Source organism: Suilimivivens aceti, assembly GCF_025567405.1.
Classification (GTDB): domain Bacteria; phylum Bacillota; class Clostridia; order Lachnospirales; family Lachnospiraceae; genus Suilimivivens; species Suilimivivens aceti.
In genome coordinates this window covers 138,573-196,243 of record NZ_JAOQKJ010000006.1, presented here as the reverse complement: position 1 = coordinate 196,243, position 57,671 = coordinate 138,573, and the positions used below count along the sequence as shown (strand labels likewise).

Sequence of the window (57,671 nt, the reverse complement as noted above, 5' to 3'; positions counted from 1 at the left end):
TCGTCTGTGTCAGAAATCCGAAATGCTCTGAAAACAGCATTACAGCGATCGTCACCTTAGAGCCGCCTCTGTGTCTGACATAACTGTCAATTGCTTCCTGCAGTTTTTCCATCACTGCTTCCCTGAGCCCCGCTTTTTCAAGAAGCGGTATCATTTCCTCTGTATTAATACAGGACATGATCTTCTCTGCAAGTTCCCTGGAGCCCCCTGCCAGAAAGGTGTATAATGCCATGATCTCTCTTCTGCCATCTGCCACCTTGGAATGGGTATTCATGATCCCTGCCGCCAGCTTAACCAGCTTGCCGATATTTCCCACAAGCAGGATCCTCTCCATACCATAGCTGACCGCCAGATCAATGGTTTCTCCTATATAATTGCTGCACTTCACACTGCTGTCCATGTCAAGCTGCAGATATTCACTGACATACCCCCTGCCGTAATTTCCGGGTGTAAGCAGAAGATTCTTTTCTCCGGCTGCAGCCCTCTGTCTGATCTCCGTCTCAATGGTATCCACGATCGCTTTTTCGCTCATAGGCTCCAGTATCCCTGTCGTTCCAAGAACAGACAAGCCTCCGACGATCCCCAGCTTTCTGTTAAAGGTCCGCTCTGCCAGTTCCTCACCACCTGGAATCCGCACAGTGATCAGCACCCTTTCTGACACATCAGCCAGCTTCAGTACTTCCCTCACTGCTCCAAAGATCATCTTCCTTGGCACCGGATTGATCGCTGCCTGTCCTGTTTTCTCAGGAAGTCCTTCTCTTGTGACTCTTCCGATCCCCTCTTCCCCTGTCAGATACAGACCTTTTCTTTCCTCGTCACAGAACCAGTCTTTCTGCGGTTCTGTTTCATCCGGAAGGATCCTTACTCCCGCATAGATCTTTGCATGGTTAGTCACATCCGGATCGTCCCCGCTGTCCTTGACCACATAATATTCTGCGAAATTATCTGTCCTTTCTGACATAAAAACCGGCACCTGCATCTGACTGCCTCCCGGCAGTCTTAAGTTCACAGCTTCCTCCTGCCCGTTCTCTTTATTTCCACATACACAAAAAAGCAGCCTGGCCGAAGCCAGTGCTGCTGCTGTGCAGCAGGTACCTGTTGTAATTCCACACCGGAGTTTTTTTTGATTCTTCGTCACATAAAGCTCCATCAGCTCTGTCCTTCCGTTTGTATTACATTCAGTGTACCACTGCTTATTTTCTGCGTCTATTATGATTTTGAAAACCTGCGCTCTTTTGTTTCCGTTTTCTCCTTCAGTGCTTCTCAGAATTTTTTCAGTTTCTTCCTGAGACTGTACAGCTTTCTTCCACAATGCAGGATCAGGATCACATACAGGAGCATCAATATACTGAATATCACCTCCAGCGTGATCTCATCCGGACTGTTCATGACGTTTGTCCACTGCGGGATCAGTATGCACAGGAAAACGACAAGCAGCGGAAGCATCCTGGTCTGAATCACGTGCTGCACCATGGAAAGCCTGGATTCATTGTCTGAAAAAAGCTCTCCCTCTTCCTCACAGGTCACAACACTGGCAGGCTTCCTGAAATAGATCCAGCCAAAGCATTTACCACAGCATTCCCATCCATAGTCGGCAAACATCTGCGCATAGTCCTGATCACCTTTTGCATTTCTATAATCCAGACGGTAGATCATCTCCTCCGGCTTCCCCACCTCAAAAATATAAATAAATGGCTGGATCATCTTCTGCAGGTGAAGTCCCTTTCTGCTCTGCTCCCTTAACCAGTTTTCTTCCTCTTCATAATCTGCTATAGTAAAAATCCTTGTAAATGTCTTTGTATTACTCATGATATTCTTCCCCCTGACTGTTCTGGTATAATCGTCTGATCCTTTTCTTTTCTGTTTCCAGTACCTCTTCTCCAAGCGGTGTCATACAGTACAGCTTCCGCTTCTCTTCCTCATGATCAAACCGGATCAGCCCGTCCCCCTCCATCTTGGAAAGTGTGCCATACATGGTTCCTGGACTGATAACAACCTGATTTCCGGTCATCACCTTCACCTGCTGCCCGATCCCGTAACCATGCTGCGGTCTCTGCAGGCAGTACAGAATATAAAATCCGGTTTCTGTCATGGGACAGTAAATCTTTCTGATTCGATCCTCCATCTTTCTCCTCTTTTCTTTTAGCACAGGTAATACTGATTCTTCCCTGTGCATTTCAATTCGATATATCACGTTTGGATACATCGCAATTAGATATATCGTGATTCGATATATATTATATATCACACCTCGATATATGTTGTCAACACTATTTTTCATGACACAAAAAAGTGGCATCCAAAAGTAAAAAAAGAACAGCCCTCTCTTTCAGAAAGCTGTTCCCTGATTTATTCTTCATTTTTTCTGACATACTGTGCGATCACCGCTGCCGCCTTTTCTACAACAGCACCCCTCTCTGTAAACATATATTCTGCAATTTCCATATTCAGTTCATTATCCTCAACCACGAGGATCCTGACACCCGCTATGGATCCCGCCTGAAGTGCGATCGTCTTTCCCGCAAGATCGGAAAGCTCTCTGATATCGCTGTCTTTCTTTACAACAAAGACACGTCTGGTATAAAGATAGGGTCATGCCCACTGATACTCTTCTTCCCTTCCATCCATGGTAAAACAGCACCAGATACAGTCTATTGTCCCCTCTCTCAGAAGTTTGTTTCTTTCCGGAAGATCCACTTCTGTAAATACAGGCTAATATCCGATCCTCCTGCAGGCTTCTGCCGCAAGTTCTGCATCGATCCCTGCATAGGATCCACTCACATCCCTGTAAAAATAGGGTGCATAAAGGGAACCACCGATCACGATCTTTGGCAGTTCCTCTTTTTCCCCGTTATTTCCTCTCATGCAGACGCAGACAGATAAAAGAAAAAACAATATTCCGTACAAAAACAGTCTTTTTTCTTCATATATATTCCCCAAATTATACTATTGGTTTATTATATAAAAGCTGTTTCTGATTGTCTATACGCAATCAGTACTACCCATTTTCCGGGGCAGCAGTATCTGTTTTCCCGCATCAGGAATGATAAATCTGATTTCCCTGAATTCTCTCTGCATCATTTCCTTAAGCCCCTCCGTTTCCACAGTATCAGAAACCGGGGGATAGGCATCATCAAAATGTGTCAGCAGCACTGCCTTTGGTTTAAGCCTCTGTAATACCTTTCTGGCATGCGCCTCCAGCGTACTGCTTCCCTGATAGGGAAGGCAGAGCAGATCTGCTCCTTCCTGATAATCCTCATTTTCAGAAAGTCCAAGGCTTCCCATGACCTGGATCCTTATATCCTGCCAGGATAATTCATACAGAACCGTCTCCCTGTGCTCCGGGTACTGAAGATGCAGCCTCAGGATCCTCTTCAAATTCCTGCGATACCGGAATACTCTGGCAGACAAAAGCTTTTTTCTTACCAGCTTTCTGTCAAAATGAATATGCACACCGGTATCTACCCGGACGGTAAATCCACAGACCATAAACCGGTCTCCCGGACTGATCCTGTGAACCAGTGAGGCTTCTATTCCATGCCTGTATAATGTCTGCTCCGGTGTCGCTGTACAGTAAACAGGCATTCTCCGAATACCTTCCAATACCGGCACCAGTGATAAATGATCCAGATGACCATGCGTGATCAATATGGCATCTCCAGAAAGGAAATCTTCTTTGTCATTCTGATTTTCTGCCCCGTCCATCTCCACGAAAGGATCGATCAGCACAGTTCCCTCTTTATTTTCAAGCTTCAAGGCTGCTGTCCCAAGCCACGTGATCCTAATGCCTTCTGTGTCTTTTCCGATGTCCTCCATGCTGTCCTCTTCCTGACGGTCTCTTCACTGGATTTTCTGCCGCCCGCCGTTTCTCTTCCTCATAGCATTCATTACATATGCCAAATCGGTCATCCAGCTGAAGTACCTTTCCGCACACCCTGCATCGCTTAATATAGGATTTCTTGCTGCCGGCCAGAATCCCCGTGATCCTCTCATCTGTCCGGTCCCGTTCTTCCTTCAGTCTTTCCTCATCCACGATCTTTCCCATACGGATGGAAAAATTGTGATAAAGATCCAGCATGCGGTAATAGATTTCATAGCTTTCCAGAAGATTGCTTCCAAGCCTTGCGCTGAACAGTGGAAAGGTAAGTGAAACATCCGCTGTATAGTCCATACAGTACTGACACCACTTGTTGACAATGGCGCTTGACTTAATATCAAGCGGGCAGGATATCATGTCAAAGATCACTTCTTTATTATCGCCCTCCGGCAGATACATGAAATCTCTGCTGTTTTTCTTCAGGATACGATAAAGCTCCAGCATTTCAGATACATCGATCTTCTTGTACGGAAAGCCTGCCGGAATGCTCTCCCATGTCCTCAGCAGCTCATCCAGTGGATGATCCAGGGAAAGCAGCACCTTTGGAAAGCCAAGCCTGGCATATGCAATATCCTTCAGCGGCTCCTTCAGGGCGCTGTCAATCAGAAGCAGTCCCTCTTCATCCCCTGCTGTCACGTATCCTTTTTCATATTTACCAAATCTGCCCGCTCTTCCTGCGATCTGCAGGATCTCCTGCTGCTTCAGTACTCTTCTTTCATTTCCGTCAAATTTGACGGTCTCACCAAAAACAATTCTCCGGATCGGCAGATTTAATCCCATTCCGATCGCATCTGTGGAAACCACAACACGAGTCTCCCCGGAAAGGAATTTACGTACTTCCTTCTTTCGGATCTCCGGCGGAAGATGCCCATAGATAACACTTGCACTGATCCCGGAAAGCTCCAGTCTGGCTGCCATGTCAAGTACTGCACGCTTGCTGAACATGATAATGGCATCCCCTTCCTTGATATCCTCTGCCAGCTTTTCCTTCAGGGATACCGGCTGTGATTCCAGCACCAGCTCTGTTTTTCTTTCATGATAAACCACTTCATAGGTATCATTACATTTTTCTATGATCCTTTTCAGGATCATTTCCGCATCCTGGCTGGCACAGACATGGATCAGCGGACACCGGATCCCAAGGATCGCCTTGACCCAGTTACTTCCCCTGAAATCATCCTCGATCATCTGAGCCTCATCAATCACTGCCACATCATATTCATCATCCATTGCCAGCATTTCTATTGTCTGTGATGTTACCGTGCTGTTTTCCACATAAAGGGTTTCTTCTCCCGTAACCATCGTGCAGTTTACCTGATTTTCTGCCATCAGATCATAGACCTCCAATGCCAGAAGACGCAATGGTGACAGATACGTCCCATGCTCTGCCCTCATCAGCATCTGCAGGGCATCATGGGTCTTACCGGAATTGGTCGGCCCGATATGCAGGATAAAATGTCTCTGCATCTGCCGTGCCTGCGGATACTCCATGGTTGGCTCCGTTGTTACCATCTCAGCGATCTGACGCTTCATCAGTCCCTGCCTGTAGCTCTGGTACTTGTCTGGAAGAGCCGTTCCCTTTGTCAGAAATGATGGCTTCGACAGCATGTATTCGCAAAAATCATCCTCAAGCTGTCTGTTCTGGATATAATTATAGTCCTGCTTGGCCAATGTGCGGACGGCATCCTTGATCTTCTTCAGCATTGACTGATCATCCGTCTGCAGTGCTATGGCATATAATACTGCTATATGGGCATACAAAGAGGGCATCTTCAGAACCTTGCCGTCCCTGATATTCTGACAGGCTGTTGTAACCTTCTTCTGAAGCTTATCCTGCTTTCCCGTCTTTTTCAGTGAAACGGCATATCTTCCGTATGCCCTGCAATATCTGTCTGTAAATTTCGCTTTATCCATTCTTTGTTGTATCCGTTTACCGGCATTTGCTCCTTGTTTATCTGTGGATCCTTTCCTGTCAAAAATCCACTTTTTATTGTAACATTATGCCGCTAACAATGCAAGAAAAGCCTGGTTATCCGCCTATAAACACCTATAAAAGCCCTGTCTTCTCCAGTGCCTGTCTGTCATGATCACTCATTTTAAATAAGAATAGAGGAAAGGATTTCTTTTCCAAGGTCACTCCTTTGCAGCTCCTTTGGAATCCCAAACAGCCCACAGATATACTCCTCCTGAAGGATCTCCTCCGGTGTCCCGTACCGGTCTGCATATTCCCCCCTTACGCAAAGAATCCTGTCGGATACCTGTGATACCAGCTCAAGCTCATGCAGCGACATGATCACAGTCAGACCTTTCTCCTTCTGCAGCTTTAAAAGGATCGACAAAAATTCAAGCTTATATTTAATATCCAGATAGGAAGTCGGTTCATCCAATATAAGAAGCTCCGGCTCCTGACAGATCGCCCTGGCCAGAAGCACTCTCTGCCTCTGTCCGTCACTGATCCTTCCGTAATCTTTTTCTGAAAGCTCCTGCACATGGACAAGTTCCATGGCGCTTTCTATCTTTTCTTTATCCTCCGCCGAAAGAAGTCCGAAACGCCCTGTATAGGGATATCTTCCAAATGCCACCACATCCCGGCATGTCATCAGTTCTGTATGAAGCCTGTCTGTCAGGACGACTGCCATCGTTCTGGCCAGTTCCTCCCTGCTGCAGGCTGCAAGATCCTTTTCTCCAAAATACATCCTGCCGCCAAGAGCAGCCAGCTGTCTTGCGATACTTTTCAGTATTGTGGATTTACCGGCACCATTTGGACCGATCAACGTCAGGATCCTTCCCTTTTCCAGAGATAACGTGATATCCCGTATCAGCGGCTTTCCCTCATAGCCGACTGTCAGCTTATCCAGTTTGAATTCATAATTCTGCTCCATACCTGCTCCTCACACCCTTCTGCCACACCGGCTGTTCTTCCATCACCTGTCCGGCATTACACATCCTTACGCCGCTTTGCCATCACGATCAGTACCACCGGTGCCCCAAATACTGCTGTCACTGTGCTGATACTCAGCTCCGTAGGTGAAAAGACCATGCGGGCGATCAGATCTGAAAGCAGACAGAATACTGCCCCGCCAAGGAAACAGGCCGGTATCATCAGGATAGGCTTTGATGATCCAAGCAGCCTCTTCACCAGATGTGGTGTTGCCACACCTACAAAGGAAACCGGTCCAGCAAAGGCAACCACGCAGGCCGATAAAATGCTCGACAGGATCACAAGACTTATCTTCAGAAAAGGGACATTGACACCAAGGCTCTTTGCCGTCACCTCTGATATCTCATAGGCACTGATCGGCTTTGCCAGAAAAAAAACAAGCAAAAAACTACTGAACACTACAACCGCCATTACCTGTACATTTCCCATATTGATCCCCGAAAAGCTCCCTCTGGACCAGTTATGCAGGTTCACGATCTGGGAATCCTCTGCAAATGTCACGATAAAATCTGTAATTGCCGAACAGATATAACCGATCATCACACCACTGACGATCAGTGCTGACATCTTATTCACACGCTTTGACATGGCAAGCACAAAGACCATGGACAGAATAGCCCCCACAAAAGCTGCAGTGATCATCATCAGTGAGCTTAATTGCATTGCTCTCCTTAAAGAAAGGATCATCAGCACCGCTACTGCCAGCTTGGCTCCGGAGGAAATACCAAGCACAAAGGGTCCTGCGATCGGATTTCTGAAAAAGCTCTGCAAAAGGTATCCTGACAGTGCAAGTGCCCCGCCAAGAAGCATCGCTGCCAGTGCCCTTGGCAGTCTGATCTTGCCAATGATTCCTGCTGTTACCTCCGGAACGTTCCCCCCAAGAAAATAGCTTTTCACCTCCAGAACAGAAACCGGCACACTTCCAATACAGATATTACATATGAAAAGGATCATTAGCAGCACAGCCAATACCACAAAAGCAGTCCCATATCGTCTTTCTTGCCTTTTTTCTCCCATTTTTTTATGATTCCCTCCTGATATTCCTGCCCTCTCCTTCACAGCTTTCACGAAAGTGGGTACATAAACCGCAGATCCTTTTTTCCCGTCAGCATTTTATGCACGTCCTCAATGAAAACACCAGCTGACAGCGACCTTTGATACAGATCCCCTGTGGTACAGAATACCCGTCCTTCTTTCACTGCCTTAAAATCCTTCAGTACCTCATCCTTATCACACAGCTCCTGCAGGGAATGTACCTCTCCTTCAATCGTGCTGTTGTAGATCAGATAATCTGCATCCTTTGCCTGCTGGTAAAAGGCTTCCATCTGCATATTGACGCTGGCTCTTCCATCACTATCCTTCCCTGTACTTTCCGGGATATAGCTGCCACCGGCAAGTGCTATCATTTCCGGCACATAATCTGTGGGTCTCCTCACATTCACGCCACCGGATGCATTGATATAGAAGAACGCCACCGTAGAAGGCTCTGCCTGTGCCGATATTTCTTCCGTCACACGCTTCAGTATCTCTTCCTGTTCTTCAAAAATAGCTTCCGCCTCTTCTTCCCTGGCAAGCAGTGCCCCATAAAGCTTCACCCACTCCACTCTTCCAAGCGGATGCGTCTCGTAGCTGGAATAATCGATCATTACCGGTATGCCAAGAGCCTCCAGCTGCTCTTTGATCTCCGGCGAATGAAAGATCATCGTGTTCTCCACCGCAAGCCCGCAGCCTCCTGAAAGAAGCTGTTCATAATCCGGTGCGCTGTATTTCCCCGCATACTTTATCCTTCCTTCTTCCATGGCCTCCTTTGCTTCTTCAATTCCCCAGCTTTCTTCAGTCAGGGATGAATACCGTATACAGGACAGGTCATCATAAAGACCTGCAAAGAAATCCATCACAGCGGAGGCTGCAATATAAATATCTGTCACCGGCTGCTGTAATACCTGTACATCCTCTGGAAGATCATCTGGAGCTTTCCCCTCTTCCGGGATCAGAAGTATCCGTTTCTCATTGCGGGTCGTAAGAAGCCGATAGCCCCCCGCATATTCATCCACCCGGAATTCCTTTGCATAGGTAAGGGGAATACTGCCTGTATAGGTGAGTTCACTGCTGATCTGAGGACTACCCAAAAGGACATCTGATCCCTCCGTTTTATTTTCTTCCAGGCTGCTTTCACTTTGAACTGCTTCACCCTCTGCAGCACTATGGAACATCAGCGTATATTCCACTTCATGGGGCTTACTCATGGCCGTCGTGTCAGCAGCTACCGGGATTTCCTCATCAAGTACAGCGACCGGGATCTCAAATACCGAGTTTCCCTCTGTATTGACCGGCAGATATTTTTCTCCATCCACCAGCATATAATCATAGTTTGGACTGCTCCACTCAATCCTGGCTGTCATCTGCCCTCCGGAAACGGTAAGCTCACAGGGTGAATCCACCGTGGCTCTGCCGCTTCCACCAGAAAGTGTCACTTCTATCTCATATTTGCCATCTGCCAGCGCCTGAGCTCTGTCCTGATCCCCGCTGCTGCCCTGACTTTCTGCTTCACTGTTCTGTTCTGTTTCTTTCTGCCCTGTCCTGTCACAGGCACTTGTAAACAGCAATACGGTGCAGAGTGCCAATATTCCCAATTGCTTCCATTTTGTTTTCATTAATCTATTCATTTTCTGCCTTCATTTCCTTTCAACTGCAAGCAGTTTATCATATTTTATAAAAAAAGACCACAGGAGATAGCTTTCTCCTGCAGCCTGATTATAAACATGACCTCTTCAGTCCTCTTCAATATGCTCTCTTCCCTTGCCGATGATCGTTTCTACATGCTCATCTGCCAGAGAGTAAAAGATCGATTTGCCTTCCCGTCTGCTCTTTACCAGTCTGCTCTGCTTCAGGATCTTGAGCTGATGGGAAATAGCCGACTGTGTCATATCAAGCGCCTGTGCCAGATCACAGACACATACCTCTGCTTCAAAAAGAACAAACAGAATACGGATACGGGTATAATCCCCAAAAATCTTGAACAGATCTGCCAGATCATTCAGTTCTTTTTCATCCGGCATGGTTTCTTTTACAATTTTCAGCAGATCCTCATGAACCTCTACAGTATCACAGCATTCTATTTCTGCCATAGCGCCTCGCCTCCTTCATCCTCTTTTACTACGAACCAGCCTACAGCTTCTTTACAAACAGGGCACGGATCGCATTCAGTACAGCAATTACCATAACTCCTACATCTGCGAAAATAGCTGCCCACATATTGGCGATACCAAGTGCACCCAGGATCAGGCAGATCACCTTGATACCGATTGCAAAATAAATGTTCTCATAAACAATACGAATACATTTTCTGGAAATTTTAATTGCCTTGGCGATCTTCAGCGGGTCATCATCCATCAGAACGATATCTGCTGCCTCAATCGCTGCATCTGAACCAAGAGCCCCCATGGCAATTCCGATATCCGCTCTGGAAAGCACCGGTGCGTCATTGATGCCATCTCCTACGAAGGCCAGCTTTTCCTTCTCGCTCTTCTTCGCAAGCAGCTCTTCCACCTTTGCTACCTTATCAGCCGGAAGCAGCTCGCTGCACACTTCATGAATGCCAAGCTCAGCCGCTACAGAATCCGCTGCCCGCTTCGTATCTCCTGTCAACATGACCGTCCTTGTTACACCTGCCCTTTTCAGTGCATCAATAGCTTCCTTTGCATGAGGCTTTAACAGATCGGAAATCACAATACATCCTGCAAAAGTACCATCAACTGCCACATAAACAAGGGTTCCTGCCTGATCGCATACTGTATAGGGAATTCCAAGCTGATCCATGAGCCTGCCGTTACCGGCTGCCACCAGCCTGCCATCTACTTTAGCTGTCACGCCCTTGCCACTGACCTCTGTTACTTCTGTTACACGGTTCTTATCAATCTCTTTGCCATAAGCCTTCTGCAGGCTCTTGCTGATCGGATGGCTGGAATAGCTTTCTGCACAGGCAGCACACTCGATCAGCTCTTCCTTTGAGAGTGCTGCCGGAAAAATACCACTGACTTCAAAGACACCCTGTGTCATCGTTCCTGTCTTGTCAAATACTACGTATTTTGTCTGTGAAAGTGTCTCCAGATAATTGGAGCCCTTCACAAGGACACCTTCCTTACTTGCTCCGCCGATTCCGGCAAAGAAGCTCAAAGGAATACTGATCACAAGAGCACAGGGACAGCTGATAACAAGGAAGGTCAGCGCTCTGTAGATCCATGTGCCAAAGTCAGCCGGCAGTCCCATAAATACCATTCTGACAATGGGCGGGATCAGTGCCAGTGCTACTGCGCCGTAGCAGACAGCCGGTGTATATACCCTTGCAAATTTGGAAATGAAATTCTCGGATCTTGATTTTCTGGAGCTGGAATTTTCTACTAGCTCCAGGATCTTGGAAACGGTGGACTCTCCAAATTCCCTGGTTGTCTTAATCTTCAAAAGACCGGTCATGTTGATACAGCCACTGATGACCTCATCACCTTCCTTTGCATTTCTAGGGAGGCTCTCTCCTGTCAGTGCGCTGGTATTCAGACTGGAGGTTCCTTCTGTAACAATACCATCTATCGGGATCTTTTCTCCCGGCTTTACCAGGATTATCGTTCCGATCGCCACTTCATCGGGATCTACCTGTACGACTTCTCCATCCTTCTCTATATTGGCATAGTCCGGACGGATATCCATCAGCTCACTGATATTTCTGCGGCTCTTACCTACCGCATAGCTCTGGAACAGCTCACCGATCTGATAGAACAGCATAACGGCAACGCCTTCCTTATAATCACCAAGTGCGATTGCTCCCACTGTAGCAACTGCCATCAGGAAATTCTCATCAAATACCTGACGATTCATGATCCCCTTGACAGCCTTTTTCAGGATGTCATATCCGATCACCAGATAGGGGATCATATACAGTGCAAGCTGCAGCCATCCCTCTGCAGGTACAAATGACAGTATAATCAGTAACGCAACTGCCACAATAATCCGAATCAATACCTTTTTCTGTTTCTTATTCATATGCTTCCTCTTTTCTCTATAAAAAGATCTCGCAGTCGTCCTCTACCTTCTTACAGTTCTTTAATACATCCTTCATAACTGCAGCAGGTTCGGCGCCATCCTCAAATTCAACGATCATCTTTAATGTCATAAAGTTAACAGTAGCATCCTTAATACCTGCAGTGTTCTTAGCTGCCTCTTCCATCTTATTAGCACAGTTTGCACAATCAACATCAATTTTATAAGTCTTTTTCATGTTCTCATCCTCTTTCTTTAAAGTTGTTTCATATGAACAATTATTCATATGTTTGATTGTATTATACCACTGCTGATGGTGATGTCAATAGGAATTTTCATTTTCAATAACTTCTGCAGTAGTGTCAGTCGATCGCTGTTACCTTATAATCCTTATCTTCCACTGCCTTTTTCAGCACATCATCCGCAACCTCTTTTGTCAGTGTCACTTCTGCACTGCCCTTCTCATGGCTTACCAGTGCACTCTCCACACCCTCTACTGCTTCCAGTGCCTTCTTTACAGCTGCCTCGCAGTGTCCACACATCATGCCTTCGATCTTCATTGTTTTCTTCATTTCATTACCCTCTTCTTTCTTTATATTTTTATTTTTTATGCTTTCTTCTGCTGCCTGTCTTCTGCCCTTCTGCTTCCCGTCATGGCTGCTGTCATAAACCTTAAAAAGGTTCAGCCGCAGGGCATTGGTTACCACGCAGAAGCTGGAAAGACTCATGGCTGCCGCTCCGAACATGGGATTTAACTGCCAGTGGAACAGCGGGATCCATACGCCTGCTGCCAGTGGGATTCCAATAATATTGTAAATAAATGCCCAGAACAGGTTCTCATGGATATTTCTGAGAGTTGCCCGGCTCAAACGCACAGCCGCCGGAATATCCTTCAGGCTGCTCTTCATCAGCACCACATCTGCGGCATCAATGGCAACATCAGTTCCGGCACCAATGGCAATCCCAACATCCGCCCTCGTCAGTGCCGGCGCATCATTGATACCATCACCTGCCATGGCTACCCTGCCTTCTTCCTTCAGGGAACGGACTACCTGTTCCTTGCCATCCGGCAGTACTCCTGCGATCACCTCCGTAATACCGGCCCTTGCAGCTACTGCCCTGGCAGTTCTTTCATTATCACCGGTCAGCATGATCACACGGATTCCCATATCTGTCAGCTCCTTCACTGCTTCCATGCTGTCCTCTTTGACCACATCTGCAACAGCGATCATACCAAGGAACTGGTTATCAAGGCCAAACAGCAGAGGTGTCTTTCCCTCTCCTGCAAGCTGCTTTACCTTTTCCTCTGTATCTGCTGAAAGAGGAATTTTGCTGCTGATATAGGCAAAGCTTCCTCCAGTCAGAAGTCCATCTCTGCCCCTTCCAAGAAGACCGTTCCCGGGAAGCGCCTGAAACCCTGTTACTTCTTCTGCTCTCAGCTGCTTTTCCTCAGCGTATGCTATGACTGCTCCTGCCAACGGATGCTCACTGTTCTTCTCGAGGGAATAAGCAAGTGTAAGCAGGCGTTCCTCTGGCACACCTTCTGCCGGCAGTATATCGGTCACTCTGGGTTCACCCTTAGTAATGGTTCCTGTCTTATCCAGTACCACGATTTCTGTCTTGCCGGTTTCTTCCAGAGAAGCTGCTGTCTTAAATAAAATGCCGTTTCTGGCACCCATACCGTTACCTACCATGATCGCTACAGGCGTTGCCAGTCCAAGGGCACAGGGACAGCTGATCACCAGTACAGAAATGGCTCTTGCAAGTGCATATCCAAAGCTCTGCCCTGCCAGGATCCATACCAGGAAAGTGACAGCAGCAATGACGATCACTGCCGGCACAAAAATACCAGAGACCTTATCCGCTATCCTGGCGATCGGTGCCTTGGTAGCAGCTGCATCGCTGACCATCTGGATGATCCTGGAAAGAGCTGTATCCTCCCCTACTCTGACTGCCTCACAGGTAAGAACACCGGACTGATTAATAGTAGCTGCAGATACCTCGTCGCCTTCTGCCTTGTCCACCGGGATGCTTTCTCCGGTAAGAGCTGCCTCATTGACAGCGCTGCTTCCCCTCACTACAATACCATCCACAGGTATATTCTCTCCAGGCTTTACCAGGAAAAGATCTCCTTTTTTCACCTGATCAACGGGAACCTCCTTCTCTTCTCCCCCGATAAGCAGAACTGCTTTCTGGGGAGCCAGCTTCATCAGACCCTTCAGTGCATCTGTAGTCTTTCCCTTGGAATGCGCTTCCAGCATCTTTCCTACTGTGATCAGTGTCAGGATCATGGCTGCAGATTCAAAATAAAACTCATCCATATACTTCATGACACCGGTCATATCACCCTTCACCTGCGCATCTGTCATGGCAAACAGTGCATAGGTGCTGTACAGGAAGGCAGCGCTGCTTCCCATGGCAACCAGCGTGTCCATATTCGGTGCTCTGTGAAAAAGACTCTTAAAGCCGCTGATAAAAAATTTCTGGTTGATCACCATGATCATAATGGTCAGCAAAAGCTGTACCAGTCCCATAGCCACATGATTTCCTTCAAAGAATGCCGGCAGAGGCCAGCCAAACATCATATGTCCCATGGAAAAATACATCAGTACGATCAGAAAGCCAATAGATGAAAACAGCCTCTTTTTCAGCTTCGGTGTCTCCTTATCTTCCAGTGCCTTTTCCTGCTCCATGATGCTTTCAGCATTGTGTCCTGCCTCTCTGTCAGCTTCCTTCAGGGCTGCCCCGTATCCTGCTTCCTCAACTGCCCGGATGACCGACGCACTGTCTGCATCTCCCTCAACGCCCATGGAGTTTGTCAGGAGACTGACGGAGCAGGCACTGACACCGTCTACTTTGGAAACTGCCTTCTCCACTCTGGCACTGCAGGCGGCACAGCTCATCCCTGTTACTGTATATTGTTTCATTTTCTCATAACTCCTCTCTTCAAATTTAGTGCTTGTACTTCTAAGACTTCTACTTCATCAGCTTCTGAAGGATCTTCATCAGTTCATCTACTGTTTCTTCTTTTCCTTCCTTAATATCTCTCACAACGCAGGTTTTCATGTGATTTTCCAGCAAAACCTTATTAAAGCTGTTCAATGCAGCACTTACTGCCGCTACCTGTGTCAGAATATCTGTACAATAGGCATCTCTTTCTATCATGCCCTTAATCCCCCTGATCTGTCCCTCGATCCGGTTCAGGCGATGGATCAGATCCTTATATTCCTCCGGATCTCTTTTCTTTGTTTTATGACAGCAGCATGCTTCTTCCATTTTCTATTCCTCACTTCCCTGATTTGAGCTTATTATATACCCCTATGGGGTATATTGCAAGTTCATATTTTCTCAATAGCAAAAAAGATACTCCTCCGTCTCCGAAAGAGTATCTCCTGTTTGTCTGTCCTGATCCAGCCTGCTGCCAGATTTCTTATTATTTTCCTTCCTTCGTCAGATCCACCAGTCCGTTCAGTATCTCTGATATCTCATTCATGGTTACCTGATTATCTTCCTCTGCCTTCATGGTTTCTCCGGCATGCGCAGAAACTTCTTCTGAGATTGCTGACATAGTCTGTACCGCATCCACAATGTTCTGGTTGGAATCCTTCAGCTGCTTCACCGTATCTGCAAGCTGCGTAATGCTCTGCTGCACAGAAACCGTGCTGTTCCTGATGGCATCAAACTGCTTTGCAGCATTGTCAGTTCCTTCCTTCTGTCCATTGATCCCTTTGATCATTTCTTTGATCACACCGACAACATTCTGGATCGCTGATGACACATTCCCAATCAGTTCAGCAATATTGGCTGTTGCTTCCTTTGTTCTTGTAGCCATGCCGGAAATTTCTGTCGCTACTACAGAAAAGCCACGGCCTGCCTCTCCAGCTCTTGCAGCTTCAATGCTGGCATTTAATGCAAGCAGACTGGTCTGAGATGTGATTCCTCCGATCAGTTCTACAATGGAATGCATTTCTTCCATATAATGCTCGAGTTCTTCCAGCTTCGCAGTTACCTCCGTTCCGTTCTGTACGGAAATATCTACCTCTGTTTTCAGCTCTTCAATATCATGATTACCCTGACCCAGCGCCTTCAGTGTCTGATCCATATTCCCCCGGATCGCCAGAACTGTATTTTCCACTTCTGTTACCTGTTCCTGGATCGCCATGGTCTGTGTCTGCTGTGCCTGAATATGCTCTGCCGTATCCTGTGAACCGGCATTTACTTCTTCCATGGTTCGCCCGGTCGCTCTGGAAGCTTCTGTTAATTTATTCATTCTATCTGATATATTACCAACACCTGCTGATAGCTGGTCTGAAAGAGCCCGACCCTCCTCAAGCAGCCTCTCTGCCTTTTCCTCGGATGCCCTGACCTCTTCCAGCTTCTTTTCCGAATTGGCCTTCATTGTTCTCACAGTGATAATAGAATACACAGCGACAAGCAGCATGACCATAAGCTGCATTACACCGGTATCAGTATCCACATATCCAAACCGATGAAGCTTTGCACCAGCACCGATAACGATCAGCGTTTCCAGAACCGTTCCGACATTGATCAGTAAAAGATTTCTCACATCATTGAAAATAGTCACCACAAAGACCATTGGAATAACAAAAACAAAGATCATATGATTTGTCGCGGTAAAAAGACATGCTGTATAATATACGGCAAATCCTATAGAAACCAGATGCTTGATCAGTGTTGTATCCTTATTTTTGCTGTAGCTGATAAATTCTGCTATTACCGGAATAAATCCGACCACCGTCATTACGATCAGATAAAGTACACTGCTTCTTCCCTCAATAGTCTGCAAAAGCATCAGCACTGTGATAAGCAGTACTGTCGTAAAATGAGTGATCATAGCTGTTTTGTTGTTTCTTTGCATCTCTGACATCTCTTTTGTTCCCCTCTCTTTTGTGGTGGGTGAACTTTTTTCTAATGACAGTGTCCACCACAGTTTTTGCAATCTCCACCGCACTGAAGAGATTTTCCTGCCTTTTTGTCACGGATCATACTTCTGACTGCAAGACCGACAACCAGAAGAAGAACTGCTCCTACAATAATTGTTCCCATAAGCTGGTCTCCTTTCCACATTTGCATAGTTAGTATACGCTAACCTCATGGAGTTGTCAATGATTCCCACATTACTCTCTTCTGCTGATGATTTGTTATTTTTGCACATTTCAGTTTTATGTGTTACAATATAAGTCAGTTATACTCTAAACTATAAACCGTTTCCTTCAGAAAGAAAGGCTTCAACTATATGAAAGTAAATGAATCTGCAGAAAATTATCTTGAAACTATCCTCGTACTCAGTCATCAGAAGCCTGTGGTACGTGCTGTTGATATCGCCGAAGAACTGGACTTCAAAAAATCAAGTGTCAGTGTTGCCATGAAAAATCTCCGCGAAAAGAATCACATCACAGTTACCAAAGAAGGCTATATCTACCTGACTCCATCCGGCAAGGAGATTGCTGATATGATCTATGAACGTCATCAGCTTCTCAGTAACTGGCTCATGCGCCTTGGTGTAGATGAGAAAACAGCCACAGAGGATGCCTGCCGTATGGAACATGTGATCAGTAAGGAAAGCTTTGAAGCCATTAAAAATCACATAAAATAACAGATTATTTTTCCTTACTTTCCTCTGTTACATAAGACTCCATGAATATAGAGAACGAACACGGTCTGCCAAAGAAATATCCCTGGATATAATCAGGCTCTATCCTGCTGATCTTATCCAACTCCTGTTTCGTTTCTATTCCCTCCACACAGAGCTTCAGATCTATACTGTGCGTCATCTCTACCATATGCTGCAGAAGGTTATATTCATATCCGTTATTTAATGCCTTGAGAGTAAAGGATCTGTCAATCTTGATGGTATCCGGACTTAAGTTATACAGGTAATGGAAATTGGAATATCCGGTTCCGAAATCATCCAGAGCAAGCGGTATCTCACTCCTCTTCAGTCCATCGCAGAAGCGTCTGAAGTTGGCATCACATTCCAGGAATCCGCTTTCTGTCAATTCTATGATGAGACTGCCTCTTTTGATCTTATATATACTGATTGCACTCAGAATTTCTGTCAGCATATCACTTTTCAGCACCTGAATATAAGATACATTGACTGATATGCGGAAATCCGGAATATATTTCTGGATCTGTCCGCATGCCTTCAGTGCCTGATGCAGAACGAAGCGCCCCACCGGAATGATCAGTCCACTCTCTTCTAACAGAGGAATAAATTCTGCCGGGGAAACCATTCTTTCTTTTGTTCTGAACCGAAGCAGTGTTTCTGCACTGACAAGCTTCTGACTCTTAATATCTACGATCGGCTGGAAATAAGCTTCGAATCCCTCAAAATTCTGATTTACAGACTTACGCATGGTATGAATCAGTTCTTTTTTGTCAAGAAACTTCTGATAATCCTCTTCCTTATAGATCACATATGTATTTTTGCCGGCTTCCTTCGCTCCGGCCAGCGCAAACTCGGAAAGCTTCAGGATATTCTCACTGCTCCTATCCTGTATTGCTGAAATGGGAAGAATTCCCGCAGAGATCGTATAAAATACATCATATCCGATTTTTTCGATCAGTTCATCTATCCCTTCCCGGATCGCACGGTACAGATCAACAGCACTTTCTGCTGTTCCGTTCTGTCCAAAGATCAGAAATTCATCTGCAACAAGACGGTAGATCCTGCGTTCAGATCCTGCTATACTCCGGATACATTCTGCTGTTTTATGCAGGATCATATCTCCGTATTCCATTCCTTTATTCTCATTGATATCCTTGAAGTTATCAATACCTATACGCAGGAAAACACCTTTATCATTCTTAATAAGCTCTGAAAGCTCTGCCCTGAGGCTTGTCTCTCCAAGCAGTCCGCTGACATTATCTGCCTGCTGTTTCTTGCCGATCTCATTGATACAGCCGGTGATCAGTTCCGGTCTGCCTTCTTCATCCACAAGTACATTTCCACGGCAGTTGATCCAGACCGGCTTTCCCTCCTTGTCCTTCCACCGGTAACGCAGATTATGGAAGCTTTTCTTTCCGGAAACGATTTCAGTAAGATCCTGGGAAAGCAGATCAAGATCCTCTTCATATACCACCTTCGTAAAAGCAGCTGTATAATCAGGAAAATCGGCCGCAGGAAGTGGAAATCTGTCCACTGCATTTTCTGATATTACATAATGCCCATTCTTTAGATTAAGAACAAAAAGATAATTATCAACACATGGATTCAGAATATCTATCACATGCTCTATTTCCTCAAACGACATTTTGTTTGACAAATCTTCCATGCTATACCCCTCTTTCGTCAAAAGATAACCCTTATAATTGTAACATACTCCCGGCTGTTCAACAACCGGGAGTATGCAATATTCTCATACAAAATGACATTATTTGGGTAGTAGCAATAGCCATTTAGGCAATATTATAAACAGATCTGACAGAAAGGGTATCCGTATTTCCCTCAAGCACTTCGACCGTTTTTTCTCCAGCTTCCATATCAAAGAAATTATCAGAAAGCTTTAAGCTTCCATCAGCATTTCCAATCATGACATTCTTGGCATATTTTTCAGCCCTGACTGTAACCTTATTTCCTTCTGCCCTTACTGAAAGCCTGGGATCCTCAAAGAAATAGTGTTTTGGCGCTGTAAACAGACAGCTGTTTTCAGATACCACCTCTCCATTAACAATAAAGGCATAGCTGATGTGGATCTTTCTCTCTTCAAAGTCCTCCAGATCGATCTGATCAAGCCATACACCGTCAAGAGCAGGCACCGTCAGCTCCTGTCCCCCCTCAAGAAGCACAGAACTGTCAGGCAGGCATACCTTCCATTTCACAATTCCCTTTACCTCCTGCATGGTCTCATTCGCTACATGAAGCCTTGCCTTTACCAAAATAGGATGCGGCTCTGATACACAGAACGGTCTTTCACTGAGTTCCCCTGTTTCCTCGCAGGAGATCATAACCGGTGCATACATTCTCTTTTCTGCATAGTGCAGCGCCTTCCATCGTCCATAGTAATCGATGCTTGCCCAGGATGCTACCGGCCAAATATCATTGAGCTGCCATACCACAGCTCCCATACATCTGCCACGGTTTCTGCGGAAATGCTCCACCCCATAGCGGATCGCATCTGCCTGCAGGAGCTGGGAAGCATATAACAGCTGGTCAAAATTCTTCGGATAAAGATAGGTTGCTGACAGGTAATTCATGATCTTACCGTTGGCTGATGTATTTCTCTGGTGCATTTCCATCACCCTGGAGAAAATGTTCCGATCCTGTGGCTCCGTAAAGGTCTCTACTGTCTGCATACATGGAAAGGACTGGAATCCAAACTCAGACAGATAACGGAAGTGGTAATTCCTGTAATCGGTAAAGGGCTTGTTGCCATGCCACACTGCCCAGTAATGGGTATCTCCACGATTTTCATCCCATGGATCATCATAGTTTCCACCTGATGAGGGACTGGATGGCCAGTAAAAGGTCACCGGATCCTCCTCCTGCAGGATATGGGGAATGATATATTCAAAAATCTTGATATAATCGTATTTCTGCTTGATGGAGGGCTTCCATGCCTTATCTAACGTCTGTGTCTCCATTTCGTTATTACCACACCACAGGGCAAGGCAGGCATGATGCCGGAGCCTTCTGACGTTATCCCGGATTTCTGCTGTGATATTACGTTCAAAATCATCATCCAGCTCATAGCTGGCACAGGCAAACATGAAGTCCTGCCATACCAGAAGTCCCAGCTCATCACAGATATCAAAGAAATAATCGTCAGGATAATAACCGCCGCCCCAGACCCTGATACTGTTATGATTAACAGCTGCTGCATCGGAAAGAAGCTTCCTGGTTCTTTCTTTGTTTATCCTGGAGAACAGATTATCCTCAGGGATATAGTCTGCACCCATGGCAAAGATCTTCACGCCATTCACTTCATGGGCAAAGCACTCACCCCATTCATCCTTATCTGTATTCACCGTCAGGGTACGGAGTCCGATCCTTCTTTCATAGGTATCCAGCACTGCACCATCCCCAGAAAACAGAGTCAGCTTTACCTGATAAAGGGGCTGCTCTCCGTAGCCTCTCGGCCACCAGAGCTTCGGATCTGTTATAACGATATGATAATCCTCCGGATCAGCCCCTTCTGCCGGCACATAGGTTCTGCCCTCAGGATCTGTTACAATGACCTCTATCCTTGTGTTATCCTCCTCTGTAAACAGTTCAAGTGCCACATCAAAGTCAAGAGTTACTCTGCCCTCTTCGTGCTCCTGCGTGATATACACAGAATCAAAACGGCTTTTCGCGATATACAGCAGGGAAACCTCTCTGAAAATACCAGCATCAGGGAGCCTGGGACCCCAGTCCCATCCAAACATACAGTGTGCCTTTCTAAGATGTGGAAAGCCTTCCATGGCATCCCCGGAACCACCGGTATATACCTTTTCATTTTCTTCCTTGATGTATCTGGTAGGCGAATGAAGCTCTACCCGCAGGGTATTCTCCCCCTCTCTTAAGCTTTCTGCTACATCAAACTCATAGGTTCTGTGCATATTGCAGGTGCTTCCAAGAAATATATCATTCAGGAAAATATCTGCCAGTGTATCGATTCCTTCAAACCTGAGAAGTACGCTGTCATACTCCCCAGCCTTCTTCTCTGCCATGAAGGTATCGGAAAAGGTGAAGTCATTGTCCATCAGCGGCAGAACCTGCAGCTCATTATCTCTGTAATAGGGATCAGGAATATAGCTTCCCGCAAGAAGGGCACTGTAAACAGAGCCCGGTATCTGTACCGGAATGCCTTTCTCGGGAATCAGTCCGCTGTCCTTTCCCTTTATTTTTAAATTCCAGTTTCCATTTAATATCTGTTTTTCCATTTCTTTACTCCCAGTTCATTTATTTTCTGTTCTTCAGTATAGCATACCTCCTTCATTGGAAATAGAAACTTTTGAGTAGAAAATTGTACAAAATCGTCCTTTCTATGCTATACTTGTTTTGTATAAAAACGAAAAGAAGGGAAACTGCGTCATGAAGCAAGCGCATAAAAATGAAATCACAAATCCGAAAACCAGGCGTGCCAGACAGATTGGAGCTCTGATCTGTGTCGTACTTCTTGTTCTCCTGTATGTGGCGACTCTTATATTTGCCATTCTGGATTTTGAAGGCTCTGACCAACTCTTTGCAGCCTGCCTGATGGCAACGGTCGGTCTTCCGATCCTTCTGTGGATCTATATCTGGGTCTACGGTAAGTATACAGGTAAGCATACCCTTGCAGATGCACCAGAAGCTGAAAAACCTGATCAAAAATCCTTCTGAAGCATTTCAAAAAGTCCCTCTGCCGCTTTGGAAAGGGGCTTTCTTTTTTCTTTCAGCACACAGATATGCCGTCTTGGTATGATCTTATTAAACCGCAGTTCAAACAGTCTGCCAGACTCCAGCTGCTCTTTTGCAAACTCCCTCATCACACAGCCTACCCCCAGATTACGCAGGGCAAACTGCACAATCATGTCACTGGTCGCCAGTTCAAATTCAGGATGCATTTCCACATGATTCTGATAGAGAAACCGATCCATGCATGCCCTGGTACTGGTATTTTTTTCAAGACAGATCAAAGGGAGCTTTTCCAGCTCCTGCAGATCCAGCATCTTATTTTTATACTGGATAAATTTTCTTCCTGCTACAAAGCAGTCCTCAATCTCCTTCACCGGAAAAGTCTCCTGCTCCTCCTGCTCCTCAAAGGGTGACGTGATCAGTCCAAAGTCGATCTGGTCTTCCTTCAGAAGCTGCCGGGTTTCCGGTGTTGGGGCATTGGTTACTGTAACCTTGATATGCGGATATTTCTCATGGTATTTTTCAAGAAAAGGCAGCAGATAAAACCGGAGCGTCATATCACTGGCTCCCACTCTTATCTCTCCGCTTTCCAGATCCAGCATCTGACGAAGCTGCCTCTCTCCCTTTTCAATCTCCTCATAACCTTTTTTTACAGACAAAAAAAGCTGTTCTCCCTCTGCAGTCAACCGGATGCCCCGGGATGCACGGATAAACAGCTTTGCACCAAGGCTCTCCTCCAGCTGTCTGATTGCCTGGCTTACAGCAGGCTGTGACACAGAAAGTGCCACAGCCGCCTTTGTTATACTTCCATATGATGCTGCATAATAAAATACCTTATAGTATTCCAGATTACCGATCATATCCTCTCCTGTTATTCCTTCAGACCCCTGCTCTTAATGGAAGCCACATCAATCAGGGTAAACTGATCCATCTTGTGCTCCATGCTGGTTACCAGTGCCCTTGCCGTGTCCATGGCAGTGATACAGTTGACACCGGTTTCGATCGCTGTACGACGGATCAGGAAGCCGTCTCTCGTCTTATCCCGTCCCTGGGTCGGTGTATCAATGACAAGGTCAATCTTATGTCCAAGGATCAGATCCATAACAGTCGGGGATTCCTGTGAGATCTTGTTGACCTGTCTTGCATGGACTCCTGCTTCCTTTAACGCATTACAGGTACTTCTTGTTGCATAAATGGTATAACCAAGCTTCTCGAAACGCTGTCCGATCTCAATAGCCTCTCCCTTGTCGGCATCCTTTACTGTGATGATCATCTGCCTGTACTTTGGCAGATCCACGCCTGCACCAAGGAATGCCTTGTACAGTGCCTCGTTAAAGGTCTTTGCAATACCAAGGCACTCACCGGTAGACTTCATTTCCGGCCCAAGGCTGATCTCTGCTCCACGGATCTTCTCGAAGGAGAATACCGGCATCTTGATAGCGAAGTAATCTGCCTCAGGCTGCAGTCCCGGCTCATAGCCAAGCTCTCTGATCGTCTTGCCAATGATGACCTCTGTAGCCAGATCCACGATAGGAATACCGGTTACCTTGCTGATATAAGGAACGGTACGGGAGGATCTGGGGTTAACCTCGATAACATAAACATCCTCACCGATCGCAATAAACTGGATATTGATGAGTCCCTTTACATGCAGTGCCTTTGCCAGTCTTCTGGTGTACTCTGCAATCTTTTCCTTCACTGCAGCTGTAATGGTCGGTGCCGGATATACAGAAATACTGTCACCGGAATGGACACCTGTTCTTTCAATATGCTCCATGATACCTGGAATCAGGATATCTTCTCCATCACATACCGCATCAACCTCGATCTCCTTGCCCTGCAGATACTTATCTACCAGGATCGGGTGATCCTGTGCGATCCGGTTGATAATGTTCATAAATTCTTCTATTTCTTCATCGGAAATGGCGATCTGCATGCCCTGTCCGCCAAGCACGTAAGAAGGTCTTACCAGTACAGGATAACCCAGCCTGTTGGCTACCGCCTTGGCCTCCTCTGCAGTATAAACTGTACCACCTGCAGCTCTTGGGATTTCTGTCTGCTCAAGGATCTTGTCAAACAGCTCTCTGTCCTCTGCCGCATCTACATCCTCTGCCTTGGTTCCCAGGATCGGAACTCCCATCTTCATCAGGCTTTCTGTCAGCTTGATCGCTGTCTGTCCACCAAACTGTACAACAGCTCCATCCGGCTTTTCCAGATTGACGATGCTTTCCACATCTTCCGGTGTCAGAGGTTCAAAATACAGCTTATCCGCGATATCAAAGTCTGTACTTACTGTTTCCGGATTGTTATTAATGATCACTGTTTCATAGCCGGCCTTTGCAAAGGCCCAGGTAGCATGGACAGAACAGTAGTCAAACTCAATACCCTGTCCGATACGGATTGGTCCTGAGCCAAGTACCAGCACCTTCTTCTTCGGGTTGGTCTCTACGGCTTCATTCTCGCCGCCATATACTGAATAATAGTAAGGTGTGCTTGCCTCAAACTCGGCTGCACAGGTATCTACCATCTTGTAAACTGCTACGATGCCATTATCATAACGCAGCTTTTTGATCTCTTCTTCCGGTCTGCCGGTCAGTCTGCTGATGACATTATCCGGGAACTCCAGCCTCTTGGCTTCCTTCAGGAGATCTACAGTAAGCGGGCCCTCCTTCAGGGCATTTTCCATCTCTACCAGGATTGCCAGCTTGTCAATGAACCACTCATCGATCATAGTGATCTCATGGATGGCATCATAATCGATCCCCTTACGGAGCGCCTCTGCGATCACGTAAATCCTCTGATCGTCTACGATCTTCAGCCGCTCCAGCAGTTCTTCCCTGTTCAGGGCAGAAAAATCATAGCTGAGCAGACAGTCCACATGCTGCTCCAGGGAACGGATAGCCTTCATCAGGGCTCCTTCAAAGTTATGGCAGATACTCATAACCTCTCCGGTAGCCTTCATCTGTGTGGTCAGTGTTCTCTTTGCTGTAATAAACTTGTCAAAAGGAAGTCTCGGCAGCTTCACTACACAATAGTCCAGTGTAGGCTCAAAGCTTGCATAGGTCTTTCCTGTAATTGCATTCTTGATCTCATCCAATGTATAACCGAGGGCGATCTTCGCTGCCACCTTGGCGATCGGATAACCGGTTGCCTTACTTGCAAGAGCAGAAGAACGGCTTACTCTGGGGTTTACCTCGATAACACAGTACTCAAAGCTGGTCGGATGCAGGGCAAACTGCACATTACATCCACCGGTGATCTGCAGCTCATCAATGATATTGAGGGCTGCGGTTCTGAGCATCTGGTATTCCTTGTCAGAAAGGGTCTGGGAGGGTGCCACTACGATACTGTCTCCGGTGTGTACCCCAACCGGGTCGATATTTTCCATGTTGCAGACGGTGATGCAGTTTCCTGCGCTGTCACGCATTACTTCGTATTCGATTTCTTTCCAGCCTGCGATACATCTTTCTACCAACACCTGTCCTACTCTGGAAAGACGCAGTCCGTTCTCCAGAATGGTCTCCAGCTCTGCCTGATTATGGGCGATTCCACCGCCGCTTCCGCCAAGAGTATAGGCAGGACGCAGTACTACCGGATAACCGATGGTCTTTGTGAAGGCAACACCATCCTCCACACTCTCAACAACCTTGGATGCCGCACAGGGCTCTCCGATCTTTTCCATGGTATCCTTGAATTCCTGACGGTCCTCCGCCTTCCTGATGGTAGCTGCTGTAGTTCCGAGGAGCTTTACCCCATGGGAAACAAGGAACCCGCTTTCTGCAAGCTCCATACCAAGATTCAGTCCGGCCTGTCCGCCAAGCGTAGGCAGGATGCTGTCCGGTTTTTCTTTTTCAATGATCTGCTCGAGGACACGTGCTGTTAAAGGCTCAATATAAACCTTATCTGCAATATCCTTATCTGTCATGATCGTTGCCGGGTTGGAATTGACCAGGATTACCTCTATACCCTCTTCCTTCAGGGAACGACAGGCCTGGGTTCCTGCATAGTCAAACTCTGCTGCCTGACCAATCACAATAGGGCCGGAGCCGATTACCATAACTCGCTTTACATTAGGATTCTTAGGCATCTTTGTTAACCTCCATCATCTTGATAAATCTGTCAAACAGATAGCCGGAATCCTGAGGACCCGGGCATGCCTCCGGATGATACTGTACGGTGAAGATGTTCTTTCCCGTATATTTTAATCCTTCATTGGTTCCATCATTTACATTGATAAAAGCGGGTACTGCCACAGCAGGATCCAGCTTGTCCATATCTACTACATAGCCGTGGTTCTGAGAAGAAATATATACTCTTCCGGTCTCCAGATCCTTCACAGGATGGTTACCGCCACGATGTCCGTACTTCATCTTGAAGGTATCGGCTCCGGTAGCCAGCGCCATGAGCTGATGTCCGAGGCAGATTGCAAAGATCGGCACATCTGAATCATACAGCTTTTTAATTTCTTTAATAATAGAGGTACATTCCTTGGGGTCTCCCGGGCCGTTGCTCAGCATAATGCCGTCCGGATGGTCATTCAGGATCTCCTCTGCACTGGTCAGTGCCGGATATACGGTCACATCACAGCCACGCTGTGCCAGGGAGTGTGCGATATTCTTCTTGGCGCCAAGATCAAGAAGGGCTACCTTCTTGCCAATACCGTTTAATTCCTTTACGATACTGGGGCGCATTTCTCTTTCGCCGGCTTCATAAGCTTCCTTATCAAATCTGGCGCTTCCGGAAATCGCTCCGTTTTCTGCAAGATCTCTGGATCCTTTGATCACATATTTTTCCTTGCAGGTTACCTTTTCCACTACCTTGCCGGTGGTATATTCTTTTAACCTAGGGAGAACTGTGTTAAGGTCATAGGCTTCATCTGTAGTGATCATGCCATTCATAGTACCCTTTTCACGGAGGATCTTCGTAAGGGCTCTGGTATCAATTCCTGCAATACCGGGAATATTCTGCTGCTCCAGGAATTCCTGAATCGTGATATCCTTTCGGAAATTACTGGGGATCCTTGATAATTCCCTGACAATAAATCCATCCGGCCATGCCTGTACTGATTCCATGTCTTCCAGGCATACCCCGTAATTTCCAATCAGAGGATACGTCATGCACACTGCCTGACCGGCATACGAAGGATCTGTCAGAACCTCCAGATACCCCGCCATTGATGTATTGAATACTATTTCACTGATCACTTCCCTGACTGCGCCGATATGCGTTCCTTCAAAAACGGTGCCGTCTTCCAGGATTAAAAATGCCTTCATATAAGTATCCGTCTCCCTTCCTTTGTCCAAAAATCCATAATCGATTTATTATAGCATAAGGTTTCCCCTGCTTCAACTGACATTTTTCATACTTTCAGCCATACTGGAGCTTACCGTTATGTCAGCCGGCATAGGGAATATACGTAAAGCACTCCTCAATATCTTCGCCATTCAGTTTCCATACCCATCCATCCTCTTCTGGAGCCTCCAGGGTAAATTCACAGATCCTGCCATCTGGAAGAGCTGCTTCCACATAATTTACGCCATCTGTTTTCATCAGTATAAAAGTACTTCCTGCGGGAACTGTTTCTTCCTGGCCGCTTCCTCTTTCTGTTCCTTTTTCTCTCACCGGAAGCTGCAGGTCAACCATAGATGTCAGTTCTATCTTCCAGTCTGTATAGGCTGCTGTTATTGTCCACAGTTCATCTTCTGTTTCCGGCATGCCATCCTCTCCTGTATGGAAGGTTTTAAAAGCACTGTAAGTACCGAGGATATCAAACCGGCTGCTCATGAGGAAGCTGTCCGGATCCAGTTCCGTCCTTTCCTGTCCATTCATGGAAAGCCCTTCTGCTCCCACAAATACAGGTCCGTCCTCTGTCAGGGCAAACACCTGCAGATAGGACTGATCTCCCTCTCCAAAATTCTGCAGATACAGAAAATATCTTCCATCTTCGCTGCGGATCACATAACCGTAAGACTGGTAGCTGCTGATATAATCTTCTGTTCCCTTCAGCGTTACCGTATCATATTCCTGTCCGTCATAGCTGATGATAAAGGAGGTGGCATAGCCATCCTCATCTCTGTCAGCCCTGTAATAAAACTCTTTCTCTGTTCCATCCCCGTCAGGATCGATACTGATCCGTTCTTCCTCCTCAAGTGCCACAGCACTGTCCTTCTGCTTCTTCTGGTATTCTTCCAGAAACAGATCCCCATACTCTGCAAAAGGGAAATCAAGCTGCTGTGCACCTGCTGCATAAGGTGCCAGCGTATACATATTAAAATAAACTGTCACTCCATCCGCAGAAACTGTAAATAACGGCTCCCCATAGTCACTGTTCTCTTCATAAAAAATACTGTTCAGGGTATCCTCATACCCTTCATAAAGGCCACTTTCCTCATTAATCTCAGCAAGCTTCTCTGCGGCTCTTTCATACAGACTGTCATAATCTGCTGCAATATCCCTCAGGGTCAGTATTTTCCCTGTTAAAGGATCTGCATTGAGTGTCCTTCCAAATGTAGAAGGATGTGCACCGCCAAGCCAGAGATATTCATTATAATAAAGACTTATTAACTTCTCATCTGTCCGGAAAAAGTTGATGCTTCCCTCAACGGTCAGATCCTGCGCATAAGTATCTTCTCCAGCATTTTCCCATATTTCCATCCAGTCATTCTTTGCTTCCGTATACTCTGCCATCTGGTCGTCATAAATTTCCTGATTCCACGTATCCAGCGTTTTCTGAAGGGCCTCATGCTGGTCATCCAGCACAATGACTTTCGGAATTTCGGTACTGATCAGTTGTTTATAGGTACTATCACTATATACGGATTCATAATCGTAATCCACAAACAGGGGAATAACTGCACTTCCAGTCACTGATCCGGCCTTTCCTCCGCTTGCTGTCCCATCTTCTGATTCACCGCCTGCTGCCTCGGTTCCTGCTTCACTGCTTTCTGCTCCACCTGTTGCATTTTTCCCGCAGCTGGAAAGAAGCAGTGCCGTCAATCCAAACAGTATCACGTAGTAACTTCTCTTTTTCATATGGTCTCCTTTTACACTTCCGCCTTTCTCTTTGTACTGCCATTATACTTATTTCGTTCGATTCTATCTACGTTTTAGCTTAAATATATTTTCTTTCAAAAAAGCCCCGCAGAAAACAATTCTGCGAGGCCATTTTCCATTCTTTTATTTGAAATAGTGAACACCGGATTCAAAGATCTTCAGATCCTGCTCTCCGTAAATATTAATGGCAACACCTTTATCTCTTCTCTCTACATGTGCCATCTTACCAAAGCATCTGCCGTCCGGCGAGGTGATACCCTCTATGGCTGCATAGGAACCGTTGACATTCCACTCTTCATCCATGGAAACATTGCCTTCCGGATCACAGTACTGGGTCGCTACCTGGCCATTTGCAAAGAGCTTGTCGATCCACTCCTTCGGTGCTACGAAGCGTCCCTCTCCGTGAGAGGCAGGAGTCACATAAACACCACCGTTTTCTGCACCCTGCAGCCAGGGTGACTTGTCAGATACCACTCTGGTATAAACCATCTTGGAAATGTGACGGTTAATGGTATTGAAGGTCAGTGTCGGGGAATCCTCCTTCTGACCGGTAATCTCACCATAGGGAACCAGTCCCAGCTTGATCAGTGCCTGGAATCCGTTACAGATACCAAGTGCAAGACCATCCCTCTCATTCAGAAGCCTCATAACCGCTTCTTTGATCTTTGCATTCTGGAAAGCTGTTGCAAAGAACTTGGCACTTCCATCCGGTTCATCACCGGCTGAAAAACCACCGGGGAACATGATGATCTGTGCCTTGTCAATATCCCTTTCAAAGGCTTCTACAGAAGAACGGATATCTTCTGCGGAAAGATTGCGGAATACTCTGGTGATCACCTTCGCACCGGCTCTTTCAAATGCCCTTGCACTGTCATATTCGCAGTTGGTTCCGGGGAATACCGGGATAAATACAGTCGGCTTTGCTACTTTATTTTTACATACATAAATACTGTCTGTATGATAAGGTTCTGAAGCCACCTTATCTGTTCCCTTTTCTGCCTTATAAGGAAATACCTTATCAAGTGGTGCCTTCCAATCAGCAAGCGCTTCCTCTACCGTCAGCTTCACATCCTTATAAGTAAATACCGGCTCTTCTGTTACTTTCGCTACGATCCTGTAGTTCAGATCCTCAGCATCCAGTGCCTTTGCATCCTCTTCTGACATTTCCAGCACGATATCACCAAGACAGTTTTCAAAAAGATCGCCTTCCTTAATATCTTCTGAGTAGGAAACACCAAGCTTATTACCAAAGGCCATCTTGCTGACACCGGCAACAAGTCCTGCACTGTCAAGTGCATAGGCAGCCTTTACTTTTCCTTCTCTCATCAGCTCTGTAATAAAACTGAACATTTCCATTACATGTGCATATACAGGAATATCATATTCATCTTTATCAAACCAGAGCTGTACCAGTACATCTCCCGCCTGTTTTAATTCCGGCGTAATGATCTCTTTATTCTTAGCCACATCCACTGCAAAGGACACCAATGTAGGCGGTACATCAATATCGTTAAAGGTACCAGACATACTGTCCTTGCCGCCGATAGAGGGAAGTCCATATCCAATCTGTGCATCATAGGCACCAAGCAGTGCTGCAAAGGGCTGGCTCCAACGCTCAGGGTCTGCAGTCATCCTGCGGAAATATTCCTGGAAGGTAAAGCGGACCTTGCTGTAATCTCCGCCTCCTGCCACGATCTTTGCAAGGGACTGTGTCACTGCATACACTGCACCGTGGTAAGGACTCCATGAAGAAAGATAAGGATCAAAGCCGTAACTCATCATGGTAACGGTATCTGTCTTGCCCTTCAGGGAAGGAAGCTTGGCTACCATGACCTGTGTTTCTGTCAGCTGATATTTACCACCATAGGGCATCAGCACACTGGCAGCTCCGATAGAAGAGTCAAACATTTCCACAAGTCCCTTCTGGGAGCACACGTTCAGATCCCTTAAGGTTTCTTCAAAAGCTGTCTTAATATCACCCTCTTCCAGTGCCCTGGCTACAGCAGGAAGAGCTGTTTTCTTCAGATAATTGTCTTCCTTTGAGGGAATATTCACTACCACATCAGTTTCCTGGTGGGCACCGTTTGTATCAAGGAAGGCTCTCGCAATATTGACGATCTCTCTGCCTCTCCATTTCAGTACCAGTCTTGGCTCCTTTGTTACAACTGCTACGGGAACTGCCTCCAGATTCTCTTCAGCCGCATAGCCAAGGAACTCCTCGACCTTATCTGGAGATACCACAACTGCCATTCTTTCCTGGGATTCAGAAATGGCAAGCTCTGTTCCGTCCAGTCCGGCATATTTCTTAGGTACTTTATCAAGATCTACCACAAGACCGTCAGCCAGTTCACCGATGGCGACAGAAACACCGCCTGCACCAAAGTCATTACATTTCTTAATGATACTGCTTACTTCCCCACGGCGGAACAGCCTCTGGATCTTACGCTCTGTAGGTGCGTTTCCCTTCTGTACCTCTGCACCGCAGGTCTCAATGGAGGTTTCTGTATGCACCTTGGAGGAACCGGTTGCACCACCGCAGCCGTCACGTCCTGTTCTTCCGCCAAGCAGGATGATCACATCATCCGGATCAGAATTTTCACGTATCACATTCTTCCGGGGAGCAGCACCCATGACAGCACCGATCTCCATTCTTTTAGCAACATAATCAGGATGATAGATCTCCTTTACATAGCCGGTTGCAAGACCGATCTGGTTACCATAGGAAGAATATCCGCTTGCTGCACCTCTGACCAGCTTCTTCTGTGAAAGCTTGCCCTTCAGTGTTTCAGAAACCGGAACCGTAGGATCTGCCGCACCTGTTACACGCATGGCCTGATATACATAGCCTCTTCCTGAAAGGGGATCACGGATTGCACCGCCAAGGCAGGTAGCTGCCCCACCAAAGGGCTCGATCTCGGTAGGATGATTATGTGTCTCATTCTTGAAGAACACCAGCCACTCTTCAGTCACAGGTCCTTCCCCATAATCAATTTCCACAGGTACGACTACAGAGCAGGCATTGATCTCATCAGATTCTTCCATATCCTGCAGCTTGCCGTCCTTCTTCAGCTTACGCATAGCCATCAGTGCCAGATCCATCAGACAGACAAATTTGTCACTTCTGCCTTCAAAGATCTCCTTACGTGTATCCAGATAGCTTTCATAGGTTGTTTCAAGGGGAGCTCTGTAATAGCCATCCTCAAACTCAATATTCTTCAATTCTGTTGAAAATGTGGTATGACGGCAGTGATCTGACCAGTAGGTATCAAGTACTCTGATCTCTGTCATCGTGGGATTTCTATGTTCCTCTGTCTTATAATAATTCTGGATATGCAAAAAATCCTTGAACGTCATGGCAAGGGACAGGGAATCATACAGCTCCTTAAGGCTGTCTCTGTCCATTTCACAGAAACCGTCAAAGATAATAACATCTGCAGGCTCTTCATACTCACTTACCAGGGTATCCGGCTTCTCCATGCCGGTCTCCCTGGAATCCACAGGGTTGATACAGTACGCTTTGATCTTCCCGAATTCTTCCCCGCTGATATCTCCGGTTAAAAGATAGGTTACTGCAGTCCTGATGATCGGTTCCTCATCTTCCTTTAAGAACTTCACACACTGTACTGCGGAATCTGCTCTCTGGTCAAACTGTCCTGGCAGGAATTCCACACTGAATACCTTTCCATCTGCTGGGATCTCTATATTTTCTCTGTACAAAATATCAACCGGCGGTTCGGAAAATACGGTTCTGCATGCTTCTTCGAAAATCTGATCTGAGATATTCTCCACATCATACCGAATGAACTCTCTTACCTCCTTCACTCCCGTAATGCCAAGGTAGCCTACGATCTCTTCCTTTAATTCCTTCGCCTTGACGGCAAAGGGCGGTTTCTTTTCCACGTAGATACGTCTTACATTTCCCATGTGAATTCATTTCCTCCGTTGATGAATTGTACTAGTTTTTGTGCGCATATCATTTACATTATATCGAATCCTGTCTTTTTTGCAACGGATTCTGCAAATTATTCTCGGATACTTCTTCCTCACTCATGAAGTCTGTGGATCAGCTGATAAACAATGTCTCCTTCTGTGACAAGCGGATCTGTATGGGCAAAAAATACGATACCATCTGTCGGGGCAAGAATCGTTTCCTTCACATATCCTTCATAAGGATCTATGATCTCTGCCATCCTGTGTCCATACCGGACATCCTCTCCGGGACTTACCAGCCCCTTAAAAATACCGCCTGACATCGTATGTACATCTGTCAGATCCTGCTCAAGGATCACATGACTGATATAGCCGCTGTGGCTTTCGTAACGGATGATCCCCATTCTTGTCAGGAACCGCAGTACTGCTGCCACTGCCTGCCCTGCACTCTTTTCATCTATCGTATCTGTCCTGTTTGTGTAAAGGGAAAACGCTGCTGTCATCTTATTCTGCCAATTATAGTTCAGTGTCTTCGTATCAATCGGAGTCGGCTTCCGCACCATAGCATAAGGCAGTCCGAAAAGATTGGCAAGTGAAGTATTCTGAAAGCCGGTCTCCATCATTCTGACATGCGGGACAAACTCCCCCGCCATATAAAAGCTTGTCAGCTGGATCCCATAGGTGTAATTGCGAATCTTACTGAAGATCCCTTCTGCCAGCCGGTCTGCGCTGTCTCCTGTCTTTCTTCCCGGAAACCTTCTGTTGATATCCTGGTTTTCCACCCCGAAAAACTTTTCACCAACATTCATCCCAAGGGAATTGATCACCGGTATCACCAGTATTTTCTTTCCTGCACTGACACAGCCATTTGCCTCCAGTTCCTTCAGGGCTTTTACCAATTGGGAGCAGATATACATCTGCTGCACCTCATTTCCTCTTTCGGATCCAAGGATACAGGCAGCCTCATCACCCTTTCCAAAGCTGTAGCCCTTTATGATCATATCTTCCCTGTATGGAGAAGTCACCGTATAGATATTTTCTGTAAACATAATTCATTAACCTCATTCATCATGGTCTATTCCCGTCAGGATCCGGAGGAGCAATGCTCCCTCCCGGACAAACGGGTACTCCCGGAGTGTAAATACCAGCCCGTTTCTCTGTGCCAGGATCTCCTCCAGCACCTCTCCCCGCAAAGGATCGATCACCTCACCCAGCTTGTCTCCCTTTTTTACGAAGTGATTATGTTCGATCTCCGGCAGAAAAACCCCTGTCGAACCGGATCTGATAAATTCAACCTCTCCGTCTGTGGAAAGCACCGGCTGCTGGATCTTACCTTTCAGTTCTCCGTTCCACATCCCAATATGCTTCATCAGATGAAAAATACCATCTGTCACCTGATTTCCAAAATGCCGGCTGATTCTTGTTCCTACTCCCATTTCGACAACAAAGGAAGGGACTCCCAGCAGGTTCAATGAATGTGCCAGTGTTGCTTCATGTACTGTTTCTGCAGCATTGGTCCATACCATATCCACATTCATAAGCTGCGCATAGGGAAGCACCCTTTCTGCAAATTCCTCACTGATCCGCACCTGCGGGATCTCACGTGCAAAAATATTACTGGCATGAATATCCAGGCAAAGATCCGCTCCTGCTATATCTCCTACAATAGCTGCTGCCACTTTTTCAAGTGCAGTCCCGTTCTCATTTCCCGGGAATATCCGGTTCATATCCATATGAAGTCCAGGCAGCTCCCTGACTGCCATATCCATGCCAAGCGGATTCAGTGCCGGATACAGATCCACACTCCCATGCAGACATTCCGGATGCTCCTGCAGCCGTCTTACCATTTCATAGATCACATACTGTCCTTCAAATTCATCCCCGTGAATACCGGATACGATAGCAATCCTTCCAGAATCCGGGTCTTTTCCCTCTATCCTGTTTTTTACGATCCGCAGCTTTTCCCCTACCGGAAGCTGTGCTGCTATGATTTCCCTGATCATATTTCCTGTCCTTTCCCAAAAAGAAAAGCTTCAGGGCATCTGAAGCCTTGAAGCTTTTCTCTATTCTTCTGCCACCAAATTCTGCATCATATACATAATTTCCCGATCCACAGCAGCTTCTGTCACTCCCCGGGTATTTGCTGCAACCTTGAGGCCCTCCAGTACGTACATAATGTTGCTGGCTGCCCTTCTTGGTTCCTCACAGCAAAATTCTCCGATCTCCACGCCTTCCTCTATCAGTCTCTGGATCACCATGACTGCCGCATCGAACTGCTTCTTCAGAAGATTTTCCCTGCTGTAATCATTCTCTTCAAAGAAAAATTCATAGCAGGCCTTCTGCAGAGTCCCCTTTTTCGTCAGAAGCTCTCTTTTCTGTTCCTTCAGAAACAATGCCAGAATATCTGCCGGGCCAAAATCCTTGCCAATCTTCTGTTCGAACTCACTGCCCGAATCCTCCTGCTCTGCTTTCAATACTTCCAGAAAAAGCTCCCTAGTTCCCGGGAAATACAGATACAGACCTCCGCGGCTGATCTCACAGGCATCAACAATATCCTTCATCGTTACATTCTTGTATCCCTTTTCCATAAAGACCTCTCTGGCCTTCTCCAGTATGTATTTTTTCTTCTGAAGTGACTTCTCTCCCATACCAGTAACAGCTCCTATGCAAGCGGTCTGTCATGTACTTCCAGAAGCTCTCTGATCTTCAGAAGTGCTTCCAGAAAAATACCATTTTCTATGGCATCTGTCCAAAGATTCCCTCTGGTCATGCCACCAAGTACATACTTCGCCATAATGGCAAATACATCCTCTATGTTTTTTAGCTGTGCAGAGGCGATCCATCTTTTTTCATCCTGCACTGTACGAAGCATATTCCTTGAAAAAGTATAAACGTAATTCCTGTCCATCAGTCCCGTGGCATTCAGTTCCTTTACAAGGGAAAGCAGCGTGGAATCATATACTCTTACCGGCATGGAAGAACGGTTCAGTTCTTCATTCTCATAAATATGGGAGGTACTCTGCCCCTGCTTTTCTTTCAGCCATGGAATATATCGAAACAGATTTTTAAAAATTGCAGTATATTTCTGTATTTTTTCCTGTCTGTACAGGTTTTCCTTCTCTTCTGTCATCACAAACTGCTCCTTAAAACTGCAAATTTCTACATCTATGAGTTATCTTATCATAAAAATAACAGAAATACACGTTGAAAATAAAGAAAATACTCTTTTTTCCACCTTTTTCGACAAGCTTTTTACCATCATGCTAATATATTTTTATTTTTTCTCAATATAATTGTAGAATTTACTTGATTCAAGCAATATAATAATAATCGAACTGATTACGGAAGTCAGTTCGAGCTAATTAGCAATTCCGGAAGAATTCCCCTTTTACACAACAGAAATCCCTGAGAGTTTCTCTCAGGGATTTTTGTTTGCTGTATGCACGAATAAATGGCAATGCTTAGAACCTTCCGGCTGCATTGCCATTATGTTTCATTTTTTCATTTCATTCCACTCCGCAGGAATACGATCCCATAAGGTGGTATGGTCAGATTTCCTTCTGTCAGGTCTGCTTCCTCTTCTCCTGTATACAGCCCGTTTTCCAGTGCTGCCTCCTGCAGATTTTCCTGAAGTGCCAGTGTCTGTGTTTCTCCTGATACATTGATCAGTACATGAAGCTGCAGCTCCTCCCATGTTTTGGTAAAGGCTGCCACGCTGTCTGAATCATACTCCGGCAGATCATTTACTGTTCCCTTCCGGATCTCCGGATACAGATTCCGGTAATAGACTGCCTTTTTATAATACTGGTAAACTGAAGAAGGATCATCCTTCTGTTCTTCATAGCTTCCAAATTTCATCTCAAAATCATCCATGTCTGACGGTCCTCTGCACATACCGCAGATGGATCACTGGAAAAATACATGGGTGCCCTCTTATTTTCATCCTTACCGGAGCCTTTCATGCCAAGCTCTTCCCCGTAATAGATAAAGGCACTGCCGCTCATCATCAGATTCATGGCACCTGCAAGCTTGGTCTGTGCTTCTGAGCCTTCTCCTGCATAGTATCCAGCACTCCGTCCCATATCATGGTTCGTATAAAAGGGTGCATCGATATAATCCTTATTATGTGCAGAAAAGATTCCTTCGATCTCCTGTAGTCTCTGGCTGTAAAAGGATGCCGGCGTATTTCCCTTTACCACCTTTGCAATGATACCATCCTTGTTGGCAAAATCAAAATCAAACAGGCTGTCAATGCCGCTGTCATAATACTTTTCATAAACAGCCATATCAGAAAAGACCTCTGCCACCAGATAAGCATCCGGATATTTCTCCTTCACCACATCATTAAACCAGGAAAGGATCTCTATATTAGAGCCATCCGCTCCCGTCACATACTCCTTCGCTGCATCCAGCCGGAAGCCGCCCACTCCTTTAGCAAGCCAGAAGTCTGCTATCTTCTCAATTTCTGCCCTGAGTTCTTCGTTGTAGAGATTTAAATCCGGCATGCCATCCCAGAACTGTGCTTCATAATACCAGATATCACTTCCCTTCACCGGACTGAAGCCGCTCTTTTTCTCTTTGGAGAAATTGTAATATAACACATACGGGCACTCGCCCGGATCCGGTTCTCCGTCTCCCAGTTCTTTCAGATAGCTGCACGCCTCCTGAAACCAGGGATGCTCTGAAGAAGTATGGTTCAGTGCCAGATCCATGATCACCTTGATCCCACGCTCCCTGCAGGCTGAAAGAAAAGCTTCAAAATCCTCCATGGTGCCATATTCCGGATCAATACTATAATAATCAGTCGTATCATATTTGTGATAAGTTGGAGAAGGCATGACTGGCATCAGCCAGATCCCGTTGCATCCAAGATCATCCATCGTCACCGGATCTCCATCATTAATATAGTCAAGCTTCTTTGTCAGTCCCTTCAGATCTCCGATCCCGTCCCCATTTCCATCATAAAAAGAATATACAAAGACCTCATAATAGGTACGATAATTATCCTCCATGGAAATCGGTTCAGGAACCGCCAGTTTTTCCCTATGGTGGACGGGAAATTCATTCTGGCTTCATTTGACAGTCCAAGCAGATCCTGCAGGGAAATGATCACAATATCTGCACTGCTCCGGTACGCTTCCCTGATCAATGCATCCGGGATCTGCCTTCTTTCATGGATCTCCAGATAGCGGTACGCAAATTCCAGCTCCTTCTGTGTCTTCTGCGCAAAATATCCGGCTACAGTTTCATTATCATGGGTTCCGGTATAGACAACCTCATTCTGGCTCTCGTAATTGTAGGGAAGATGTTCATTATGGGGATTTCCGTCAAAGGCAAACAAAAGCACCCGCATTCCCAGCCATCCGGTCTTCTTCAGAAGCTTCTTCACCGCCGGTACCAGTACCCCAAGATCCTCTGCGATCACCCTGTTTTTCCCAAGTGTCTCCTCTATGGCCTCTGTCAGCTTCCTGCCAGGTCCCTTATTCCATTTTCCGTTCCGTCCGTTTTCATTCTCTGCCGGAATACTGTAATATCTGGCAAATCCGATAAAATGATCCAGTCTTATGATATCAAAAAGCCTTCCGGCAGCATCCATCCTGCGCCGCCACCAGGAAAAGCCTTCCTTTTCCATTCTCTCCCAGTCATAAATGGGATTTCCCCATTTCTGTCCGTCATCCGAAAAGGCATCCGGCGGACAGCCTGCCACTACCGTAGGTCTTCCTTCCTGATCTAACAGAAACTCTTCTCTTTCTGCCCAGACATCTGCACTGTCAAGCGCCGCATAAAGAGGGATATCCCCTATGATACGGATCCCCTTTCCGTTTGCATATGCCTTCAGGTCTGTCCACGCCCTGAAAAACTCATATTGCAGGAAGCAGTAAAACTCGCAGTTTTCCTGTTCCTCCTTGCGGATCTTCTGTAGTGCCTTTTCCTTTCTCTGCTTCAGATATCTTAAGGCTCCCAGTCTCCCCATCCGCACTGCCTGCTTCTTCCTCTGTCAGCAGTCCCTGTCTTACCAGTTCATCCAGATCGATCAGATAGGGATTCCCGGCAAAGGCAGAAAAAGACTGATACGGACTGTCTCCATAGCCTGTCGGTCCAAGAGGCAGCACCTGCCAGTAGCTCTGTTTCATCTCTGCAAGAAGATCTACAAAATCATAAGCTTCCCTTCCGATGGTGCCGATCCCATGCGGAGAAGGCAGGCTGGTAATTGACAGCAGGATCCCGGCTCCCCTCTGCATACGGTCTTCCTGTCTTTGAGCTTTCTTCATACTGGTATTCTCCCTCCCGCATATTTAAATATCCGAATCCGTCATTACCTGTATTATACTATCTTTCTCTTCTTATGTCTTTTATTTTTTCGTATTTTTTCGCTTTCAGAAAATAAAAACAAAAAAACCTGGTATTTACCAGGTTTTTCAAGCAGGGGCAGTAGGAATCGAACCCACATCGACGGTTTTGGAGACCGCTGTTCTACCGTTGAACTATGCCCCTATTTCTGTGGTTCTCAAGACCACCGAAATTCATTATATCTAAAACACCCCTATCTGTCAACAGCTTTTGCAGTAGATTTTCTTTTGATAAATGCTGGACGTAAAAGTGTCTTACTGATAGACACATGATTCATCAGGGAATGCAATGCCATATAACCACATTTTCCAAGCTCTGCCCTTTCCTGACGGATCGTGGTAAGAGGCGGTGCTGTTACTGCTGACATTGGCAGATCATCGAAACCGATCACACTGATATCCTCCGGCACCCTCTTATGCAGCCTCTCACATTCCTTCAGCACACCATAAGCGAGCAGATCATTACCGCATACAATAGCTGTAGCTCCTCTTTCCACAAAGGCCGGCACAAAATCCTTGGCAGATTCCGCTACATAATAACCATTTGCTACCATCTCCGGATCTACTTTCAGTCCATGCGCTTCCATACTGTCATAAAAGGCCTCCTGTCTGCATTCCGTGATCATGGAATGCAGGGAACCATTCAGGAAAGCGATCTTCTTATGTCCCAGCTCCTGCAGATGCAGGATTGCCGTATCTATTCCTTCAAAACTGTCAGTTCCAATATATGCTACATTGGGATTCTTCCAGACAAAGTTATCAAACAGTGCTGTTGCGATCCCAGTATCCTGCAGCTGCTCCATCCAGGGATCCTGCAGGGCGAAGCCTACCAGGAAAGCGCCTGAATACCCATTTTTGAGCATAAACGTATCATATTTTTCCTGTGCCTGGAATCCCGGTGTAACAGGGAGCACCTCCACGCGCCAGTTATCTCTGAATGCCGCCTGCCGGAAGCCAAGCACTATATCATATCCAAAGTCACCGGCAGCTTCATATTTCATATTTTCTATGAACAGACAAAGCTTTCTGTGTTCTTCCTTTTTCATCCGCTTTGTCACATAACCCATCTCTACCGCTGTATCCAGAATTGTCTGCCGCAGTTCGATACTGACGTCTGTTGCTCCATTAAGCCCTTTTGACACTGTACTGATCGATACTCCAAGTCTGTCTGCTATTTCCTTAATTGTTGCCATTCTTCCTGCCTGCACACTCCTAATTCTGTAATCTGTCTTTCGTGTCAGCTTCAATCTGGGCGCTGAAGCTCTTCAGTTCTGCAGATGGTTCATAATTCTCTTCCGCATACAGTATTTCATGAAGCCTGACCACGTTATCTGCAAGAGACATGGGCACCACACAGGCTCCTACAGGAAGGGATGCTCCTGCCCGCATTCCCGCAAAAGGAAATCCATCACTGACAGTCACCTTGTAATCTCCTACTTTGCTCAGGACAGCAGCAATATCCTCCACATCGATCGAGGTAACAACATGAGGCAGCACTGCATTCATGGCACTCATAAGCGTTCCCACAGAGGCACCCTTTGCCTTCTCCATCATGGCGATCAACACATCCCTCTGTCTTTTGGTACGTTCAAAATCATCACCCACATAACGGATCCTGCAGTATGCCGTTGCCTGCAGTCCATTCAGTGTCTGCAATCCCGGTTCTGTAACCGGTTCATAATCAACACCTGCTGTCGCTGTAAAGGTTTTCTGGTCTTCACTCGTTCCCGCCATGCTGATCTGATAATTGTTCAGATGGCTGATCTCATTTTCCTTCACATCGATCTCCACACCGCCAAGAGCATCCACTGCCTCCATCAGTCCTTCAAAACCAACGGTTATGTAATCTGTCACATAGAGATCGGTATTCATATTGATCATGCCAAGAGCCATTTCCGGTCCCCCCTTGGCATAGGCAGCATTGCATTTATTGTAGGTATCATTGCCAAGATTCAGATAGGTATCTCTGTAGATAGAGATCAGACGCACATCATGTTTGTCCATATCGATAGAACAGAGCATAATGGTATCACTTCTGTTATTTCCTTTTCCGAAGTTCTCATCTCTGGCATCTACTCCAAAAAAAGCAATATTATAAACTCCTGTATATGTCTTCGTCTCTTCGCCTTCTCCGTTTTCCTCTTCCTGTATTTTCTCCTTTACTTCCTCATTGACAGCAATATGTTCTGTATCGATCCTGTCCTTCTTTACACCATTTTCTCCTGTCGTACGGAGAATTACATATAAAGCACCCGCTGCTGCGATCAGAACTACCAGTTCCAATATAAAAAGCGGTATATGTTTTATCCATTTTTTCTTATCCATTCCCTGCTCCTTTGTGAATTGTCGTAATTTTCGACAAACATACCTTACTATTTTATCACAGGAATCCGTAAATTTGAATAGAAAAGAATATTTTCTTAAAAAAATGTTACAAAGCTGTAATAATTACCTCAGATCAGATCCATAGCCTCACTCACACTGTCCACATAAATAATTTTGATCCCCTCTATATCTTTCAGGCTTTCCCGGCATACCCCAGGTACAATACAGCAGGTAAATCCCAGCTTTTTCGCTTCCTGTACACGTACCTTGATCATACTGACAGCCCGTACTTCACCGCTCAGTCCGATTTCTCCCATAGCTATGATGCTGCCATCCACTGCCCGGTTTTTAAAGCTGGAAACCACAGCCATGGCGATCCCAAGATCAATTGACGGTTCCATGATCTTGATTCCCCCGGCAATATTGACATAGGCATCGCAGCTACCAAGCTGCAGGCCAAGCCGTTTTTCCAGCACTGCCATCAGCAGATTCACTCTGTTAAAATCTGTCCCTGTGGTCTGCCGTCTCGGGATACCAAAATTACTGTGGCAGACAAGTGCCTGGATCTCTATCAGGATCGGTCTTGTTCCCTCCATGGCACAGGTTACAACCGACCCGCTGGCGTCCTCCGGTCTTCCGCTGAGCATCATCCTTGACGGATTCGTAACCTCCTTAAGTCCATCCGATTCCATCTCAAACACACCGATCTCATTAGTCGAGCCAAACCGGTTCTTTACTCCACGCAGGATCCGGTAGGCGGCATGTCTGTCACCTTCAAAATAAAGAACAGTATCCACCATATGCTCAAGCACCCTTGGTCCTGCTACGGTTCCTTCCTTGGTTACATGTCCTACGATAAAAATAGAAATATTCAGTCCCTTTGCCAGCTTCAGCAGGATACCGGTGGCCTCCCTTACCTGGGAAACACTTCCCGGTGCGGCAGATACCTCAGCAATGGACATGGTCTGTATAGAATCGATGATAACGATCTGTGGGCGTTTTTTCTGAATGACATCTTCAATAGTATCCAGATCTGTCTCACAAAGCAGCTTCAGATGATCTGTAAATTCGCCAAGTCTCGCTGCCCTGAGTTTGATCTGCCGCAGGGATTCCTCCCCGGATACATACAGCACTTCTTTCCCTGCTGCTGCCAGCCTCTGGCAGACCTGCAAAAGCAATGTGGACTTTCCGATTCCGGGATCACCGCCTACCAGGATCAGAGATCCCTCCACGATACCGCCGCCAAGAACTCTGTCAAGCTCCCGAATTCCACAGCTTGTCCTCTCTTCCTCCGACAGTGAAATATCCGAAAGTGTCTCCGGCTCTGCCGCTGTATGTGGATTTCCCGTCTTTCTGCCACTGCCCTTACCAGTTCCTGTCACCACAGTCTCTTCTACAAAGGTGTTCCACTCCCGGCACCCCGGGCACTGCCCCATCCACTTTGCTGACTCATATCCACAGTTCTGACAGAAAAAAACTGTACCTTTTGCTTTTGCCATGCTTCCTGTTCCCTTTCTGAAAAAAACCTCCTGACCGGTAGGCCAGAAGGCTTTTACTTTATCTTGCTACAATGTCAACCTTAACTTCTCCTGCTCCTGCAAGCTCCACACTGAGATTCAGCTTGCCGCCCAGATTGGTCTTCATACCGCCAATACTCTGATCGTCCACATAGACTACATACTCGGTATCTTCCATCAGACCTACTGTGATCTGTGCATCCTCGTCTCCTTCCACCAGGAAGCTGACACCTTTTTCGGTTTCTCTGAAATTTAATACACTGGTTCCCGGTACGGACTCATATACAAATAAACCATTTCTTTCCAGCTTAGTCATTGTCTTAAATGTCTTAACCTTGTACTGATCACCATCATGCTCAAAATCCTCAACCTTCTGCTTGGTTTCAAGCCTGTGATTTCCAAAGCTTATGCTGCCATCCGCTTCTGTCCGGATCAGCTCTTTCACAACAGCCATCCTTATTTCCTCCATTGTATGCATTTGTATTAATTGTTGATAGCATTAGTATAATCTATTTTTTACTTAACGTCAAAAACAACTTTTCCTTTTCGATAACCTGCAGATACCGTATCCCCGGCCTTGATCCTTCCTGAAAGAAGCTCCTCTGCAAGTGCATCCTCCACTACCTGCTGCACGGCACGCTTTAACGGCCTTGCTCCCATCTTGTAGTCTGCATATTTCTCTACCAGATGCTCCTTCAGCGCTCTTGATGCGCTCAGATGAATGGAAAGCTGCTTCTCGCATCTCGCAGAAAGCTCATGAAACAGCAGTGTGGTTATCTTTTCCATATCCACTCTGGTCAGCGGATGGAATACCATGATCTCATCAATCCTGTTGATAAACTCCGGTTTAAACAGTCTTCTGACTTCCTCCATGACCCCTTCCTTCATCCGGTCATAGTTCTGTTTTTCAGTTTCTGCCACTCCAAAGCCCAGATTCTTTGGCGCAATGATGCGCTGTGCCCCGGCATTTGAAGTCATGATCAGAACCGTATTCTTAAAGCTGACCTTCCTTCCCTTGGAATCGGTGATATGTCCATCATCGAGCACCTGGAGAAGCACATTAAATACATCCGGATGTGCCTTTTCGATCTCATCAAACAATACAACTGAATAGGGATTTTTGCGTATCTTCTCACTGAGCTGTCCTCCCTCTTCAAATCCCACATATCCAGGGGGCGATCCTATCATCTTGGATACAGAGTGACCTTCCATATACTCTGACATATCCACACGGATCAGGGCATTTTCCGATCCAAACATAGCCTCTGCCAGTGCCTTGCTGAGTTCTGTTTTTCCTACACCTGTAGGACCAAGGAACAGGAAGGATCCGATCGGTTTTTCCGGATCCTGCAGGCCGACCCGTCCCCTCCGTATTGCTTTTGATACGGCGCTGACTGCTGCATCCTGTCCGATCACACGCTTGTGCAGGATGCTTTCCAGCTTCATCAGCCTTTCGCTCTCCGTTTCTGTCAGTTTTTTCACCGGGATCTTCGTCCATGCCGCCACAACTTCAGCTATATCATTCTCTGTTACCTTAAGCTCATCCTTTTCCTGTTTCTTCCTGTTTGCCTCACAGGCCTTCTCATATTTGTGGATCAGCTTTTCCTGCTCTGCCCTGCATATTCCTGCCTGATCAAACTCTCTTTTCTTCAGGAAGCCTTCCACTTTTCTGTCATATGCTGCAAGCTCCTCCTGCATTTTCTTCAGCTTTTCAGGAACGTGGGTTGCCTTCAGCCTGACTGCTGCTGAAGCCTCATCGATCAGATCAATCGCTTTATCCGGCAGATTTCTGTCATTGATATATCTCTCTGAAAGCTCTACCGCTGCTCTGACCGCCTCTTCTGTGATCACCACCTTGTGATGCTCCTCATATTTGTGGACGATCCCCTTGAGGATCCGCTCTGCCTCCTGCACAGTAGGCTCCTCTACCATGACAGACTGAAATCTTCTCTCAAGTGCCGCATCCTTTTCCACGTATTTATGATACTCCGCCACTGTAGTTGCCCCGATCAGCTGCAATTCCCCTCTTGCCAGTGAAGGCTTTAAGATATTGGAAGCATCAATGGCTCCCTCTGCACCACCCGCACCGATAATAGTATGCATCTCATCCAGAAACAGGATAATATTTCCTTCCTCCTGCACTTCATGGATCACTCTTTTCAGCCTTTCTTCAAACTCACCACGATACTTGGAGCCGGCTACCATTCCTGAAAGATCCATGGTAAGAAGCCGCTTGTTCTGCACAGTAAAAGGTACTTCCCCGGCCACAATACGCTGTGCCAGTCCTTCTACCACTGCTGTCTTGCCGACACCGGGTTCTCCGATCAGACAGGGGTTATTCTTGCTTCTTCTGCTCAGGATCTCGATCACACGCTGGATCTCCTGTTCTCTTCCGATCACAGGATCCAGCCTGCCATCTCTCGCCAGGGCAGTCAGATCCCTGCTATACTGCTCCAGTGTAGCAGCACTTTTTTTGTTCTTCTGTTTCATCGCCAGATCCTCTTTATATAATGCAGGATCCTCACCCATTGCTGCCAGTGTATCAATATACAGCTTCTGTATGGCTGCACCCATAGTCCGGAGAAGTCTTGTTGCCACACATTCACTCTCTTTGAGCAGTGACAGCAGGATATGCTCAGTTCCTGTCTTATCTGCTCGGAAACGGTCTGCCTGTCTGTCAGCCTCCTGTAAAATGGCCTCTGCCTTTGGCGAATATTGTTCTCTGTCCTTTGTAACAACAGCTGCATCCGGACTGATCAGTTCTTTGATCATGGTAAGAAGCTGCTCTTCCTCTACCCCGTTTTCGGTCAGAACCCTTGCCGCCACACCGGTTCCTTCCTTTAATAGTCCTGCCAGAATATGCTCCGTCCCCACATAGCCCGAATGGATCCTGGCAGCTGTTTTTTCTGCCAGCTTCAGCGCTTTCTGCGCCTTTTCTGTATAATTCGAACGCATCTTAAATTCCTCCATATTCCTCATAGATATCGTCGATCATGGCATGGATCTCATCTCTGCTGATGCCCCTGCAGCTTGCCTTGGCAAGAAGCTTATGCAGTTCTGTATCAATCTCCTCAAGTGCCATCAGCTTATCTGCGTTGACTGCGATCACTGCGCCTCTTCTTCTGTCCATCTGGACAAAGCCCTCCTGACGCAGCACAGTATATGCCTTATTTACCGTATGCATGTTAATGCCGATCTCTTCTGCAAGCGCCCGCACAGAGGGAAGAGAATCCCCCTCTTTAAATCTGGCTGTAGCGATCCCATATACGATCTGATTCCGAAGCTGGATATAAATTGCTTCTGTACTGTTAAAATCAATTTCTATAATCATCGCTTATCCTGTCTTTATGAGTTACCCCTGAATCTTCTCTGCTGGATCTGTCACTGGCAGCTCCGCTTTAGCAACGTGCGCCGCGAGGCACACGGTAACAACAGGGAGGAATAGCACCGCTATTCCTCCCGTTTCTCTTTCGTAGTTTATTTACAGATCTTTGTCATCCATATTCAGGAATTCAAATTCAAATTCATCATCATCTACGAGAAAATTCTGTGCCTTTCTTGACGTTTTTTTCACAGGCCGCTTTTCCTCTGCCGCTGTCAGATCTGCTTCCTGTCTTGTTTTTTTCCGGACAGGTCTTTCCTCTTCTTCATAAAAATCTTCTCTTTCCCTTGTCCGTTTCCTCTTTACTGGAACCGGTTCTTCTTCATAATCCAGATCACGGCTCTGTTTTTTCTTCTTCCTGACAGGTGGCTCCGGCTCTTCTTCCTGGAGCTCATCCTCTTCATCCTCATAATCCTCGTAATAGTAGGCGTCCTTCAGCTTAAAGATCAGAATAGTCACTGCTGCGATCAGTATCACCATGATCACTGCCATAACAATGATAATAATCTTTTCTGTAGTTACCTGCTTCTGCAGTGCTTCATTGTCAGCTCCTGTCTGATTTACTACGTCAAGAAGGTTCGTTACTGACATCATGGTGCCATTTACATTATCATAAAGCCAGTAGGTTTCATCATTGTATACTACTTCATAATCATTGTGTTCCGGTTCTGCCGGGGTTTCTTCCTGGGATTCTTCAGTATCTGTTTCTTCCGGTATTTCTGTGTTTTCTCCATCTGCAGAAGCTTCTTCAGATCCGTCTGCATCTGCTGTATCAGTTCCATCTGTCTGTGAACCATCTGTATTTGCTGCTCCATCAGAAGAAGCTCCCATGGTGATCAGGTCAGAACGGATATAGCCTTCCTTGGAGGAACCATTCTTGGTAAAACGGATCTGATACCATTTCTTTCCGGCGCTGTCTGTTGCTTCTCCAATCAGGGTAATGCTTTCCCCTTTGGAAAGGGATGCTACCGGATCATGCGAAGTGGATGCACCGGAACGTATCTTTGCACTTTCAACCGCAACCGTAGCCGCCTGTTCACCAATAGATGTAGGTACGGTATCTGCCGGCTTTTCTGTGGCAGCTGCTGTTGTTGCCGCAGGTGCTGCCTCTACCTTAATATCATCTGATGTCTCTACCAGATCGGAACGGATATAACCATAGGTGTTATTACCATTCGGCACCTTATACCACACGGTTCCCGAAGAATCCTTTACAGCTCCTACAATATCGATCGTCTTTCCCTTGACTGTGCTCCCTACCACTGAGCTGCTTGTGCTTGCTTCAGAACGGATCTTTGCAGTTTCCGCCACTACCTTTCCCGAAGCTGCCAGACTGGTAAATGTCTGCAGTGACACAACCATAATAAAAGCTGCCACACCAAGCATTCCTCTGATCCAGGTTTCTTTCTGAAATAAAGCTTTCATTGCCTTCACTTCTTTTCTCCTTATCTTTCTCTTATAAAGCGCCTCTCTCCGGTTTCTTCACGGAAGCCTTCACTACCTCCCTGAATACCGGATTTTCTCATCCTGCGGGCTTCTTCCTCAAGCTGCCTGTGATACAGCTGTTCACATTTACTGCATAATCTGCCGCTGCTGATATTAGCACCGCACATTTCACATCGTATATAACCACCGGCATTATTAATGATCTCAAACCGGTTATCCTTGATCATATCACGTATGGACTTATGAGTTACACCTGTGGCATCTGATATCTCAGCTACATTTGCTCCCTTATGCTCATCCAGATAATTACGTACCTTTCCATAATCGTCATATTCCTGATGTCCACATTCTTCACATTCATATTCACCAAGTCCCTTGTAAACAAGAACCCCACCACATTTTTCACAGTAGGACGGCCTGTGCAGCTCACCCATGCTGAATATCGCACGTCTCATATCCATCTTACGTCACCTTCTCCATTCCCACATGCTCAGGCTTCATCAATTGCCTTTCCAATATCATGACGCATATATTTGTTTTCAAAAGTAATCCATTCCGTCGCAGCATATGCATTTTTTCTGGCTTCCTTCAGGTCATCCCCTTTTGCTGTTACACCAAGGACTCGTCCTCCGTTTGTCACAATCCCTTTTTCTGTTTTGGCTGTTCCTGCGTGGAAGCAGAAATAAGAATCCTGTCCTTCGAATTTCTCAAGACCCTGGATCACAAATCCTTTTTCATATTTGACCGGATATCCATCAGATGCAAGTACCACACAGACTGCTGCATTGTCCTCAAACTCCAGGTCAATCTGATCCAATGTGCCATCAATGCAGGCCTCCATCACTTCTATGATATCATTTTTCATTCTGGGAAGCACTACCTGTGCCTCCGGATCACCAAATCTGGCATTATATTCCAGAACCCTTGGTCCCTTCTCCGTCAGCATCAGTCCAAAAAAGATCACTCCCTTAAACTCTCTGCCCTCAGCCAGCATGGCATCCACAGTAGGCTGATAAATATATTTACGGCAGAAGCTGTCCACTTCTTCTGTATAAAAGGGACTGGGAGAAAAGGTTCCCATGCCACCGGTATTTAATCCGGTATCTCCGTCTCCTGCTCTCTTGTGATCCTGTGCACTTGTCATGATCCGGATATTCTTTCCATCCACAAAGGAAAGCACCGACACCTCACGGCCTGTCATAAATTCTTCAATGACAAGTCTGTTTCCGGCACTTCCAAACTTCTTATCCTCCATGATCTCCTTAACGCCGGTCTTCGCCTCGTCAAGATCCTGGCAGATCAGAACTCCCTTTCCAAGAGCCAGTCCGTCTGCTTTCAGGACAATGGGAAAGTCTGCTGTTTCCAGATAGGCAAGTGCTGCCTTCGGATCATCAAAATTCTCATACGCTGCTGTAGGAATATTGTACTTTTTCATAAGATCCTTGGAAAATGCCTTGCTTCCTTCCAGGATCGCCGCATTTTTCCTGGGTCCGAAAGCCCGAAGACCTGCTTCCTCCAGTCTGTCTACCAGACCGCCTACCAGCGGATCATCCATTGCCACGATCGTCAGATCAATCTCTTTCTCTTTTGCAAATGCTGCAATCTTATCAAACTCCATGGCTCCAATAGGAACACACTCAGCGATCATGCCGATACCGGCATTGCCCGGTGCACAATAGATCTTGCTTACTTTTCTGCTTTTGGAAACACTGTATGCGATCGCATGTTCTCTGCCACCGCCGCCAACGATCAAAACCTTCATATCCGCCTCCATGAAATCTATGTAATCGTATTCTATGATACCAGGGTCAAAAGGTCTAAACCCACATGAGCTTGCTCATAAGTGGGTGAAAGACCTTAGGACCCGCCCCGATATGAGCATAAAAGTGGGATGATAATCCCACGATATGCGAATATTGGGTAGGATTGTGGAAGTGCGTAGCACGAAGCAATCCGTAGGTATCAAAGTCGGGGGCTTTTGACCCCGACATCATTTTATTCTTCTACAATGGCAATTCCGTCTTTTACGGTCACCCTGCCATGTGCGATCAGATCAATTGTCCTTGGAAGGATCTGCCACTCTGCCTCTTCCATTACCCTGTGCTGCAGTACCTCCGGTGTATCACCGTTCTGTACATACACAGCCTTCTGCATGATGATGGCACCATGGTCATAAACCTCATCCACAAAATGAACCGTAGCACCTGTCACCTTGACACCGCTCTTAAGCACTGCCTCGTGAGGCTTCAGTCCATAAAATCCCTTTCCACAGAAGGCCGGGATCAGTGCTGGATGTACATTGATGATCCTGTTATGATATTTCCTTACAAGCTCTGCAGGCATCATGATCATCATGCCTGCCAGTACGATCAGATCCGGGTTCTCCGCATCAATCGTTTCGCTCAGCTTCTGATTAAAGTCTTCCCTGTCTGCAAAGGACTTCATGTCTACAACAATATCCTTGATCCCATGCGCCCTTGCACGCTCCAGTGCCCTGACACCAGGCTTGTTGCTCAGTACAAAGGAAAGCTCCACATCAGTGATCTTCCCGCTCTCCACTGCATCAATGATAGCCTGCAGATTGGTACCACCGCCTGCGGCAAGGATTCCTACTCTCAGCATAAATCTACACCCTTCTCACCGGCAATGACCTTTCCTACCACATAGCCCTTTTCACCAGCTGCTTCAATAGCGGAAAGAACCTTATCCTTATCTGCCGGATCAATGGCAAGTACCATGCCAAGTCCCATATTAAATGTATTATACATCATTTTCTCTGCAATGTTTCCTGTTTTCTGCAGCAGTTTAAAGATAGGAAGAACCGGATAGCTGTCCTTCTCTACCACTGCACGCACCCCTTCCGGAAGCATACGGGGAATATTTTCATAAAAACCGCCGCCGGTAATATGACTGCAGCCCTTAACGGTCACACCAGCTTTCTTAATGGCCTGTAATGTCTTTACATAAATCTTGGTCGGAGCGATCAGTGCCTCGCCAAGTGTTGTTCCAAGTTCAACATAATAAGTATCAAGAGATTCCTTCGTCATCTCGAACACCTTACGTACCAGGGAAAATCCATTGCTGTGAACGCCTGAGGAAGCAATACCGACCAGCATATCGCCATCCTTGATATGTTCTCCGGTGATCAGATCCTTTCTGTCCACCACGCCAACTGCAAAGCCTGCAAGATCATATTCATCCTCCGGCATCAGTCCTGGGTGCTCTGCTGTCTCTCCTCCGACAAGGGCTGCCCCTGCCTGCTTACAGCCCTCTGCAACACCCTTTACGATCGTTGCGATCTTCTCCGGATAGTTCTTGCCACAGGCAATATAATCAAGGAAAAATAAAGACTCTCCACCGGCACAGGCTACATCATTGACACACATGGCTACCGCATCAATACCGATCGTATCATGCTTATCCATCAGAAATGCCAGCTTCACCTTCGTCCCACAGCCGTCTGTTCCGGACAGCAGCACCGGATCCTCCATGTCCTTAATGTTCTTTAAGGAAAATGCTCCTGAGAAACCACCGATCCCACCAAGAACCTCTGGTCTCATAGTCTCTTTCACATACTTCTTCATTAACTCCACAGATTCATAACCTGCTTCAATATCCACACCGGCCGTCTTATAGTCCATTTCTTTCTCCTTTTCTCTTTGCTTATCGTATTCTTACTGATTCAGGTAATTCTCATATCCAATCTGCTGCAGCTTTTGATCCTTTGCCTCTACCTGCTCCTTCAGATTCTCCGTGTAAGCTTCCAGCCTTGCCAGCAGCTCGTCATCGCCGGTTGCCAGCATCTTTGCTGCAAGGATTGCTGCATTCTTTGCCCCGTCAATAGCAACTGTTGCAACAGGAACTCCGGGCGGCATCTGCATAATGGAGAACACTGCATCCATGCCATCCAGCTTCTTCCCGGAAAGAGGAACCCCTATAACAGGCAGGGAAAAGAGTGCTGCGCACATTCCAGGCAGTGCTGCTGCCATTCCTGCTCCTGCAATGATCACCTTTAATCCGCGCTCCTTCGCCGATCTGGTCCATTCGATCAGAAGATCCGGCTCTCTGTGTGCGGAAATAATTCTCATCTCATAATCAATTCCCAGTTCCTTCAGCATCGCTGCAGCACCGCTCATCACCTTGAGATCTGAGTCACTGCCCATGACGATTCCTACCTTTGGCATAATTCTCTCCTCCTGTTTGCGTAGTCCCGAACATTTACATCATACTATATCCAACTTCTTGATTGCAACTCCAAATATAACAATTTATTGTTTCTTAAGGGAAACAAGTAATGGCTCATTCAATTCTTTACAGCCGGGCAGCACGAACATTCCATCTTCGATCACTGTGATCACCTGTTCCTCTTCCGTCACCACACTGATCTCTCCCAGTTCATCAAAAGGGATCGTGATATCCGTATGGCAGTTAAAATAGGCTTTCTCCGGCTCCGTCCTCCGAAGGAGCGAGCACTCGTTATCTCTGGCAATGATCTCTTTTCCGTCCGGGTTATAAACAGCAACATCCTCCGCATGGGAATAGCAGGTATCTCCCACTGCAAAATGCGGTCCTGTCTTTTCTGCGATCAAAATCGGCAGCTTATCTTCGATCTGATACTTTCTGGCCACCACATAAGCTGTGGTATTGGTGCCAATAGCAAATTCTCCGATTGGCAGCATATCATGATGGAACAGAATATTGTCCCGGATATATTTCCTGTTCTTTTCTTCTTCCTCAAAATTGCTGCAGGTATAATCCTTTACCTTTCCATCTTCAAACTGCAGGGAAAGATCCCTGAATTCCAGTCCGTTTAAAAAGACTCTCGTCACATGAAGTATTCCTTCAGTACCGGTCAGTACAGGAGAAGTAAATACCTCCCCAACCGGAATATTCACATCTGCCACACAGTTTTCAAAGTTCGTCTGATGTGCTGTATCTGTCAGATGGTGCAGCATGATCTTCATGCCTGTCCTGTTCTCTCCTCTGCCCTTTACGATCACATATTTTCCAAGGTCAAGGGTATCTATGATCTTCTGCTGGATCTTCTGATATTTCTGATAATTCAGGGTATTGATCCGGATCACCTCATCGAAGATCTCCGGATAGTTCTCACCGATCTCCGGTGTCGGGAAAGCAATGATGGTAAAGCTTCTTTCTTCTCCCTTAATATAACGGTTCTGAATTTCACCGGCCTGTGTCATATACTCTACAGTAAGCTTCTGCTGGCTTTCTGATAAGTGTACCGCTTCTTCCTTTTCTTTCAGATCCTCCGGTGCTTCCCCGAAAACCTCTACCACTGCAGGTCCTCCAAAATAACCGGCCTGCTCCTTAAACTCTTCAAAGCATTCCTGCCATGCCTCCAGTCTGATCTGTACAAGACGCTTGTCCAGAAACAGCCCGATATCATCCTTATGATCAAAATCATACTGCTTATTGGGGATCGCCCCAAAATAGCCATTCCGGTTCAGGCTCTTCCCCATCAGAAGACTTGCCGGTGCCCTGTAGATCACAGGCTCAAGTCCCATGGCCTCAAAATTCCTGATAGCCTTCAGGATCATTCTTTCAAAGCCAAGCGTGTATCTGATATTTACGATTTTTTTCTTACCGATATCCTTGTTTCCCATCAGGAAACCGATCCGGTACCCCTCTGTATAGGTATCTGCCATCAGATCTATTGTTTCCTGCGGCAGCTCCTTCAGATGCTCCCATGTCCTTAACTCATTTTCTGTAATATATTCTCCAAAAGCGTACAGGTATGCCGGTGTATCAAGGCTGTTTTCCCGTAGTATTTTCCAAGCAAAATCCTGTTCCGGAAGGAACATGCCCTCTAACTTTTTCCTGAAGGAATCTCTGGTATAATCACTGACGAAATAGTAAATATCCTCCCGGACAGACTCGTAGGATGGAAGCTTCTCTTCCTCCAGCAGGCTTCCCTCAAAAGCACTGTATACCTGCAAAAAAAGCTCCAGCCTGATCAGGATTTCTTCCTCCTGCCGTTCATGGCAGAAGGGGATCAGACTTCGCATCTCCGCATACAAAAAGGAAAGCAGCCTGCCATACTCTTCTCCCAGTCTCTTCACACAGTATGCTGGATTTCCATAGCTTTCCTCATAATGTGCCGGCAGGATATCCTCATACAGACTGTGATTTCTTCTCTGCAGTTCGGAAAGCTCTGCCTTTTGCAGGCCTCCCTCTTCCACAAAGTTCTCATGCTCCAGTACCAGCTTCAGAAACTCTGCCACCTTCCGAAAATAATCTGCAAATGCCTCCGGCATATCTGCCGACATATCTTTTCCTTCTGCAATTTCATAAATTCTGGTCTTCGCCAGCAAAAATCTCTCTTCCATCAACTCACATACGCTCCTGCATATAGAATTAAACTCAACGCAAAAAAGGCAAGTACATTGACAATCATGCCAAGTACCGGAAACAGTTTAAAGGTTTCCTTTTCACGTAAGGACATGATCCCAAGGATCAGTCCGACTGTCATGAAAACACTGGCCAGAACACCAGCCGCCCCATATCTTGCCGATGATACCCCTTTTCCCTGATAGGACAGATAAACTGCCATGATATAGGTTCCAAGGGAAAGGATCCCAAGGATAAAGGACATGATCCCCTTTTCCGGGTGTTTTTTATTTGTAAAAATGTAACCTCGAAATCCCATATGTGTTCCTTTCTGCAGCATCAGTTCCCCATGGGTGTCCTGCGACAAAAGGCATTCCTGCCATCAGGAATGCCCTCTCTTGTTAAAATAATATTTTGGATTTTCCAAGAAGGAGCTTTGCTCCGCTTACGATCATCAGGATGCCGCAGACAAGTCCGGTTACCAGTGTAACTACTCCAACAGCAATACTTGTAGCTCCGCTGCCACTCATAATCTTATACGTTTTTTCTTCCATACTAAGTCCTCGCCTTTCTACATCAGTTTACTGCTTTGCTCCATAAACAGCATAATAATCATCAATCTGTTTCTTACGTTCCTCATCAATATAAACAGTTCCCTTGTATTCCTTCTGATAGAGATATTCTACCACATCTGCCATCGTTACGATAGCGTTGGCATCAAATCCGTATTTCTCCTTGATCTCACAGAGGGCACTCTTTTCTCCCTGACCCTTTTCCATACGGTTTAAGGATACCATCAGTCCCTTGATCTCCACATCGGCCTGTGCCTTAATGATCGGGAAGGTCTCTTCAATAGACTTGCCGGAGGTTGTCACATCCTCGATGATAACGACTCTGTCCCCGTCCTTCAGCTTGCTGCCAAGAAGGATTCCAGTGTCACCGTGATCCTTGACTTCCTTTCTGTTGGAACAGTAGCGGACATCCTTTCCATATAATTCACTGATCGCCATAGTTGTTGCTACGGAAAGCGGGATTCCCTTATAGGCAGGTCCAAAGAGGACGTCAAAGTCAAGTCCATAGTGGTCATGGATCGCCTTCGCATAATACTCACCAAGCCTTCTAAGCTGGGTACCTGTCACATAAGCCCCTGCGTTCATAAAAAAGGGGGATTTCCGTCCGCTCTTCAAAGTAAAGTCGCCAAATTTCAAAACCTGGCTGTCTATCATAAACTCAATGAATTCCTGCTTGTACTGTTCCATCTTATTATTTTCTCCTTATTTTAAGCCATCTTCCTTACGCTGGCTTATGCCCTTTCCTGGCTCTTTGCCATTTAATGATTTACCCATGTATATCAATCCTTTCTGATTTGTTTAGCAAACCAAAAAGTCAAGCATAGATATACTTGTCCAGTATATCATTTCATGCTTGTTTTTTCAACTAACAAATCATCTCATTCAAGCTCATTAAGGGCTGGGGAAATCTGGATGATGAAGATAAAAAGACAAATGAAGAAGCGTTGAAATATCCAGATGATTTATATGTAATGGGTACTTATGATATCTCAAAGGGAAAATATGGATCATCACAAATAGAATTTCTGAAAAGGCAGAGGGCAAGGAACGCAAAGAAACAGGATAGTTAAATTAAAAAGGGTACTTGATTTCTCAAGCACCCCATTGTATAATCTACTTAGAAAGTGAATCGGATGTGATTCCGATTTGCCCTCAGTAGTATAAAATGTATTGAAATAGCATCTTACTTTCTCAGGGTAGGGATGCTATTTCTTTTTATTATGATCGTCTATATATGACAGAGCCGCAAAAATTACTAGCACTAAGGTTAAAACTTCAAGCGTGTCCATAGGGCATCACCCTCCTTTGTAAACTAGAGGGCATCTAATAATCGGAAAATCACATCCTACTTTCTTTTCAATTACACAATAACAGTATAACATAAAGGGAACAGATGTTCAAACAAAAAAGAGGTAAATCTACTATAGCTGTTGCAAGTCAGATCAGGGTAGCAGACGGAAAAGGCGAAAAATGATTCACACCAGCCATTCCTTTGTCATTATCCTCTGAAATCAATATGCTGTCCGATCTGTTTCTCTTCCTCGGACTGCATGGAATACATTCTTTCATTCTGCGAATAATCATCGATCTTCTGCAGCAGTTCTTCAAGACTGGATGCCGAGATCATAACTGTTTCTTCCTCATCCCCTGATGCTTTATCTGTTCTGCTTTCCTTCAGCTTTTCTTCCTTTTGCTTCTTTTCTGCTTTCTTTTCTGCAGCCTTCTTCTCTGACTTTGTTTTCTCCTTCTGCTTATCGATCCTTGTCTTCTGATCTGCCGAAGACTTCTTCAGCACTGCAAAGAAGCTTGTCAGTCCACCGTCATTCACCTGCATGCCATAGCCCCCAACCTGTGCACCGAAAGCTGTCAGGGAACTCTTCATCTGTAACAGCTTACTGCCTGCTCCGCTGATCACGCCTTCATACTGCTTTCTGTAGGCTTCATCCTCTGCCATACGCTCGATCTTGGCTTCATCGATCAGAACAACCATCCTACTGGCATTGGCATAGCTTGCTGCCTGTGCCTTAGCTGCCTCCTTCTGATCCTCACTGACAAGAATGAAATCCATGTTAGAAAACTTTTTCTTAAGCTGCTCATAATACCTGGCTGCTTTTTCACTGAGCTTTGGATTTCCAATGGTCTTTCCACTGACCTCTTTTTTCTCCGCCGCTGTACTGGTATAATCCGCAGCAGCTGCAGCTGCTGCAGCTTCTGTAGCTGCTCCATAGCCTGATACTGTATTGCTCATTATGATCTCCTCCGTGATTGTCTTTCGCCAGAATCCGTTCCGGCTCGTTTCCAGGTTTCTATTATGTATATCGTCAGAAATATCCCTGACTTTAACCATCACCCCAGGATCACTTTCCAGCTCTGAAGCAGTCTTTCCATCTGATATGCTGCATTCGCCGGACTGGTAGAGGGAAGCCTGCCCGCCTCCATTCCTGTTTTTTCATACGAATATTTCATGTACAGGTCATAGGCCTTATTTCCGTTTGCAAAGATCTTCCTGACCGGTGCCTGTTTCAGGATTACAGACAGATCCGTTGGGACAACA

General features: G+C 46.2%; 51 protein-coding genes and 1 tRNA gene (2 of these 52 cut by a window edge). 2 read left to right on the top strand and 50 right to left on the bottom strand.

Translation table 11 applies throughout. The annotated features are described in order from the left end of the window. The 16 genes from cbiD to OCV77_RS08800 form a co-directional block, all read right to left on the bottom strand. Positions 1 to 1,138: the 5' portion of a cobalt-precorrin-5B (C(1))-methyltransferase CbiD gene (cbiD, locus tag OCV77_RS08875; protein ID WP_262574694.1), read on the bottom strand. Its footprint begins 62 nt before the window's first position; only the first 1,138 of its 1,200 coding nucleotides appear in the window; its start codon is at positions 1,136 to 1,138; its stop codon lies beyond the left edge, outside the window. Between the two features lie 125 nt (positions 1,139 to 1,263). After that, positions 1,264 to 1,809 (bottom strand): DUF2812 domain-containing protein, encoded by a 546-nt coding sequence (locus OCV77_RS08870; RefSeq protein ID WP_262574693.1) that lies wholly within the window; start codon positions 1,807 to 1,809, stop codon positions 1,264 to 1,266. Continuing rightward, positions 1,802 to 2,125: a PadR family transcriptional regulator gene (locus OCV77_RS08865; protein WP_118798210.1), complete on the bottom strand. Its 324-nt coding sequence runs from the start codon at positions 2,123 to 2,125 to the stop codon at positions 1,802 to 1,804. Before OCV77_RS08865 ends, OCV77_RS08870 begins: the two co-directional genes overlap by 8 nt. 587 nt (positions 2,126 to 2,712) lie before the next feature. Continuing rightward, the gene (locus OCV77_RS08860) at positions 2,713 to 2,907 is read right to left on the bottom strand and encodes a hypothetical protein (protein ID WP_262574692.1); all 195 of its coding nucleotides are present in this window, start codon (positions 2,905 to 2,907) and stop codon (positions 2,713 to 2,715) included. A gap of 75 nt (positions 2,908 to 2,982) precedes the next feature. After that, positions 2,983 to 3,816, bottom strand: coding sequence for an MBL fold metallo-hydrolase (locus OCV77_RS08855; RefSeq protein WP_262574690.1), 834 nt, complete (start codon positions 3,814 to 3,816; stop codon positions 2,983 to 2,985). Next, positions 3,782 to 5,791: a helicase-related protein gene (locus OCV77_RS08850; protein WP_118798206.1), complete on the bottom strand. Its 2,010-nt coding sequence runs from the start codon at positions 5,789 to 5,791 to the stop codon at positions 3,782 to 3,784. Before OCV77_RS08850 ends, OCV77_RS08855 begins: the two co-directional genes overlap by 35 nt. 182 nt (positions 5,792 to 5,973) lie before the next feature. Beyond that, positions 5,974 to 6,759 (bottom strand): ABC transporter ATP-binding protein, encoded by a 786-nt coding sequence (locus OCV77_RS08845; RefSeq protein ID WP_262574689.1) that lies wholly within the window; start codon positions 6,757 to 6,759, stop codon positions 5,974 to 5,976. A gap of 56 nt (positions 6,760 to 6,815) precedes the next feature. Continuing rightward, positions 6,816 to 7,835 (bottom strand): FecCD family ABC transporter permease, encoded by a 1,020-nt coding sequence (locus OCV77_RS08840; RefSeq protein WP_262574687.1) that lies wholly within the window; start codon positions 7,833 to 7,835, stop codon positions 6,816 to 6,818. A 47-nt stretch (positions 7,836 to 7,882) separates the two neighbouring features. Continuing rightward, positions 7,883 to 9,484 carry an ABC transporter substrate-binding protein gene (locus OCV77_RS08835; protein WP_262574685.1) on the bottom strand — a complete coding sequence of 534 codons (1,602 nt, stop codon included), beginning with the start codon at positions 9,482 to 9,484 and terminating at the stop codon, positions 7,883 to 7,885. 105 nt (positions 9,485 to 9,589) lie between these two features. Then, a complete protein-coding gene (locus OCV77_RS08830; RefSeq protein ID WP_118798203.1) occupies positions 9,590 to 9,946 on the bottom strand; it encodes an ArsR/SmtB family transcription factor in 357 nt (118 codons plus the stop codon). Between the two features lie 40 nt (positions 9,947 to 9,986). Continuing rightward, the gene (locus OCV77_RS08825) at positions 9,987 to 11,855 is read right to left on the bottom strand and encodes a heavy metal translocating P-type ATPase (protein WP_262574683.1); all 1,869 of its coding nucleotides are present in this window, start codon (positions 11,853 to 11,855) and stop codon (positions 9,987 to 9,989) included. Between the two features lie 16 nt (positions 11,856 to 11,871). Next, entirely contained in the window at positions 11,872 to 12,090 is a 219-nt protein-coding gene (locus tag OCV77_RS08820; RefSeq protein WP_262574681.1) for a cation transporter, read from the bottom strand. A gap of 124 nt (positions 12,091 to 12,214) precedes the next feature. Then, on the bottom strand, positions 12,215 to 14,779 hold the full coding sequence (locus tag OCV77_RS08815) for a heavy metal translocating P-type ATPase (RefSeq protein WP_262574679.1): 2,565 nt from the start codon (positions 14,777 to 14,779) through the stop codon (positions 12,215 to 12,217). 49 nt (positions 14,780 to 14,828) lie between these two features. After that, positions 14,829 to 15,128 (bottom strand): metal-sensing transcriptional repressor, encoded by a 300-nt coding sequence (locus OCV77_RS08810; RefSeq protein WP_118798199.1) that lies wholly within the window; start codon positions 15,126 to 15,128, stop codon positions 14,829 to 14,831. A gap of 157 nt (positions 15,129 to 15,285) precedes the next feature. Continuing rightward, positions 15,286 to 16,740 carry a methyl-accepting chemotaxis protein gene (locus OCV77_RS08805; RefSeq protein ID WP_262574678.1) on the bottom strand — a complete coding sequence of 485 codons (1,455 nt, stop codon included), beginning with the start codon at positions 16,738 to 16,740 and terminating at the stop codon, positions 15,286 to 15,288. A gap of 41 nt (positions 16,741 to 16,781) precedes the next feature. Beyond that, on the bottom strand, positions 16,782 to 16,919 hold the full coding sequence (locus OCV77_RS08800; RefSeq protein WP_118798197.1) for a FeoB-associated Cys-rich membrane protein: 138 nt from the start codon (positions 16,917 to 16,919) through the stop codon (positions 16,782 to 16,784). 190 nt (positions 16,920 to 17,109) lie between these two features. On the opposite strand from OCV77_RS08800, the gene OCV77_RS08795 reads away from it, so the two are divergent. Beyond that, positions 17,110 to 17,469 carry a metal-dependent transcriptional regulator gene (locus tag OCV77_RS08795; protein WP_118798196.1) on the top strand — a complete coding sequence of 120 codons (360 nt, stop codon included), beginning with the start codon at positions 17,110 to 17,112 and terminating at the stop codon, positions 17,467 to 17,469. A 4-nt stretch (positions 17,470 to 17,473) separates the two neighbouring features. Here OCV77_RS08795 and OCV77_RS08790 read toward each other — a convergent pair whose 3' ends face one another. Both OCV77_RS08790 and OCV77_RS08785 read right to left on the bottom strand, forming a co-directional pair. After that, entirely contained in the window at positions 17,474 to 19,150 is a 1,677-nt protein-coding gene (locus OCV77_RS08790; RefSeq protein WP_262574677.1) for a GGDEF and EAL domain-containing protein, read from the bottom strand. A gap of 124 nt (positions 19,151 to 19,274) precedes the next feature. Further along, complete coding sequence (locus tag OCV77_RS08785; protein WP_262574675.1) at positions 19,275 to 21,740, bottom strand: beta-mannosidase; 2,466 nt, start codon at positions 21,738 to 21,740, stop codon at positions 19,275 to 19,277. A gap of 151 nt (positions 21,741 to 21,891) precedes the next feature. On the opposite strand from OCV77_RS08785, the gene OCV77_RS08780 reads away from it, so the two are divergent. Further along, complete coding sequence (locus OCV77_RS08780; protein WP_262574673.1) at positions 21,892 to 22,179, top strand: hypothetical protein; 288 nt, start codon at positions 21,892 to 21,894, stop codon at positions 22,177 to 22,179. Here the strand turns inward: OCV77_RS08780 and OCV77_RS08775 are convergent. The 32 genes from OCV77_RS08775 to OCV77_RS08620 all read right to left on the bottom strand — a co-directional run. Further along, positions 22,164 to 23,054: a LysR family transcriptional regulator gene (locus tag OCV77_RS08775; protein ID WP_262574672.1), complete on the bottom strand. Its 891-nt coding sequence runs from the start codon at positions 23,052 to 23,054 to the stop codon at positions 22,164 to 22,166. The two genes, OCV77_RS08780 and OCV77_RS08775, sit on opposite strands and share 16 nt — an antisense overlap. Before the next feature lie 11 nt (positions 23,055 to 23,065). Beyond that, a complete protein-coding gene (gene carB, locus OCV77_RS08770) occupies positions 23,066 to 26,281 on the bottom strand; it encodes a carbamoyl-phosphate synthase large subunit (protein ID WP_262574670.1) in 3,216 nt (1,071 codons plus the stop codon). Continuing rightward, entirely contained in the window at positions 26,274 to 27,467 is a 1,194-nt protein-coding gene (locus OCV77_RS08765) for a carbamoyl phosphate synthase small subunit (protein WP_118798191.1), read from the bottom strand. Before OCV77_RS08765 ends, carB begins: the two co-directional genes overlap by 8 nt. A 121-nt stretch (positions 27,468 to 27,588) precedes the next feature. Continuing rightward, entirely contained in the window at positions 27,589 to 29,226 is a 1,638-nt protein-coding gene (locus tag OCV77_RS08760) for a DUF3298 and DUF4163 domain-containing protein (RefSeq protein ID WP_262574669.1), read from the bottom strand. A gap of 144 nt (positions 29,227 to 29,370) precedes the next feature. After that, complete coding sequence (locus tag OCV77_RS08755; RefSeq protein WP_262574668.1) at positions 29,371 to 33,171, bottom strand: phosphoribosylformylglycinamidine synthase; 3,801 nt, start codon at positions 33,169 to 33,171, stop codon at positions 29,371 to 29,373. Between the two features lie 119 nt (positions 33,172 to 33,290). Continuing rightward, a complete protein-coding gene (locus OCV77_RS08750; RefSeq protein ID WP_262574667.1) occupies positions 33,291 to 34,226 on the bottom strand; it encodes a M14 family metallopeptidase in 936 nt (311 codons plus the stop codon). Between the two features lie 12 nt (positions 34,227 to 34,238). Continuing rightward, complete coding sequence (locus OCV77_RS08745) at positions 34,239 to 35,180, bottom strand: M14 family metallopeptidase (protein WP_262574665.1); 942 nt, start codon at positions 35,178 to 35,180, stop codon at positions 34,239 to 34,241. 60 nt (positions 35,181 to 35,240) lie between these two features. Then, positions 35,241 to 35,825, bottom strand: a complete 585-nt coding sequence (locus OCV77_RS08740) for a TetR/AcrR family transcriptional regulator (RefSeq protein ID WP_118798187.1) — start codon at positions 35,823 to 35,825, stop codon at positions 35,241 to 35,243. 14 nt (positions 35,826 to 35,839) lie between these two features. Continuing rightward, complete coding sequence (locus OCV77_RS08735) at positions 35,840 to 36,307, bottom strand: hypothetical protein (RefSeq protein ID WP_118798186.1); 468 nt, start codon at positions 36,305 to 36,307, stop codon at positions 35,840 to 35,842. Between the two features lie 371 nt (positions 36,308 to 36,678). Then, complete coding sequence (locus OCV77_RS08730) at positions 36,679 to 37,050, bottom strand: hypothetical protein (protein WP_262574664.1); 372 nt, start codon at positions 37,048 to 37,050, stop codon at positions 36,679 to 36,681. Next, a complete protein-coding gene (locus OCV77_RS08725; RefSeq protein ID WP_262574663.1) occupies positions 37,032 to 38,189 on the bottom strand; it encodes an alpha-amylase family glycosyl hydrolase in 1,158 nt (385 codons plus the stop codon). The genes OCV77_RS08730 and OCV77_RS08725 overlap by 19 nt, the downstream gene beginning before the upstream one ends. Continuing rightward, entirely contained in the window at positions 38,108 to 39,151 is a 1,044-nt protein-coding gene (gene malQ, locus OCV77_RS08720) for a 4-alpha-glucanotransferase (protein WP_262574660.1), read from the bottom strand. Before malQ ends, OCV77_RS08725 begins: the two co-directional genes overlap by 82 nt. Continuing rightward, positions 39,039 to 39,449 carry a 4-alpha-glucanotransferase gene (locus tag OCV77_RS08715; protein ID WP_262574659.1) on the bottom strand — a complete coding sequence of 137 codons (411 nt, stop codon included), beginning with the start codon at positions 39,447 to 39,449 and terminating at the stop codon, positions 39,039 to 39,041. Before OCV77_RS08715 ends, malQ begins: the two co-directional genes overlap by 113 nt. Positions 39,450 to 39,601: 152 nt before the next feature. Further along, a tRNA-Trp gene (locus tag OCV77_RS08710) sits at positions 39,602 to 39,672 on the bottom strand. A gap of 49 nt (positions 39,673 to 39,721) precedes the next feature. Further along, positions 39,722 to 40,720, bottom strand: coding sequence for a LacI family DNA-binding transcriptional regulator (locus OCV77_RS08705; protein WP_262574657.1), 999 nt, complete (start codon positions 40,718 to 40,720; stop codon positions 39,722 to 39,724). Positions 40,721 to 40,739: 19 nt separating this feature from the next. After that, on the bottom strand, positions 40,740 to 41,852 hold the full coding sequence (locus OCV77_RS08700) for an LCP family protein (RefSeq protein WP_262574656.1): 1,113 nt from the start codon (positions 41,850 to 41,852) through the stop codon (positions 40,740 to 40,742). A gap of 128 nt (positions 41,853 to 41,980) precedes the next feature. After that, entirely contained in the window at positions 41,981 to 43,351 is a 1,371-nt protein-coding gene (gene radA / locus OCV77_RS08695) for a DNA repair protein RadA (protein WP_118798182.1), read from the bottom strand. Between the two features lie 58 nt (positions 43,352 to 43,409). Further along, on the bottom strand, positions 43,410 to 43,823 hold the full coding sequence (locus OCV77_RS08690; RefSeq protein ID WP_118798181.1) for an endosialidase: 414 nt from the start codon (positions 43,821 to 43,823) through the stop codon (positions 43,410 to 43,412). Between the two features lie 62 nt (positions 43,824 to 43,885). Continuing rightward, positions 43,886 to 46,324 (bottom strand): ATP-dependent Clp protease ATP-binding subunit, encoded by a 2,439-nt coding sequence (locus OCV77_RS08685; RefSeq protein ID WP_262574654.1) that lies wholly within the window; start codon positions 46,322 to 46,324, stop codon positions 43,886 to 43,888. 1 nt (position 46,325) lies between these two features. Further along, complete coding sequence (locus OCV77_RS08680) at positions 46,326 to 46,700, bottom strand: GntR family transcriptional regulator (protein ID WP_118798179.1); 375 nt, start codon at positions 46,698 to 46,700, stop codon at positions 46,326 to 46,328. 150 nt (positions 46,701 to 46,850) lie between these two features. Then, entirely contained in the window at positions 46,851 to 48,176 is a 1,326-nt protein-coding gene (locus OCV77_RS08675; protein ID WP_262574756.1) for an SH3 domain-containing protein, read from the bottom strand. A gap of 20 nt (positions 48,177 to 48,196) precedes the next feature. Beyond that, positions 48,197 to 48,658: a hypothetical protein gene (locus OCV77_RS08670; protein ID WP_118798177.1), complete on the bottom strand. Its 462-nt coding sequence runs from the start codon at positions 48,656 to 48,658 to the stop codon at positions 48,197 to 48,199. Positions 48,659 to 48,687: 29 nt separating this feature from the next. Continuing rightward, positions 48,688 to 49,959, bottom strand: coding sequence for a phosphoribosylamine--glycine ligase (purD, locus tag OCV77_RS08665; protein ID WP_262574653.1), 1,272 nt, complete (start codon positions 49,957 to 49,959; stop codon positions 48,688 to 48,690). A gap of 233 nt (positions 49,960 to 50,192) precedes the next feature. Then, complete coding sequence (gene purN / locus OCV77_RS08660; protein ID WP_262574652.1) at positions 50,193 to 50,819, bottom strand: phosphoribosylglycinamide formyltransferase; 627 nt, start codon at positions 50,817 to 50,819, stop codon at positions 50,193 to 50,195. Continuing rightward, on the bottom strand, positions 50,813 to 51,838 hold the full coding sequence (purM, locus tag OCV77_RS08655; RefSeq protein ID WP_118798174.1) for a phosphoribosylformylglycinamidine cyclo-ligase: 1,026 nt from the start codon (positions 51,836 to 51,838) through the stop codon (positions 50,813 to 50,815). The genes purN and purM overlap by 7 nt, the downstream gene beginning before the upstream one ends. Positions 51,839 to 51,871: 33 nt before the next feature. Further along, positions 51,872 to 52,381, bottom strand: coding sequence for a 5-(carboxyamino)imidazole ribonucleotide mutase (purE, locus tag OCV77_RS08650; protein ID WP_118798173.1), 510 nt, complete (start codon positions 52,379 to 52,381; stop codon positions 51,872 to 51,874). Positions 52,382 to 52,465: 84 nt separating this feature from the next. Continuing rightward, complete coding sequence (locus tag OCV77_RS08645) at positions 52,466 to 54,544, bottom strand: aminopeptidase (RefSeq protein ID WP_262574649.1); 2,079 nt, start codon at positions 54,542 to 54,544, stop codon at positions 52,466 to 52,468. Next, complete coding sequence (locus OCV77_RS08640) at positions 54,544 to 54,912, bottom strand: DUF6142 family protein (protein ID WP_262574647.1); 369 nt, start codon at positions 54,910 to 54,912, stop codon at positions 54,544 to 54,546. Before OCV77_RS08640 ends, OCV77_RS08645 begins: the two co-directional genes overlap by 1 nt. Positions 54,913 to 54,946: 34 nt before the next feature. Continuing rightward, positions 54,947 to 55,099 carry a hypothetical protein gene (locus tag OCV77_RS08635; RefSeq protein ID WP_262574646.1) on the bottom strand — a complete coding sequence of 51 codons (153 nt, stop codon included), beginning with the start codon at positions 55,097 to 55,099 and terminating at the stop codon, positions 54,947 to 54,949. Positions 55,100 to 55,126: 27 nt separating this feature from the next. Then, positions 55,127 to 55,804: an orotate phosphoribosyltransferase gene (gene pyrE / locus OCV77_RS08630; protein WP_262574645.1), complete on the bottom strand. Its 678-nt coding sequence runs from the start codon at positions 55,802 to 55,804 to the stop codon at positions 55,127 to 55,129. An 811-nt stretch (positions 55,805 to 56,615) separates the two neighbouring features. After that, positions 56,616 to 57,365 (bottom strand): DUF6033 family protein, encoded by a 750-nt coding sequence (locus OCV77_RS08625; protein ID WP_262574644.1) that lies wholly within the window; start codon positions 57,363 to 57,365, stop codon positions 56,616 to 56,618. A 98-nt stretch (positions 57,366 to 57,463) separates the two neighbouring features. Beyond that, positions 57,464 to 57,671, bottom strand: the final stretch of a protein-coding gene (locus OCV77_RS08620; RefSeq protein WP_262574643.1) for a DNA-deoxyinosine glycosylase. Its footprint extends 281 nt past the window's final position; 208 of the gene's 489 nt are visible here — the last part of the coding sequence; the start codon falls outside the window, past its right edge — the gene reads right to left on this strand; it ends in the stop codon at positions 57,464 to 57,466.

Coding starts and splice junctions, on each gene's coding strand:
- OCV77_RS08870 (WP_262574693.1), bottom strand. CDS start 1,809: ATGAGTAATACAAAGACATTTACAAGGATTTTTACTATAGCAGATTAT.
- OCV77_RS08865 (WP_118798210.1), bottom strand. CDS start 2,125: ATGGAGGATCGAATCAGAAAGATTTACTGTCCCATGACAGAAACCGGA.
- OCV77_RS08855 (WP_262574690.1), bottom strand. CDS start 3,816: ATGGAGGACATCGGAAAAGACACAGAAGGCATTAGGATCACGTGGCTT.
- OCV77_RS08850 (WP_118798206.1), bottom strand. CDS start 5,791: ATGGATAAAGCGAAATTTACAGACAGATATTGCAGGGCATACGGAAGA.
- OCV77_RS08845 (WP_262574689.1), bottom strand. CDS start 6,759: ATGGAGCAGAATTATGAATTCAAACTGGATAAGCTGACAGTCGGCTAT.
- OCV77_RS08840 (WP_262574687.1), bottom strand. CDS start 7,835: ATGGGAGAAAAAAGGCAAGAAAGACGATATGGGACTGCTTTTGTGGTA.
- OCV77_RS08835 (WP_262574685.1), bottom strand. CDS start 9,484: ATGAATAGATTAATGAAAACAAAATGGAAGCAATTGGGAATATTGGCA.
- OCV77_RS08830 (WP_118798203.1), bottom strand. CDS start 9,946: ATGGCAGAAATAGAATGCTGTGATACTGTAGAGGTTCATGAGGATCTG.
- OCV77_RS08825 (WP_262574683.1), bottom strand. CDS start 11,855: ATGAATAAGAAACAGAAAAAGGTATTGATTCGGATTATTGTGGCAGTT.
- OCV77_RS08820 (WP_262574681.1), bottom strand. CDS start 12,090: ATGAAAAAGACTTATAAAATTGATGTTGATTGTGCAAACTGTGCTAAT.
- OCV77_RS08815 (WP_262574679.1), bottom strand. CDS start 14,779: ATGAAACAATATACAGTAACAGGGATGAGCTGTGCCGCCTGCAGTGCC.
- OCV77_RS08810 (WP_118798199.1), bottom strand. CDS start 15,128: ATGGAAGAAGCATGCTGCTGTCATAAAACAAAGAAAAGAGATCCGGAG.
- OCV77_RS08805 (WP_262574678.1), bottom strand. CDS start 16,740: ATGTCAGAGATGCAAAGAAACAACAAAACAGCTATGATCACTCATTTT.
- OCV77_RS08800 (WP_118798197.1), bottom strand. CDS start 16,919: ATGGGAACAATTATTGTAGGAGCAGTTCTTCTTCTGGTTGTCGGTCTT.
- OCV77_RS08795 (WP_118798196.1), top strand. CDS start 17,110: ATGAAAGTAAATGAATCTGCAGAAAATTATCTTGAAACTATCCTCGTA.
- OCV77_RS08790 (WP_262574677.1), bottom strand. CDS start 19,150: ATGGAAGATTTGTCAAACAAAATGTCGTTTGAGGAAATAGAGCATGTG.
- OCV77_RS08785 (WP_262574675.1), bottom strand. CDS start 21,740: ATGGAAAAACAGATATTAAATGGAAACTGGAATTTAAAAATAAAGGGA.
- OCV77_RS08780 (WP_262574673.1), top strand. CDS start 21,892: ATGAAGCAAGCGCATAAAAATGAAATCACAAATCCGAAAACCAGGCGT.
- OCV77_RS08775 (WP_262574672.1), bottom strand. CDS start 23,054: ATGATCGGTAATCTGGAATACTATAAGGTATTTTATTATGCAGCATCA.
- carB (WP_262574670.1), bottom strand. CDS start 26,281: ATGCCTAAGAATCCTAATGTAAAGCGAGTTATGGTAATCGGCTCCGGC.
- OCV77_RS08765 (WP_118798191.1), bottom strand. CDS start 27,467: ATGAAGGCATTTTTAATCCTGGAAGACGGCACCGTTTTTGAAGGAACG.
- OCV77_RS08760 (WP_262574669.1), bottom strand. CDS start 29,226: ATGAAAAAGAGAAGTTACTACGTGATACTGTTTGGATTGACGGCACTG.
- OCV77_RS08755 (WP_262574668.1), bottom strand. CDS start 33,171: ATGGGAAATGTAAGACGTATCTACGTGGAAAAGAAACCGCCCTTTGCC.
- OCV77_RS08750 (WP_262574667.1), bottom strand. CDS start 34,226: ATGTTTACAGAAAATATCTATACGGTGACTTCTCCATACAGGGAAGAT.
- OCV77_RS08745 (WP_262574665.1), bottom strand. CDS start 35,180: ATGATCAGGGAAATCATAGCAGCACAGCTTCCGGTAGGGGAAAAGCTG.
- OCV77_RS08740 (WP_118798187.1), bottom strand. CDS start 35,825: ATGGGAGAGAAGTCACTTCAGAAGAAAAAATACATACTGGAGAAGGCC.
- OCV77_RS08735 (WP_118798186.1), bottom strand. CDS start 36,307: ATGACAGAAGAGAAGGAAAACCTGTACAGACAGGAAAAAATACAGAAA.
- OCV77_RS08730 (WP_262574664.1), bottom strand. CDS start 37,050: ATGGATGATTTTGAGATGAAATTTGGAAGCTATGAAGAACAGAAGGAT.
- OCV77_RS08725 (WP_262574663.1), bottom strand. CDS start 38,189: ATGGAGGATAATTATCGTACCTATTATGAGGTCTTTGTATATTCTTTT.
- malQ (WP_262574660.1), bottom strand. CDS start 39,151: ATGGGGAGACTGGGAGCCTTAAGATATCTGAAGCAGAGAAAGGAAAAG.
- OCV77_RS08715 (WP_262574659.1), bottom strand. CDS start 39,449: ATGAAGAAAGCTCAAAGACAGGAAGACCGTATGCAGAGGGGAGCCGGG.
- OCV77_RS08705 (WP_262574657.1), bottom strand. CDS start 40,720: ATGGCAACAATTAAGGAAATAGCAGACAGACTTGGAGTATCGATCAGT.
- OCV77_RS08700 (WP_262574656.1), bottom strand. CDS start 41,852: ATGGATAAGAAAAAATGGATAAAACATATACCGCTTTTTATATTGGAA.
- radA (WP_118798182.1), bottom strand. CDS start 43,351: ATGGCAAAAGCAAAAGGTACAGTTTTTTTCTGTCAGAACTGTGGATAT.
- OCV77_RS08690 (WP_118798181.1), bottom strand. CDS start 43,823: ATGGCTGTTGTGAAAGAGCTGATCCGGACAGAAGCGGATGGCAGCATA.
- OCV77_RS08685 (WP_262574654.1), bottom strand. CDS start 46,324: ATGCGTTCGAATTATACAGAAAAGGCGCAGAAAGCGCTGAAGCTGGCA.
- OCV77_RS08680 (WP_118798179.1), bottom strand. CDS start 46,700: ATGATTATAGAAATTGATTTTAACAGTACAGAAGCAATTTATATCCAG.
- OCV77_RS08675 (WP_262574756.1), bottom strand. CDS start 48,176: ATGAAAGCTTTATTTCAGAAAGAAACCTGGATCAGAGGAATGCTTGGT.
- OCV77_RS08670 (WP_118798177.1), bottom strand. CDS start 48,658: ATGGATATGAGACGTGCGATATTCAGCATGGGTGAGCTGCACAGGCCG.
- purD (WP_262574653.1), bottom strand. CDS start 49,959: ATGAAGGTTTTGATCGTTGGCGGCGGTGGCAGAGAACATGCGATCGCA.
- purN (WP_262574652.1), bottom strand. CDS start 50,819: ATGCTGAGAGTAGGAATCCTTGCCGCAGGCGGTGGTACCAATCTGCAG.
- purM (WP_118798174.1), bottom strand. CDS start 51,838: ATGGACTATAAGACGGCCGGTGTGGATATTGAAGCAGGTTATGAATCT.
- purE (WP_118798173.1), bottom strand. CDS start 52,381: ATGCCAAAGGTAGGAATCGTCATGGGCAGTGACTCAGATCTCAAGGTG.
- OCV77_RS08645 (WP_262574649.1), bottom strand. CDS start 54,544: ATGGAAGAGAGATTTTTGCTGGCGAAGACCAGAATTTATGAAATTGCA.
- OCV77_RS08635 (WP_262574646.1), bottom strand. CDS start 55,099: ATGGAAGAAAAAACGTATAAGATTATGAGTGGCAGCGGAGCTACAAGT.
- pyrE (WP_262574645.1), bottom strand. CDS start 55,804: ATGGAACAGTACAAGCAGGAATTCATTGAGTTTATGATAGACAGCCAG.
- OCV77_RS08625 (WP_262574644.1), bottom strand. CDS start 57,365: ATGAGCAATACAGTATCAGGCTATGGAGCAGCTACAGAAGCTGCAGCA.